This is a genomic window from Neomesorhizobium albiziae, from assembly GCF_900114255.1.
Lineage (GTDB): Bacteria > Pseudomonadota > Alphaproteobacteria > Rhizobiales > Rhizobiaceae > Neomesorhizobium > Neomesorhizobium albiziae.
The window spans coordinates 1-55868 of the sequence record NZ_FOSL01000015.1 but is presented as its reverse complement, the minus strand read 5'-3'; the positions used below and the strand labels follow the sequence as shown (position 1 = coordinate 55868).

General features: G+C 59.6%; 61 protein-coding genes and 1 pseudogene (1 of these 62 running past the window's edge). 38 read left to right on the top strand and 24 right to left on the bottom strand.

What is annotated here, in order from left to right; all coding sequences use genetic code 11:
* Positions 1-774, bottom strand: the beginning of a protein-coding gene (locus F3H98_RS20835) for a PhoX family protein (protein ID WP_149762259.1). Its footprint begins 1224 nt before the window's first position; the window shows 774 of its 1998 coding nt (coding positions 1-774); the start codon lies at positions 772-774; the stop codon falls past the left edge of the window.
* A gap of 770 nt (positions 775-1544) precedes the next feature.
* On the opposite strand from F3H98_RS20835, the gene groL reads away from it, so the two are divergent.
* Positions 1545-3170: a chaperonin GroEL gene (groL, locus tag F3H98_RS20830; protein ID WP_149762258.1), complete on the top strand. Its 1626-nt coding sequence runs from the start codon at positions 1545-1547 to the stop codon at positions 3168-3170.
* A gap of 369 nt (positions 3171-3539) precedes the next feature.
* Here groL and F3H98_RS20825 read toward each other — a convergent pair whose 3' ends face one another.
* Positions 3540-3782, bottom strand: coding sequence for a helix-turn-helix domain-containing protein (locus F3H98_RS20825; protein WP_149762257.1), 243 nt, complete (start codon positions 3780-3782; stop codon positions 3540-3542).
* A gap of 184 nt (positions 3783-3966) precedes the next feature.
* Here F3H98_RS20825 and F3H98_RS31855 point away from each other — a divergent pair, with 184 nt between their 5' ends.
* Positions 3967-4656 (top strand): hypothetical protein, encoded by a 690-nt coding sequence (locus F3H98_RS31855; RefSeq protein ID WP_244621819.1) that lies wholly within the window; start codon positions 3967-3969, stop codon positions 4654-4656.
* A gap of 260 nt (positions 4657-4916) precedes the next feature.
* Here F3H98_RS31855 and F3H98_RS32570 read toward each other — a convergent pair whose 3' ends face one another.
* From F3H98_RS32570 to F3H98_RS20805, 3 genes are all read right to left on the bottom strand, one after another.
* Positions 4917-5234, bottom strand: a complete 318-nt coding sequence (locus F3H98_RS32570; RefSeq protein WP_149762256.1) for a methyltransferase family protein — start codon at positions 5232-5234, stop codon at positions 4917-4919.
* A gap of 244 nt (positions 5235-5478) precedes the next feature.
* Positions 5479-6096, bottom strand: a complete 618-nt coding sequence (locus F3H98_RS20810; RefSeq protein ID WP_210249702.1) for a VTT domain-containing protein — start codon at positions 6094-6096, stop codon at positions 5479-5481.
* Between the two features lie 104 nt (positions 6097-6200).
* On the bottom strand, positions 6201-6632 hold the full coding sequence (locus F3H98_RS20805; protein ID WP_149762254.1) for a methyltransferase family protein: 432 nt from the start codon (positions 6630-6632) through the stop codon (positions 6201-6203).
* 310 nt (positions 6633-6942) lie between these two features.
* Between F3H98_RS20805 and F3H98_RS20800 the strand changes: the two genes are divergently transcribed.
* From F3H98_RS20800 to F3H98_RS20760, 9 genes are all read left to right on the top strand, one after another.
* A complete protein-coding gene (locus F3H98_RS20800) occupies positions 6943-7269 on the top strand; it encodes a MarR family winged helix-turn-helix transcriptional regulator (protein ID WP_149762253.1) in 327 nt (108 codons plus the stop codon).
* Between the two features lie 1046 nt (positions 7270-8315).
* Positions 8316-9323 (top strand): ABC transporter substrate-binding protein, encoded by a 1008-nt coding sequence (locus tag F3H98_RS20795; RefSeq protein ID WP_149762252.1) that lies wholly within the window; start codon positions 8316-8318, stop codon positions 9321-9323.
* Positions 9324-9368: 45 nt separating this feature from the next.
* Positions 9369-10376: an ABC transporter substrate-binding protein gene (locus F3H98_RS20790; protein WP_149762251.1), complete on the top strand. Its 1008-nt coding sequence runs from the start codon at positions 9369-9371 to the stop codon at positions 10374-10376.
* A gap of 35 nt (positions 10377-10411) precedes the next feature.
* On the top strand, positions 10412-11419 hold the full coding sequence (locus F3H98_RS20785; protein WP_149762250.1) for an ABC transporter substrate-binding protein: 1008 nt from the start codon (positions 10412-10414) through the stop codon (positions 11417-11419).
* A 45-nt stretch (positions 11420-11464) separates the two neighbouring features.
* Positions 11465-12475, top strand: a complete 1011-nt coding sequence (locus F3H98_RS20780; RefSeq protein ID WP_149762249.1) for an ABC transporter substrate-binding protein — start codon at positions 11465-11467, stop codon at positions 12473-12475.
* A gap of 26 nt (positions 12476-12501) precedes the next feature.
* Complete coding sequence (locus F3H98_RS20775) at positions 12502-13059, top strand: SCO family protein (RefSeq protein ID WP_188130502.1); 558 nt, start codon at positions 12502-12504, stop codon at positions 13057-13059.
* Positions 13060-13132: 73 nt separating this feature from the next.
* Positions 13133-15133 (top strand): sensor histidine kinase, encoded by a 2001-nt coding sequence (locus F3H98_RS20770; RefSeq protein WP_188130501.1) that lies wholly within the window; start codon positions 13133-13135, stop codon positions 15131-15133.
* Complete coding sequence (locus F3H98_RS20765; protein ID WP_149762246.1) at positions 15130-15495, top strand: response regulator; 366 nt, start codon at positions 15130-15132, stop codon at positions 15493-15495. Before F3H98_RS20770 ends, F3H98_RS20765 begins: the two co-directional genes overlap by 4 nt.
* 12 nt (positions 15496-15507) lie before the next feature.
* Complete coding sequence (locus tag F3H98_RS20760) at positions 15508-16647, top strand: adenylate/guanylate cyclase domain-containing protein (protein WP_149762245.1); 1140 nt, start codon at positions 15508-15510, stop codon at positions 16645-16647.
* 223 nt (positions 16648-16870) lie between these two features.
* Here the strand turns inward: F3H98_RS20760 and F3H98_RS20755 are convergent, their stop codons facing one another.
* The gene (locus F3H98_RS20755) at positions 16871-17875 is read right to left on the bottom strand and encodes an AraC family transcriptional regulator (RefSeq protein ID WP_149762244.1); all 1005 of its coding nucleotides are present in this window, start codon (positions 17873-17875) and stop codon (positions 16871-16873) included.
* Between the two features lie 184 nt (positions 17876-18059).
* On the opposite strand from F3H98_RS20755, the gene F3H98_RS20750 reads away from it, so the two are divergent.
* From F3H98_RS20750 to F3H98_RS20715, 7 genes are all read left to right on the top strand, one after another.
* Positions 18060-19619 (top strand): DUF1254 domain-containing protein, encoded by a 1560-nt coding sequence (locus F3H98_RS20750; RefSeq protein WP_149762243.1) that lies wholly within the window; start codon positions 18060-18062, stop codon positions 19617-19619.
* Positions 19620-20415: 796 nt separating this feature from the next.
* Complete coding sequence (locus tag F3H98_RS20740; protein ID WP_149762242.1) at positions 20416-21060, top strand: DUF1326 domain-containing protein; 645 nt, start codon at positions 20416-20418, stop codon at positions 21058-21060.
* Between the two features lie 157 nt (positions 21061-21217).
* Positions 21218-21952 carry a DUF2182 domain-containing protein gene (locus tag F3H98_RS20735; protein WP_244621818.1) on the top strand — a complete coding sequence of 245 codons (735 nt, stop codon included), beginning with the start codon at positions 21218-21220 and terminating at the stop codon, positions 21950-21952.
* 297 nt (positions 21953-22249) lie between these two features.
* Positions 22250-22474: a hypothetical protein gene (locus F3H98_RS20730; RefSeq protein ID WP_149762241.1), complete on the top strand. Its 225-nt coding sequence runs from the start codon at positions 22250-22252 to the stop codon at positions 22472-22474.
* A gap of 235 nt (positions 22475-22709) precedes the next feature.
* Positions 22710-23063 (top strand): hypothetical protein, encoded by a 354-nt coding sequence (locus F3H98_RS20725; protein WP_149762240.1) that lies wholly within the window; start codon positions 22710-22712, stop codon positions 23061-23063.
* A 431-nt stretch (positions 23064-23494) separates the two neighbouring features.
* On the top strand, positions 23495-25174 hold the full coding sequence (locus F3H98_RS20720) for a response regulator transcription factor (RefSeq protein ID WP_244621817.1): 1680 nt from the start codon (positions 23495-23497) through the stop codon (positions 25172-25174).
* A gap of 271 nt (positions 25175-25445) precedes the next feature.
* The gene (locus F3H98_RS20715) at positions 25446-25850 is read left to right on the top strand and encodes an AraC family ligand binding domain-containing protein (RefSeq protein WP_210249701.1); all 405 of its coding nucleotides are present in this window, start codon (positions 25446-25448) and stop codon (positions 25848-25850) included.
* A 294-nt stretch (positions 25851-26144) separates the two neighbouring features.
* Here the strand turns inward: F3H98_RS20715 and F3H98_RS20710 are convergent, their stop codons facing one another.
* Positions 26145-26693, bottom strand: coding sequence for a carboxymuconolactone decarboxylase family protein (locus F3H98_RS20710; protein ID WP_149762239.1), 549 nt, complete (start codon positions 26691-26693; stop codon positions 26145-26147).
* A 196-nt stretch (positions 26694-26889) separates the two neighbouring features.
* On the opposite strand from F3H98_RS20710, the gene F3H98_RS32430 reads away from it, so the two are divergent.
* From F3H98_RS32430 to F3H98_RS20690, 4 genes and pseudogenes are all read left to right on the top strand, one after another.
* Positions 26890-27216: a helix-turn-helix transcriptional regulator gene (locus F3H98_RS32430; RefSeq protein WP_342211627.1), complete on the top strand. Its 327-nt coding sequence runs from the start codon at positions 26890-26892 to the stop codon at positions 27214-27216.
* A gap of 4 nt (positions 27217-27220) precedes the next feature.
* Positions 27221-27568, top strand: a pseudogene (locus F3H98_RS20700) (DUF2493 domain-containing protein); the annotation flags it as partial.
* A 970-nt stretch (positions 27569-28538) separates the two neighbouring features.
* Positions 28539-28862, top strand: a complete 324-nt coding sequence (locus tag F3H98_RS20695; protein WP_149762238.1) for a DUF736 domain-containing protein — start codon at positions 28539-28541, stop codon at positions 28860-28862.
* A gap of 95 nt (positions 28863-28957) precedes the next feature.
* Positions 28958-29302 carry a DUF2958 domain-containing protein gene (locus tag F3H98_RS20690; protein WP_149762237.1) on the top strand — a complete coding sequence of 115 codons (345 nt, stop codon included), beginning with the start codon at positions 28958-28960 and terminating at the stop codon, positions 29300-29302.
* Here the strand turns inward: F3H98_RS20690 and F3H98_RS20685 are convergent.
* The 4 genes from F3H98_RS20685 to F3H98_RS20670 all read right to left on the bottom strand — a co-directional run bounded on the left by F3H98_RS20685 (position 29292) and on the right by F3H98_RS20670 (position 31526).
* A complete protein-coding gene (locus tag F3H98_RS20685) occupies positions 29292-29570 on the bottom strand; it encodes a WGR domain-containing protein (protein ID WP_149762236.1) in 279 nt (92 codons plus the stop codon). The genes F3H98_RS20690 and F3H98_RS20685 overlap by 11 nt on opposite strands.
* A 246-nt stretch (positions 29571-29816) precedes the next feature.
* Positions 29817-30506 carry a helix-turn-helix domain-containing protein gene (locus F3H98_RS20680; RefSeq protein WP_244621816.1) on the bottom strand — a complete coding sequence of 230 codons (690 nt, stop codon included), beginning with the start codon at positions 30504-30506 and terminating at the stop codon, positions 29817-29819.
* Positions 30490-30828, bottom strand: coding sequence for a hypothetical protein (locus F3H98_RS20675; RefSeq protein WP_149762235.1), 339 nt, complete (start codon positions 30826-30828; stop codon positions 30490-30492). Before F3H98_RS20675 ends, F3H98_RS20680 begins: the two co-directional genes overlap by 17 nt.
* Positions 30825-31526, bottom strand: coding sequence for a ParA family protein (locus F3H98_RS20670; RefSeq protein ID WP_149762234.1), 702 nt, complete (start codon positions 31524-31526; stop codon positions 30825-30827). Before F3H98_RS20670 ends, F3H98_RS20675 begins: the two co-directional genes overlap by 4 nt.
* 274 nt (positions 31527-31800) lie before the next feature.
* Between F3H98_RS20670 and F3H98_RS20665 the strand changes: the two genes are divergently transcribed.
* Both F3H98_RS20665 and F3H98_RS20660 read left to right on the top strand, forming a co-directional pair.
* On the top strand, positions 31801-32193 hold the full coding sequence (locus F3H98_RS20665; RefSeq protein ID WP_149762233.1) for a plasmid mobilization protein: 393 nt from the start codon (positions 31801-31803) through the stop codon (positions 32191-32193).
* Positions 32193-34250, top strand: coding sequence for a relaxase/mobilization nuclease domain-containing protein (locus tag F3H98_RS20660; RefSeq protein ID WP_149762232.1), 2058 nt, complete (start codon positions 32193-32195; stop codon positions 34248-34250). The genes F3H98_RS20665 and F3H98_RS20660 overlap by 1 nt, the downstream gene beginning before the upstream one ends.
* 422 nt (positions 34251-34672) lie before the next feature.
* Here F3H98_RS20660 and F3H98_RS20655 read toward each other — a convergent pair whose 3' ends face one another.
* Positions 34673-35365 carry a FadR/GntR family transcriptional regulator gene (locus F3H98_RS20655; protein WP_149762231.1) on the bottom strand — a complete coding sequence of 231 codons (693 nt, stop codon included), beginning with the start codon at positions 35363-35365 and terminating at the stop codon, positions 34673-34675.
* Between the two features lie 173 nt (positions 35366-35538).
* Here F3H98_RS20655 and F3H98_RS20650 point away from each other — a divergent pair, with 173 nt between their 5' ends.
* Genes F3H98_RS20650 through F3H98_RS20630 form a run of 5 tightly spaced genes read left to right on the top strand, consistent with a single transcriptional unit; the run spans position 35539 to position 39642 of the window.
* Entirely contained in the window at positions 35539-36534 is a 996-nt protein-coding gene (locus F3H98_RS20650; RefSeq protein ID WP_149762330.1) for an ABC transporter substrate-binding protein, read from the top strand.
* Between the two features lie 12 nt (positions 36535-36546).
* On the top strand, positions 36547-37374 hold the full coding sequence (locus F3H98_RS20645) for an ABC transporter permease (RefSeq protein ID WP_149762230.1): 828 nt from the start codon (positions 36547-36549) through the stop codon (positions 37372-37374).
* Position 37375: 1 nt separating this feature from the next.
* Positions 37376-38179, top strand: coding sequence for an ABC transporter ATP-binding protein (locus F3H98_RS20640; RefSeq protein WP_149762229.1), 804 nt, complete (start codon positions 37376-37378; stop codon positions 38177-38179).
* Between the two features lie 6 nt (positions 38180-38185).
* Entirely contained in the window at positions 38186-38941 is a 756-nt protein-coding gene (locus F3H98_RS20635) for an ABC transporter permease (RefSeq protein ID WP_149762228.1), read from the top strand.
* Entirely contained in the window at positions 38938-39642 is a 705-nt protein-coding gene (locus F3H98_RS20630; protein WP_149762227.1) for a fumarylacetoacetate hydrolase family protein, read from the top strand. Before F3H98_RS20635 ends, F3H98_RS20630 begins: the two co-directional genes overlap by 4 nt.
* Before the next feature lie 960 nt (positions 39643-40602).
* Here F3H98_RS20630 and F3H98_RS32565 read toward each other — a convergent pair.
* Together F3H98_RS32565 and F3H98_RS31195 are read right to left on the bottom strand one after the other, a co-directional pair.
* On the bottom strand, positions 40603-40920 hold the full coding sequence (locus F3H98_RS32565) for a DUF982 domain-containing protein (protein WP_188130500.1): 318 nt from the start codon (positions 40918-40920) through the stop codon (positions 40603-40605).
* A 439-nt stretch (positions 40921-41359) separates the two neighbouring features.
* On the bottom strand, positions 41360-41533 hold the full coding sequence (locus F3H98_RS31195) for a hypothetical protein (protein WP_188130499.1): 174 nt from the start codon (positions 41531-41533) through the stop codon (positions 41360-41362).
* 304 nt (positions 41534-41837) lie between these two features.
* On the opposite strand from F3H98_RS31195, the gene F3H98_RS31190 reads away from it, so the two are divergent.
* Positions 41838-41993, top strand: coding sequence for a hypothetical protein (locus tag F3H98_RS31190; protein WP_188130498.1), 156 nt, complete (start codon positions 41838-41840; stop codon positions 41991-41993).
* A gap of 331 nt (positions 41994-42324) precedes the next feature.
* Here the strand turns inward: F3H98_RS31190 and F3H98_RS20620 are convergent, their stop codons facing one another.
* The 4 genes from F3H98_RS20620 to F3H98_RS20605 all read right to left on the bottom strand — a co-directional run bounded on the left by F3H98_RS20620 (position 42325) and on the right by F3H98_RS20605 (position 44695).
* Positions 42325-42696, bottom strand: a complete 372-nt coding sequence (locus F3H98_RS20620) for a hypothetical protein (protein WP_149762225.1) — start codon at positions 42694-42696, stop codon at positions 42325-42327.
* Between the two features lie 429 nt (positions 42697-43125).
* Positions 43126-43806 (bottom strand): DUF982 domain-containing protein, encoded by a 681-nt coding sequence (locus F3H98_RS31850; RefSeq protein WP_244621815.1) that lies wholly within the window; start codon positions 43804-43806, stop codon positions 43126-43128.
* A 322-nt stretch (positions 43807-44128) separates the two neighbouring features.
* Positions 44129-44386, bottom strand: a complete 258-nt coding sequence (locus F3H98_RS20610; protein WP_149762224.1) for a DUF982 domain-containing protein — start codon at positions 44384-44386, stop codon at positions 44129-44131.
* A gap of 51 nt (positions 44387-44437) precedes the next feature.
* Complete coding sequence (locus tag F3H98_RS20605; RefSeq protein ID WP_149762223.1) at positions 44438-44695, bottom strand: DUF982 domain-containing protein; 258 nt, start codon at positions 44693-44695, stop codon at positions 44438-44440.
* Between the two features lie 47 nt (positions 44696-44742).
* Between F3H98_RS20605 and F3H98_RS20600 the strand changes: the two genes are divergently transcribed.
* The 5 genes from F3H98_RS20600 to F3H98_RS20585 all read left to right on the top strand — a co-directional run bounded on the left by F3H98_RS20600 (position 44743) and on the right by F3H98_RS20585 (position 48413).
* Complete coding sequence (locus tag F3H98_RS20600) at positions 44743-44904, top strand: DnaB-like helicase N-terminal domain-containing protein (RefSeq protein WP_149762222.1); 162 nt, start codon at positions 44743-44745, stop codon at positions 44902-44904.
* Positions 44905-44910: 6 nt separating this feature from the next.
* Positions 44911-45285 (top strand): hypothetical protein, encoded by a 375-nt coding sequence (locus tag F3H98_RS20595; RefSeq protein WP_149762221.1) that lies wholly within the window; start codon positions 44911-44913, stop codon positions 45283-45285.
* Between the two features lie 256 nt (positions 45286-45541).
* Positions 45542-45691, top strand: a complete 150-nt coding sequence (locus F3H98_RS31185) for a hypothetical protein (protein WP_188130497.1) — start codon at positions 45542-45544, stop codon at positions 45689-45691.
* Positions 45692-47005: 1314 nt separating this feature from the next.
* A complete protein-coding gene (locus tag F3H98_RS20590) occupies positions 47006-47533 on the top strand; it encodes a YciE/YciF ferroxidase family protein (protein ID WP_149762220.1) in 528 nt (175 codons plus the stop codon).
* A 241-nt stretch (positions 47534-47774) separates the two neighbouring features.
* A complete protein-coding gene (locus F3H98_RS20585; RefSeq protein WP_149762219.1) occupies positions 47775-48413 on the top strand; it encodes a DUF6766 family protein in 639 nt (212 codons plus the stop codon).
* Here F3H98_RS20585 and F3H98_RS20580 read toward each other — a convergent pair.
* From F3H98_RS20580 to F3H98_RS20570, 3 genes are all read right to left on the bottom strand, one after another.
* Positions 48410-48628, bottom strand: coding sequence for a KTSC domain-containing protein (locus F3H98_RS20580; protein ID WP_149762218.1), 219 nt, complete (start codon positions 48626-48628; stop codon positions 48410-48412). The two genes, F3H98_RS20585 and F3H98_RS20580, sit on opposite strands and share 4 nt — an antisense overlap.
* 8 nt (positions 48629-48636) lie before the next feature.
* A complete protein-coding gene (locus tag F3H98_RS20575; protein ID WP_244621814.1) occupies positions 48637-48999 on the bottom strand; it encodes a hypothetical protein in 363 nt (120 codons plus the stop codon).
* Positions 49000-49102: 103 nt separating this feature from the next.
* Positions 49103-49393: a DUF6894 family protein gene (locus F3H98_RS20570; protein WP_149762217.1), complete on the bottom strand. Its 291-nt coding sequence runs from the start codon at positions 49391-49393 to the stop codon at positions 49103-49105.
* A 1037-nt stretch (positions 49394-50430) separates the two neighbouring features.
* Between F3H98_RS20570 and F3H98_RS20565 the strand changes: the two genes are divergently transcribed.
* A complete protein-coding gene (locus F3H98_RS20565; RefSeq protein ID WP_149762216.1) occupies positions 50431-50649 on the top strand; it encodes a hypothetical protein in 219 nt (72 codons plus the stop codon).
* 1717 nt (positions 50650-52366) lie between these two features.
* Here F3H98_RS20565 and F3H98_RS32560 read toward each other — a convergent pair.
* Positions 52367-52750, bottom strand: a complete 384-nt coding sequence (locus F3H98_RS32560; protein WP_425294862.1) for an ATP dependent DNA ligase — start codon at positions 52748-52750, stop codon at positions 52367-52369.
* Here F3H98_RS32560 and F3H98_RS20555 point away from each other — a divergent pair.
* Positions 52739-53710, top strand: coding sequence for an SDR family oxidoreductase (locus tag F3H98_RS20555; protein ID WP_149762215.1), 972 nt, complete (start codon positions 52739-52741; stop codon positions 53708-53710). The genes F3H98_RS32560 and F3H98_RS20555 overlap by 12 nt on opposite strands.
* 53 nt (positions 53711-53763) lie before the next feature.
* Here the strand turns inward: F3H98_RS20555 and F3H98_RS20550 are convergent, their stop codons facing one another.
* Together F3H98_RS20550 and F3H98_RS20545 are read right to left on the bottom strand one after the other, a co-directional pair.
* Complete coding sequence (locus F3H98_RS20550) at positions 53764-54432, bottom strand: SOS response-associated peptidase (RefSeq protein ID WP_149762214.1); 669 nt, start codon at positions 54430-54432, stop codon at positions 53764-53766.
* A 356-nt stretch (positions 54433-54788) separates the two neighbouring features.
* Positions 54789-55280: a CYTH domain-containing protein gene (locus tag F3H98_RS20545; protein WP_149762213.1), complete on the bottom strand. Its 492-nt coding sequence runs from the start codon at positions 55278-55280 to the stop codon at positions 54789-54791.
* Between the two features lie 75 nt (positions 55281-55355).
* On the opposite strand from F3H98_RS20545, the gene F3H98_RS20540 reads away from it, so the two are divergent.
* Positions 55356-55736, top strand: coding sequence for a hypothetical protein (locus F3H98_RS20540; protein ID WP_149762212.1), 381 nt, complete (start codon positions 55356-55358; stop codon positions 55734-55736).
* The last annotated feature ends 132 nt before the right edge of the window (positions 55737-55868 follow it).

Genomic DNA, 55868 nt, shown 5'->3' with positions numbered 1-55868 from the left:
GCCGGCGCAGTTGTTGACAGTGCCGATAACCTTCGTTCCGGTCGGGTCGGCATTGGTTTTGAGACGGTCGTGGCCGGCGGCGGGACCAGTGAACTCCATTTCGGTCGTCGCGGTAATGCGGCGGTTGAGCTTGCCGTCTTTGACGACCTGCCATTTGCCGCCGTCCTTGCGGATCTCGACGACCGTGCCGCCATGGGCGGCCATTTCGATATCGACCTGGTCTTTTGTCAGCGCTGCCACCTCCAGCGCCTTTTTGCCGTCCTTCTCCACAACCTTCACGATGCCGGGGAACATCAGATGCGGATTGGTGTATTCGTGGTTGACCACCAGCAGGCCGTGCTCGGCAGAGCCGTCGAGTGGAATGAAACCGACGTAGTCGTTGTTGTACCCGAACTGTTTGGCTTGGGCTGCGGCGGTCAGGTTCTGGGGATCGAAGTCTGCCGCGTCGGAAAATAGCGGATCGCCCCAGCGCAGGAGCACGTCGGCGTCATAGCCCTCGGCCACGTGATGGGTTTGGTCGACGCCGGCCTCGACCTCCTTGAAGCTGAAAGCGGACTTGGCCTCCGCACGAGCCTCGTCGGCGAGCAGCAGCGCGATAGGGCTCACGGTGGTGGCAATCGCCGACACGGCAAGCGAGCCGCGCAGGAAGCCGCGCCTGGAGAAGCGCCGCGAGATGATCTCGCCCATGGTCTCGTTGGCGGAGTGATTTGTTCCTGGGCCGTCGTTTTCCTCGAGAAGACTGGTTCGGAAGGCGGACGCGTGATCGCTATGCATCTGGATGATCTCCCTGGCTTGCTGGATGGCTGGCTACAGATCGCTTGAAGGTGATCCCTACTTCCGCTGCATAACACTTCCATGACACGTGACGCACGCTCCGAGAGGACAAGAAGGAGCCGACGACCATCTATATCGCCGCCAAGGACAAGCGGCGGCGGCACTTGTTCGCTACTTCGGAGGGTCGATGCGTCAACGACTATTATATTGAAGCCGCCAACGATTTTCTCGATAAGCACGCCGACCGCCTGCCGAGCTGTGACCGCCTTTCGCACTGTCAAGGCGACCGCTTCGCGGCGCGCTAAGACGCAGCCTTGACAACGCCCAAGCCTCGGTCCCAGTTCGTCAGGTCGTAGGGGATGCGCTAGCCGTTGGCCGTCAGCCAGTCGATCGCCGCCTTGGGCTCATCGGTCTGGATGATGGTCGCGCCTCGGTCTGGAGGGGCCCCAGCAATAGGAAGAACCTGCCATTGCGGGCGGCGTGCTTGCGAATTGTCAGCAGCGGGGTGGGTAGTTTAACAAATGGAATAATGCGAACAAGGGCTGGCAGTTCGGTGCGCTTCCCACTCTCAAGGGAAATTACGGCCCGTTTCCGTCTTCTATTTTTAGGGTTTGCAGCAGCTGAGGCAAATCCAGCGGACGAAGCAGGTGTTGCAACCGGACCTCGCACGCGTGACAATCACGCGTCAGGTCCACCTACCAGACGTCAACGTGGACGACCGAGAAAAGTCTCCACCAGTCAACGTATGCTGCCGATGAAGGAGTGGGACAGTGGCTGCCAAGGAAGTGAAGTTTCGCGACGACGCGCGCACCAAGATGCTGCGCGGTGTCGATATCCTTGCCAATGCGGTGAAGGTGACACTCGGCCCCAAGGGCCGCAACGTCGTCATCGACAAGGCATTCGGCGCGCCGCGCATCACCAAGGATGGGGTGACCGTCGCCAAGGAAATCGAGCTTGAAGACAAGTTCGAGAATATGGGCGCCCAGATGGTCCGCGAAGTCGCTTCCAAGACCAGCGACGTCGCCGGCGACGGCACCACGACCGCGACCATTCTCGCCCAGGCGATCGTCCAGGAGGGCCACAAGGCCGTTGCCGCCGGCATGAATCCGATGGACTTGAAGCGCGGCATCGACAAGGCGGCCGATGCCGTAGTCGCAGAGCTGAAGAAGAACGCCCGCAAGGTGACCAACAACGACGAGATCGCCCAAGTCGGCACCATCTCGGCCAATGGCGACGCAGAGATAGGACGCTTCCTGGCCGAGGCGATGGAGAAAGTAGGCAATGAAGGTGTCATCACGGTCGAGGAAGCCAAGACCGTAGTGACCGAACTTGAGATCGTTGAAGGCATGCAGTTCGACCGCGGCTACCTCAGCCCCTATTTCGTCACCAACACGGACAAGATGCGGGCAGAGCTCGAAGAGCCCTACATACTGATCCACGAGAAGAAGCTCGGCAACCTGCAGGCCCTGCTGCCGATCCTGGAGGCCGTGGTTCAGTCCGGTCAGCCGCTGCTCATCATTGCCGAGGACGTCGAGGGCGAGGCGCTCGCCACGCTGGTCGTCAACAAGCTGCGCGGCGGCTTCAAGGTCGCGGCCGTCAAGGCGCCGGGCTTTGGCGATCGCCGCAAGGCGATGCTCGAGGATATCGCTATCCTCACCGGCGGCACGGCGATTTCGGAGGATCTCGGCATCAAGCTCGAGAACGTGACGCTCGATATGCTCGGCCGGGCCAAGAAGATCGTGGTCGAAAAAGAGAGCACCACCATCGTTGACGGCGCCGGCTCCAAGGCCGAGATCCAGGGTCGCGTCGCGCAGATCAAGGCGCAGATCGAAGAGACCACGTCCGACTACGATCGCGAAAAGCTGCAGGAGCGGCTTGCGAAGTTAGCCGGCGGCGTTGCCGTAATTCGCGTCGGCGGCTCTACCGAAGTCGAGGTCAGGGAACGCAAGGACCGCGTTGACGACGCGCTGCACGCCACCCGCGCGGCAGTCGAAGAAGGCATCCTGCCGGGTGGCGGCGTGGCGTTGTTGAGGGCGGCCAAGGCGCTCGACATGGTCCAAGTCGACAATTCAGACCAGAGGACAGGTGTCGATATCGTGCGCCGGGCGATCGAAGTGCCGGTACGCCAGATCGCGGAGAATGCCGGAGCGGAAGGCTCGATCATTGTAGGCAAGCTGCGCGAGAAGGACGATTTCGGCTTCGGTTGGAACGCACAGACCAATTCGTTCGGCGACCTTTATCGGCAAGGCGTGATCGATCCGGCAAAAGTGGTGCGCACCGCACTTCAGGATGCCGCGTCCATCGCCGGCCTGCTGGTGACCACCGAGGCTATGATTGCCGAGAAGCCGAAGAAGGAAGCCGCACCTGCCATGCCGTCTGGTGGTATGGACTTCTAACGCCTGCTGTTGGAGCGGGCGCGACAAAAGCCAGGATCTTTTCCAGTTGCATGAACCGCCAATTGCGGTGGCATCAACAGATCGTCTCGGGCTGCCCGCGGATGCTTGGGGCGCAGCCCATGAACTACGGCCCGCCCTGTTCGCAAGTAGAATCTCAAATTCCTGTACAGGCTTCAACGTATTCGGTCTCACGGTCACGCCGTGGCCAAGATGGATATCCGCATGTGCGAAGCCGCAATAATCAACACGGTTGCAGTGAACCATTTCCGCGACAGGGCTTTTCGAACGCCGATAGAACTGTCGATTGACCTCGTCGATGCCTCCCGCATCAGGGCAGACCTTTGCTTTCAGATAACCCTTGAATCGCGCTTAGTGGGTTTCTGCTGCTAGCGTTCTGATTACAGCCGATGCGTCAAAACGAAGGATTTCTGCCAGCTCGATAAACTCGATCACATCGACTCGTCTCTGGCCACTTTCTAGACGTGCCACGAATGACTGATATTGCCCTAGTTTGGCGGCTAATTCGCTCTGGGTCAGCCCGCTTGCCTCACGCCTCTCGATCAACAGAGCGATCAGGGACCTATGACGCTGTGTGCCGAGCGTTTTGACCACGAATTTTCCTCACCTGGTTTCAGATGAGGGCTTCATTATATCTGATTTTCAGTTATCTTAAATTCAGATAATGGTGTTTACGAATCTTGTTCGCCTCGACGTGCTCGCGCTGCGAAGCTGTAGATCACGGCTCAGGTACCACCCTTGCCTGGCGCTATGGCGGCGAACGAGAGAGGCAAAGGATATGGATCGGCAGCGGAATATGGAGCCAGCGGTTTTTACGCTGAAACACACGTACCTCAGTCCAGATCCTGCGGTTGCCTTGCTGAGCGACTGGAAACGAGCGCAGCGGGTTTCGTTGGTGCTGTGCCGACTACAGCAGCGGCTTGAGACACGCATCATCCGCGCTCTAGGGTTTCGCGGTCAGGTGCCAGTCGAGCAATGTCCGCAGAATGAGAAAGCGCACAAGCTCAACAAGCAGAGGGAGGTCGATGAGCTTCTCCACAAAGAGGGTTCGAACAAAGATGCACCGACCAAGTGGGCAATACAAACCGACGAACAGATTGCTCAATGGGACGCCATGGATGAAGAGATAGGGTATTCCTTAACGCGTGAGGCCGAGATCATAGCCACGACGGAAGTATTAAAATTCCAAGACACACTTCCGGCCACAACGGCACAATCTTTTGCCGGCATAATAGCCAAGCTGGAGATCATAATGGGCGCCGACCGGGACATCGGCGATCCGACTGATTTTCCTTGGCCCCACATCGCCTCGGTCCTTCGAGACCTCAAGACGATTATAGGGAGCCTGCCCATCGAGCGTCACGATCGAGCTATCATCCGTGCCGACGCTGTCGGATATCGGGCAACGGCGTCTAACCAACGGAAAAAGGCCGGTGCTGAGCGTGAAGGTTCGCCACTAGGTGAATGACGGATCGCGGTAAACGCATTTCAGGCAAGACCAGCCGCCTCGGGCCGGACCGGATCTGGGCCGCGGAACCGCTTTCGATGCGGATGTTCCTGCAGTAGGGAGAAGCGAACAAAGCCCCTTAGCCAAATCACCGAAGTGAAACCGATGTGAAAAACGTTGCAACGGTGTGAAGGTGTTAAGCCGTCGTAGCCCATGCGGGCATCAGGCAATGACGGCCAACGCCTTCCGTCGCCGACAGGTCTACAGAAGGTACGGGATGATCATCTTGGTTCGCCGTTGGTAGACCTCGTAGGGCTCGCCAAATGTACGGCTAAGCAGTTTCTCTCCGCGCGGGCGCGCCAGGCAAAGGTCGGGACAATTCCGAACAGCAAAATAGATAGAGCCGGCCGGCTGCCGAAGGCGAGCCCTTCGCCGATGGCGAGCAGTGCCAGGCCCAGGTAGATGGGGTGGCGCACGAGGCGATAGGGGCCAGTTGTGACGATGCCGGTGCTCTGATTTGTCCTGGGGACAAGGCTCCATGCGGGACCGAGCTCGGCCCGGGATCTGGGGACAAGGGCGGCCCCCCGCGAGGGCGACAAGGCACCCTGACAGCGCCAACGGCAGTGGCCCGGAGGCCTCGGAGCTACCGGAAAAAATCAGGAGCGAAGGGAAGAACAAGCCGAATGCAGCGAGGTTCGCCACCAGCGGTGCTCGTTCACCTCCACCCTGACGTGCTCGCGTCTTGCGTTCCCCGCGACTCCCGCCGCCGCCCACCAGCAACAGGGGGCCCGCAAAGGCGAGGAGGGAGACGGCGCGGAGAGCTATGACCAGTATTGACATTTCTTACGCGCGGAGCCGGATGAGATAGAGCGCCAGGGGTAGCAGGATGATCGGGAGCACGTAGCTCACCACGAGGACCAGGATCGGCTGGTCCGCCCAGCCAGCGCCGATGGCCGCAAAAGCGAATGCCGTGGGCGCGCTGCCGACTGTCAACGCCACGGTGAATTTTCTCATCGGCATGCCCGCAAGTCCGGCGAGAAAAACCATGGCCTCCGGGACGCTGTAGGGAAGGCTGCGGGTGAGGACGATCGCCCAAACACCGCCCCGGCCGAACAGACGCTCCATCTTTTGCATGGATTGGGGCCCAACAAAGCGTTGCACAAATCGCCGCGCGGAGGTGAGCATCAGGCAGTAGCCGAGAAGGCCGCCGGTGATCAGGCCGAGACTGCCGAACAATCCGCCAAGCAGCGTTCCATAGATGATGCCTAGCGCGGCGATCACAGAAGTTTGCGGGATTGGCAGCACAAGATCGACCCAGATGAGAGCAATGCCCACAGCCCACGCCCAGCTCTCGTAATCTCGAAGCGTCAGTACGGCGTCATTGACCTCCTGGGATGTCGGGATCTTCGCGCAGGAGGCGAGGATGGCCGCTAGAACGCCGACGCTCAGGCCTGATCTCATTTCGCCTCCGAACGCATGGGATCGGCGCTTTTGCCCCACGGCTACAACCATCGGCGCACGCGGGCCTTGTAGTCTCGATAGGCGTTGTCAAACCGCCGCTCCGGCTACGCTTCTTCGCGGCTGACGACGCCGTGGCGGATCATGATTGCCAGAGGCAGCGGGAGGATCAGGATCCACGGGTTTCGTGCGGCGATCCGGATGCCGTCGTAGACGAGGAACATGCCCAGATAGATGGGATTGCGGGTCCAACCGTGGATGCCGGTCGACACCAGCGCGCGGGTGGGCTCATTCGTGGGTACTGGCGTCTTTGCTCGTAAGAAATTGCAAATGCCCGCGGCGAAGAGCGCAAGACCGCTGAAGGCCAGCGACCCGCCGATGATCCAGCGGGCCAGATCGCCGTCCGGAACGGCGAACGGCAAAGGTGGCAGGCGATCCAGGATGAAGCCGAGCAGAAGAGCGGCGAGAAAGAGGAGGGGCGGTCGCGCGATAACATCCGCGGTTCCGGTGTCAGTCATTTGTGGCCCGGCAGAGTCCATGCCCGTGCCTCCTCCCGCAGATGCCGGGGTTACAGCCAAGTTTGTTCAAAATGACACCTAAGGTGTCATTCTAAAAGTTGACAACAACAGTGTCAACTGGAAGTGATGGCGTAGACAAGGGAACGAAAGCGATGGCGTCGGCGCGACACAGGACCGAGGTGGCCCCAAAGAGTGCGGCCCCAACCGTTGACAGCAAGGCAGAGGCGGTCGAAGAGCTGATGCTCGAAGTGGCTCAGTGTTTCTTCAAGATACGGGCGTTCGGCCAGAAGACAGGGCTCATACGAGTTGGGGCGGCGGTGCGTTCGGCTTCATGCGAAGCCTCGCGCTGCTTGGTTCGCTCACCGTGCCGCAAGTCGCTCAGATGCGACCCGCCAGCCGTCAGCGCATGCAGCGACTGGCGAATGAGCTTGCGGCCAAGGGGCTCGTGGAATTCATCGACAATCCGAGGCACCGGCGCTCGAAACTCGTGCGGCTGACACCCAAAGGCGATACGCGCTACCGCGAGCTCAACGCCCGGCTCCTTTCGACTGCATCGACCATGGGCGCCGCTCTCAGCGAAGCGGATATTCGCAAGACCACCGAAATCGTGCGGGAGCTGAGCGACGATGTGAAATCGCGGTCGGAGCGGCTATCGTAGTGCGCAACGTCTGCGCGTCCGCGAGATAGGGATCTCACTTCAGGAGAAACAATAGTTAAGACCGCCGCTTCGAATGAGGTTTCGGTTTGCGGCAATCAGCCTTTCTCGAAAAGGACGGCTTGCGGTCAGGAGTCGCCATAGAACTTCAGTGATGAATGGCAGACAAGGATCGTATCAGATCGTAGCGGGAACGGTAGGTTCGGAGAAGCGGCATGAAGGTCAATGCCCCGCCTGGGCCTATCGCAAGCGACGCTTCTATGCCGAGAGGTGCCGCGAAGGGCTGAGGACGCTGAAGGCTCTCGGTTTGAAATTGCTCCCTTGCCAGAACAAGCGCGCCATCGTTTCCGACAGTAGGCGCCTTTGGCGCAAATAGCAGCGGAGCGCCTACTGCCCGACTTTGGGCGCATTGCTGACCGGCAGCTTTTGGACCCGAAGCAGACGGGCAGCTTCGGAACTAGGGAATACCAATAGCTGACGTTTTGCATGGGAGGCTTTGAGTCTCGACCTGACCCAATCCGGTCGTTCCGGGAGGGAGGCTGGAACGTCTCGAATGGGGACTAGAAGCTGTCATTACCAGCCACGCGGATACCTTTGCCCGGGCTCCAAAGGGCCTACCAGTTACGGCTAGTGCAGTGACTCTAGCGCTTGTCCTGCACGCGCGACCTGTTCGAGAGATGTTGCCGATCCGTTGCGATTGCGAACCAGACCCTCAAGTCTTCCCGGTTACAGTCGGGGAAATTCAATGCGTTCCCTGTTACCCATCTGACAAGACTCGCACACTTCATCCAAATTAAAAACTCACTGTTAGAAACAGAATACCAGTCGTTTTGCGCTGGATGAGAGATTTATCCTCGCTACGAACTCAGATCAGGCGTATAGTTACCTATCGCTGGCTGGCCAGCGACTGAGAGCGCAAGACTCCCGCCTTAGGACAGGGTGCTCCTAACTCGCAACTGTTCGGCGCGCATTGTCCGCCTCTGCCGGAATCTCTTTTGTTGGATTCCGGCCCACAACAGTTTTTTTGCGAATCGGAAGGGAGGGTTCCGATGCGGATCATTCAGGATCGTCGCGCCTTCTTGGCTGGCCTGTCCGCGGCCGGCGGAGCGGCGCTATTCAACATTCGCCCGTCCAGTGCAGCAGAGCCACCCCCGGAAACCACCACCGTCCGTCTGGGAAAGTGGGGCGCCTACTGCTGGGCATCCGTCTTTCTCGCCGGAGAATTGATGCGCGCCGACGGCATCACCGACGTCCGCTACGTGACAGGCGATACCAGCGTCGACAATTCACAATGGCTCGCTCGCGGCGATACGGATTTCGACATGAACATGCCGTCGATGCACATCACGTCCATCGAAGCCGGCGTGCCGATTAAGGTGCTGACAGGCGTCCACTTCGGGTGCTTCGAACTGATCGCCAACGACAGCGTTCAAGCCGTAGCGGATATGCGAGGCAAGCGAGTGGGGGTTTGGGTCTTGGATTCGCATCCGCACAAGCTCACGAGCCTCATGGCCAACTATGTCGGGCTTGACCCTGTACACGACATTCAGTGGGTGGAGACCGAAAACCCGATGCAGGACTTCATCGACGGGCAAGTCGATGCGTTCCTTGCCGCCACGCCCGAACCGCAAATTTTTCGCGGCCAAAAAGATTTTCCCGGCCACACGGTCGTCAACATCGCCGTCGACCGCCCGTGGTCGCAATACTTCTGCTGCATGGTTGCCGGCAGCACGGACTATGTCACCAAATACCCGGCGGCGACCAAGCGTGTCCTACGCGCCATCCTCAAGGCCGCCGACTTCTGCGCTTCGAACCCGGAGTTGGCGGCACAGGAGCTGGTCGACCGAGGCTTTCTGCCCAATTATGACTATGCTCTGGCCACGCTGAAGGAGACCCCGCACGACAGATGGCGGGACTACGATGCCGAAGACACGGTGCGCTTCTACGCACTGCGCATGCAGGAGACGGGCATGATCAAGTCCAGCCCGCAACAGATCCTATCCAACGGAACGGACTGGCGCTTCCTCAATGAGCTTAAGCGGGAGTTGAAGAGGTAGACCTATCGCCGACACGCCACGCCTTTTCAAGGGAAGGAGAGACTCGTGCAGGTTATCCAGAACCGCCGCCGCTTCCTCACGGGCCTGTCTGCGCTCGCAACCGCGAGTCTTGCCAACGGCCGCATTGCCGCCGCTGCCGAGGCGGCGCCTGAAACCACGACGGCCCGCTTTGCTGCGGCGCCCGGTATCTGCATCGCTCCGCAGTACGTCGCCGAGGGGCTGATCCGCGCAGAGGGGTTCTCGGACTTTGGCTTCGTGGCCGCCGACGCCGGTATCGCCCAGACCGAGATGCTGGCGCGCGGCGATATCGACTTCGGCATCGACTTTGCCACAGCCTTAATCATCCCAGTCGACACTGGCGCCCCGATCAAGGTGATCTCGGGAGTGCATGTCGGCTGCTACGAGTTGTTCGGGCGCGAAGACATCAAAAGCATCGCGGATCTCAAGGACCGCAGGGTCGGGGTCGGCGGCAATCTATCATCGGACCCACATATCTTCGTCAGCGCCATGGCGACCTATGTCGGCCTCGATCCGCAACGCGACATCGAATGGATCGTCGGCGAGGCAAAACCGGCGGAGCTTTTCGCCGAGGGCAAGGTCGATGCCTTCCTGGCTTTTCCGCCCGAGGCTCAAGATCTCCGCGCCCGCAAGGTCGGCCACGTCATCCTCGACAGTTCCAAGGACCGGCCGTGGTCGCAGTATTACTGCTGCATGCTGGCGGTCAACGCCGCCTATGCGGAGAAGAATCCAGCTGCCACCAAGCGCGTCGTCCGCGCCATCCTCAAATCGGCCGATATCTGCGCGGCCGAACCGGAACGGGTGGCCCGCCTCCTGGTAGATGGCGGACGCACCGAACAATACGACTACGCCGTGCAGTCGCTCCGCGAGCTCCCATACTCCAATTGGCGCGACTTCGATCCAGAGGATACGATGAGGTTCTTTTCGCTGCGGCTGCACGAAGCCAGGATCGTTAAGTCGAACCCGAACGAGATCATCGCGAACGGCACCGATTGGCAGTTCTTTAACGAGATCAAGCGCGAGTTGAAGGGCTGACATTGCCGATGGGCCGCCGCTGAAAGGAGGCTTCCATGCTCGTTATGCAAGATCGGCGCCGCTTCCTGGCAGGCGCAGCTGCAGCCGGCGCTGCGGGCCTTGTCGGCACCGCGACGCAGGCCTGGGCCGAGCCGCCTCCGGAAACGACCAAGGTGCGCTTCCCCGTTTTCATCAACGCCTCGGATTGCCAAGCGCCGATGTACGTCTCGGAGCCGCTGCTGCGAGCCGAAGGCTTCACGGATATAAGCTTCGTGTCGTCCGGCACCGGCCCCGATTCGGCCGATTGGCTCGCGCATGACGAGATAGATTTCGACTGGAACTTTCCGCCGGCGCATGTACGGTCGATCGCCAACGGCGTTCCGATCACAGTGTTGGCCGGCATGCATGTCGGCTGCCTTGAACTGATTGCGAATGACAGCATCCAGGGTGTGCTCGACCTCAAGGGGAAACGGGCGGGCGTCGATGCCTTGAACGGAGTTCCGCACTTTCTCCTGATGATTGTGGCTGCCTATGTCGGGCTCGATCCCGCCAATGACATCGAGTGGATTACTGGCGGGGACCCGCTGCAGATGCTCGCCCACGGGAAGATCGATGCTTTTCTCGCGACACCGCCGCAGCCGCAAGTGGCGCGCGATCGCAAGATCGGCCATGTGATACTCAACACATCCATCGACCGTCCGTGGTCGCAATATTACTGCTGCATGCTGTCTGCCAGCACGGCCTATGCGCGGCAGTACCCGGTTGCGACCAAGCGAATCTTGCGTGCGCTGCTCAAGGCCGTCGATTTTTGTATCTCCGATCCGGAACTGGTCGCCAAAGGCGTGGTCGATAAGGGCTTCGCCAGCAGCTACGACTACGCCCTCCAGGCAATGAGCGACGTCCGCTACGACAAGTGGCGCGAGTACGATCCTGAGGATTCGATCCGCTTCTATACGCTCCGCATGCAGGAAACGGGCCTCGTGCAGGCGGGCCCGAACAAGGTCATCGCCGACGGAACGGACTGGCATTTCCTCGAGGAGATCAAGCGCGAACTGAAGACGTGAGCGGTGAGCGCGAGCGCAGTGGATTGGAACGAAAAGGATAGCGCCATGCAGATCATGCAAAACCGCCGCTGCTTTTTGGCCGGCGCTGCGGCAACCGGCACCGCAGGTCTCGTTGGCATCTCGACATCGGCCTGGGCCGAGCCGCCGCCGGAGACGACATCGGTCCGTCTGCCGCAGTGGCGCGGCGGCGCCTATTGCTGGGCAGGCGTGTACATGGCCGGAGAACTGCTGCGCGCCGAGGGCTTCACCGATGTGCGCTACGTGCAAGGTGACCCCAGCGTCGATCAGTCGGCGTGGATTGCAAATAACGAGACGGATTTCAGTGTGAACTACGTGCCGATTCATGTGGCGTCGATCGATGCAGGCGTGCCGATCAGGGTGCTTTCCGGACTACACTCCGGGTGCCTCGAACTGATCGCCAACGACAGCGTCGAACGCATCACGGACCTGCGTGGAAAGCGGGTCGGCATCTTTACCTTCGATGCTCCGCCATATGTGTTGGTTTCTTTGATGGCCGCCTATGTCGGGCTCGATCCCGCCAACGACATCGAATGGGTCATCGAACCAAACGATCTGGCGGAAGGCTTCATCGAGGGAAAGTTCGATGCATTCCTGGGCCAGCCGCCTAATACGCAGAAGCTGCGTCCCCGGAAAATTGGCCATACAATCCTCAACTCGACCACCGACGCGCCGTGGTCGCAGCACTTCTGCTGCATGATTTCCGCCACTGCGGATTACGTGAACAAATACCCGGTGGCGACCAAGCATATCCTGCGAGCCATATTCAAGAGCGCCGACCTCTGCGCATCGGACCCGCCATTGGTTGCGCGGCGGATGGTCGATCAAGGTTTCGTCCCCAGCTACGACTACGCGCTGCAAACGCTGAACGACATCCGGTACGACAGGTGGCGGGATTATGATGCTGAAGCCTCTCTGCGGTTCTACGCGCTGCGCATGCACGAAACAGGCATGATCAAGTCGAATCCGCAGACGATCATCGCCCAGGGCACGGACTGGCGCTTCGTCAACGAGCTGAAGCGCGAGTTGAAGACGTGAGCAGATGGCCAGCACGCGTTCTGCTGTTGGCGCTGCTTGTTCCTTGGCCAGTGTATGCGCATGACGCGCCGCACGACCAGCGCCTGCCGACCATCGGGGCGGCACCGGACTTTACCCTGGTATCGCAGGACGGGGTACGTGTGTCACTCCGTGACTTTCGCGGCAAGGTAGTCGCCGTTGCATTCATCTTTGCTTCCTGTACCGATATCTGCCCGATGCTCACCGACAACATGGCGCGCGTGAAGGACAAGCTGGGTACAGCGTTCGGGCCGCAGATCGCTTTCGTTTCGATCACCGTCGACCCGGAGCGCGATACGCCCGAAGTGCTGAAGCAATACGCGCAGAACTTTGATGCAGATTTGAAGGGCTGGTCGTTTCTTACCGGAGATCCGGCGATTGTCCATGAAGTTGGACGGAAATACGGCGTCATCGCGACGAAGACGGCGGATGGCGACGTCGACCACACGCTGCTGACGTCGCTCGTAGACCCGAATGGCATCTTGCGCGTACAATATATCGGCGCTGGGTTCGACCTGGAGGAGTTCCGGGGTGACCTTCTTAGCCTCCTGGAGGAAGCCAGGTAACGTCACGAGCCGACTGATTGGCTGGGTTGCGCGGCTGCCGGCGCGCGTCCAGACCAAGCTGCTGATCGCGTTTTTGTCGATCGTCGGCCTGCTGATCGTGCTCGGGGCCGTCGGGTTGCAGGTGCTGAGCGGGGTAAATGAACAGACCAACGAGCTGATCAAGCTGCAGCGCAGGATCGCAGCCTATCGCCAAGTCCAGCACGACACGACCAACCAGCTCTACAGCATCTCGACCGCGCTTTTGCTTCAGGACGACAGGATGCTGGATGCAGCGCTGCGCCAGCTCAGCCAGTTTGGCTACGACCTCGACCGCATGGAGTTCGTCGCTGTAAGTGAGGCGGAAGTGCTGGGCCAGGTCCGACTAGAATACGACCTGTTTACGGCCGGGGTGACGCGTGTCGCGGAACTCATCCGCGCAGGCCGCACCGAGGAAGCGCGCAAAGTTCAACTGGATGAGATCGTGCCGTCGGCCGACCGCCTCGAACGGCTGACAAACCAGCTGGTCAACATGGCCGAAGCCGACATGGTGGCGGCAATCGAAGCGACCGAGGGGGCGTACGGGACGTCCCGACTGATCGTGGTTTCCTTTGCGGTGGGGAGCATCCTGCTGGCACTGGGGCTTGGGTACATCATCTCCTGGTCGTTGATCGAGCCGGTCAAGAAGATCGAGACGCGTCTGCGGCAGATAGCGGCCGGCGACTTCGCTCAACAGGTTGCCGTCGCTAACCGCGACGAGCTTGGAGTGCTTGCCGGCAACGTCAACCAGACGTCCGAGCAACTGGGGCGGCTATACCAAGAGGTGCAGGCGCGCACGGCCGAGCTTGCACGCTCGGTCGGCGAACTAGAGGCGCTCGGGGAAGTCAGCAAGGCCGTCAATTCGACCCTCGATCTGGACACGGTGCTGAAGACGATCGTGGCCAAGGCGGTTCAACTGTCTGGCACGGATGCGGGCACCATCTATGTCTTCAGCAGCGCCAGCCAGAAGTTCCGTCTCCGTGCAACCTACGGGATGAGCGAAGAACTCATCGACGAGATCGCCAGCCAGCCGGTCGGATTGAACGATCAGGGGATAGGCGACGCGGCGCGGCAACGCACGGCCGTTCAGTTGCCGGATCTCAGCGAGGGAAAGTTGTCTCCCGTACTGAAAGTCGTGTTTGAAGCAGGATATCGAAGCGTTCTGATCGTTCCGCTCCTCAGGCCGAACAAGATCGTCGGTGCGCTTGTAGTCAGGCGACACCAGCCTGGAGAATTCGACCACAAGGTCATTCAACTGCTGGAAACCTTTGCGGCCCAATCGGTGCTTGCGATCCAAAATGCGAAGCTGTTCCGTGAGATCGAGGAAAAAGGCCGCGAGCTCGAGGCCGCGAGCCGCCATAAGTCGCAGTTCCTCGCCAATATGAGCCACGAACTCAGGACGCCGCTCAATTCCGTTCTGGGCTTCACCGAACTGCTGGTCGACGGGATCTACGGCGAGTTGCCGGAAAGGGCCAAGGCGACAGTGTCGCGCGTGCAGGCAAACGGCCGTCACCTTCTGGGACTCATCAACGATGTGCTCGATCTATCAAAGATCGAAGCAGGTCAGCTCACGCTGACGCTCGAGGATTACTCAGTGGGGCAGATCGTTCGATCGGCCGTTACTGCGGTGGAGCCGCTGGCGCGTTCAAAAGGGCTGGCGCTCGCTGCGACCGTCCCCGAACATCTTCCGCTGGGCCGCGGTGACGAACGCCGCCTGACCCAGGTCCTGCTCAATCTTGCGGGCAATGCCGTCAAGTTCACCGAGAGGGGCGCGGTCGACATATTTGCCGATGCGGTCGACGGACACTTCGAGATAATCGTACGTGACACAGGTCCAGGCATAGCGCCCGAAGACCAGTCGCTCATCTTCGAGGAATTCCAGCAGGTCGACAACAGCAGCACCAGGCAGAAGGGTGGCACGGGCCTCGGCCTGGCGATCTCGAAGCGCTTCGTCGAAATGCACGGTGGAACAATAGACGTGGAGTCGGTGCCCGGCTCCGGCTCGACATTCCGCATCACAATACCGATCAACGCGGAGGAGCGTGTCAAAGCGGCATGAGCAAACGAATCCTGATGGTGGAAGACACCGAGGACAACCGGCAGATCGTACGCGATCTCATCGCCACAACCGACTTCGAACTGCTCGAGGCTGTTGACGGTGCTGCAGGCGTCGCTGCCGCTGCAGCTGAAAAGCCGGACCTGATCCTCATGGACATTCAGCTTCCAGTGATGGATGGGTACGAAGCTGCCCGCCGCATAAAGGCTGATCCGGCGCTCCGGCATATTCCGATAATCGCCGTCACCTCTTACGCGTTGTCGGGCGACGAGGCGAAAGCCATTGCTGCCGGGTGCGACGGTTACGTTGCCAAGCCGTTCAGTCCGCGCCAGCTGCTGGCAATGGTCCAAGAGTTCCTGTCCTGAGGAGGCTGCACCTTGCACGATCCGCCTCGCATTCTCGCCGTCGATGACACGCCCGAAAATCTCGAAATCCTGCGCATGCGCCTGGAGGCGAACGGCTACGAAGTAGTGACCGCCGCGGATGGCGAAGAGGGGCTCGCGGAAGCGCGCGCCCGCAAACCTGATCTGATCCTGCTCGACATCATGATGCCGAGGCTCGATGGCATCAGCGTTGTGCGCATGCTCAAGCAAGACGTTTCGCTGCGGTCGATTCCGGTCATCCTTGTAACCGCAAAAGCCGATACGCGAGATGTCGTCGAGGGATTGGACGCCGGTGGCGACGACTATTTGACCAAACCGTTCGAGCACCGGGCGCTGCTTGCGCGAGTGCGATCGATGCTTCGACAGAAGGCGCTTCACGACACCGTCGAGAGCCAGGCGCACAGCCTCGAGGATCAGGCGGCGCAATTGGCGGCGTGGAATCGATCCCTAGAACAAACGGTGGCGGAGCAGGTGGCGGAGATCGAGCGGATGAGCCGACTTCGGCGGTTTCTGTCTGCGGAGGTCGCCGACCTTATCGTCGCTGCGGGAAACGGGGACGGGCTTCTCGAAAGCCATCGTCGCGAGGTGACCGTCGTCTTCTGCGATTTGCGTGGCTTTACAGCCTTCGCCGAGACCGCTGAGCCCGAAGAGGTAATGACAGTTCTTGGCGAATATCACTGTTGTCTCGGCGAACAAATCACCCGGCACGGGGGAACCTTGGAACGGTTCGTTGGCGATGGCCTTCTCGTCGTTTTCAACGATCCGCTGCCTTGCGCCGACCACACCGAGCGAGCCGTCTCAATGGCTGCGGCGATGCGTGACGCAATTGACGAGCATTCAGAACGATGGCGCAAGCGAGACTATTTTCTTGGCTTCGGAATTGGCATCGCCAGAGGCCACGCAACCATTGGACAGATCGGATTCGACCAGCGCTCCGATTATGCGGTTATCGGCACTGTTCCGAACCATGCGGCACGGTTGTGCGAGGAGGCGAAATCGGGCCAGATCCTTGTCAGCCAACGGGTCCTCGGCATTGTAGAGCCATTGGTTGAGTCGGCTCCTGTCGGCGAATTGACGTTGAAAGGCTTTCGCCGCCCGATGCTCGCATACGAAATTGTCCGGTGGCTTGGCTGACAGGTTGCGGTGGACGGGGTGTAGCGCTGATCGAGGCGACACACTTTTCGGCGCCCGACCATCAACATGAAACCGCCAGACATTAGACACATCCAATGACGGCAAACGCGTGGGGACGGTCGTTCCGTCGACACCAAACAAATGGCAACAATTGGTCGCGAAGCAGACATCGATCCGAACGATTCCGACCAAGCCGAGCGCCCACGGTGGACAGAAGTGCAACTTACTCGGTGGATGATTGATAGGCCGCTTTGCCAAGCGCATTGGTGAGCGTGCTAGATGGGAGTTCACCGAACTGTCGCTTATACTCAGCCGAAAAGTGGCCAAAATGCCAAAAGCCGAAGCGCGCTGCCACTGCCGTAACCGTTTTGTCTAGATCGGGATGCGCGAGAGCTCGGCGCACGTGATTTAATCGCAACTCAAGCAACAATGCTTTTGGCGGACGGCCAAAGGCCTCCATGCATGCGAGGTAGAGAGTACGTTCGCGAACGCCCAGAGCATCGCAAATCGCCCCCACGCTGCATGGGGTTTCGACGTTTGCTTCAAGCATGTCACGCAGCTTAAGAGCGATCCTGGCTCGTCGATGCAACGGCTCGGCAACGTCGGTAGACGGCACCATGCCCAAAACCACGTCGACGATCTGGCCTTCAATGACAGCAACGGCATTGGGCTCGATCCCGTTCTGGTTCTTGACGAGGGCATCTAACAACGTTGCCAGTGCAGTGCCGCGTTCGACGATCTCACGCTGATTCATTGTCCATGGACGATCCAGACATTTCCTGTCGAGCCCAGGAGCACCGCGTCTCACCTGCATCCAGCGCTCGATCTGCCCCACCGGGATAACGGCCAGCGCAATGTCCGTCGCTCCATTTGCGATAAAGGCCATATCCTCGCATGGCCCGATCAATACTGGCTGGCCGACTGCGATCGGGCGCCCTCTGGCATGCAGAGTGCCTTCGGCGACGATCGGCAAACCGATCACCCATGAATGACCGGGAGCCGCGCCGCGTTGCATGATGCCCGGCTTCCAGCCGACGCGGCCTGCCTGCATAGTGGTGAGAACTACTTGGGTGAGACTGCCTTCGAAATTGCCGCGGCCGATGTGATCATATTCCTGATCCCAGGCGATTGCGCTCTCAGCCATCATGTCGAAGTCACGATAACGAGCGTCGAACGCCGCAAGGATTTCAACTCGGCGGCGGGTAGTGCCAGCGGTTCCTTCACTCATGAAGCCCTCGCTGCGAGATCGGCAATCGCAATGCCTCGAAGCTCGCGCTTGAAGATAGCGGCTGACGCTGGCGCTCGCAATTGCAGGATTTGGATAGCGGCACACGAGCCGATGACCTTATCCATGCCGCGACGGAAGGCAGGCGCCAGAATAGCACCGGCCATCCAGATGAGGAGGAATTCACATGAAGATCACCCGCAACGGCCCCATTGCCCTGCTTGCGACGGCCCTGATGCTGACCACCGCCTGCGCCGACGCATTGGCCCAGGACGCCCCAACGCCTGGCTTCAACAACAAGATTCCCGACCAGATCATGACGCCCGACAAGGTCGAGACACGTCTTGGCACCTTGAACTTCGTCGATGGGGTGCCCTCGCCCGAGACGGCGGCGCTTGTCTACGACAATCTCGATTTCTTGCGCGGAGTCGAGGTATTTCTCAACTTCATCCCCGCTGCCTCGATTGAAGCTATCCGACTGGGCAACGCCGAACTCGGCGCGGCCAGCAGCAACCAGGCGGTCATCTTCGACCAGTTGCTCGATTCAAACCCGCTGCTTCTCACGGGAAATACCGACACCGTCTATTGCCTGGTGATGCTCGACCTTGAAGCAGACGGTCCTACCGTCGTCGAGGTTCCGGCCGGCTCCGGTCCAGGGACGGTCGACGACGCGTTCTTCCGCTTCGTGATCGACATGGGCATTCCTGGCCCCGACCAGGGCAAGGGTGGCAAGTATCTCATCGTTCCGGCGGATTATCAGGGCGAACTGCCGAAGGACGTCAAGGACGGCGGTGAATATTTTATCGCTCGCTCGCCGTCATACGTGAATCTGTTGGTCCTGCGTGGCTTCCTTGTCGATGGCAAGCCGGAGGCGGCCTCGAAAATGTTCCGAGATGGCGTGAAGGTCTACTCTCTCGCCAAGGAGGACAATCCGCCGAAGATGGAATTCTTCAACGGCTCGAAGGTGCCCTACAACACGGTCCACGCCAACACTTTCGAGTTCTACAAGGAGCTGGATGACGTTATGCAGAAAGAGCCGATCGAGGCGTTCGATCCGGAACTGCGGGGCCTGGCGGCGGCTATCGGCATTCGCAAAGGCGCGCCGTTCGCTCCCGACGAGCGGATGGCGAAGATTTTGACCGACGCGGTTGCGGTCGGCAACGCAACGGCAAGAGCCGTGAGCTTCCGCAATCGCGATCCGCGTGTCGCGATATACCCGCACAGCCAGTGGCAAAACATGTTCAATGGTGCCGACTACCAGTTCCTCGACGACCAGGGGATCGGTGGCCGCAATCTCGACGCGCGCACGATGTTCTACTACGGCTACACCGTGAACACGCCGGCAATGGTGGCGAAAATCGTAGGCAAGGGCTCGCAGTACGCAATGGCGTTTGCCGACGATGCCGGCAATCCATTCGACGGCGCTAAAGCCTATCGGCTGAACTTGCCCGCAAACGTTCCCGCCAAGGACTTTTGGTCGGTCGTGCTTTATGACCCGCAGACGCGCTCGGAATTGCAGACCACGCAGCCCTTTCCTGGCAGGAACAACAAACGGGACAATATTTCGGTCAATGCGGACGGTTCGGTAGACGTCTATTTCGGACCCAAAGCTCCGGACGGCAAGGAGAACAACTGGATAGAAACCCGCCCTGGCAAAGGTTGGTTTGTGATCTTTCGCCTGTACGGCCCGCTAGAGCCATGGTTCGACAAGACGTGGAGGCCGGGCGAGATCACCTTGGCCGAGTGAGGAAAGGGTACTGGCGTAGCAGTTGGAATCTCCGTCAAGCACAGAAACTCCAACAGGAGTGTTGGCCGGATGGCGCGTCGGGATGCGCGTTGATCAAGAAGTGTGGATTTGGGTTCGCTTGGTGCAGCCAGAACTACCGTCACCTGGGCCCGCTGTGGCTGGCGCAATGGCGAAGAGGGCGATCAGAACAGCTATGAGAATGCGCATGTCGGAACTCCATGCTTTCAGACCGGCAGAACTATAGCGCACACCTAGTTGCACGACGAGGGCGGGGCACTTCAAAACTTTGAGAGGTCTTTCTCGACGCTTCCATATTATTCGGCAGGTCAGGGAACGCGGTACCTTCGGTATTAATCATAAGCTCGCCAGCACAGGAAATGGTCTGACAGTACTCGGACGACATAGCAATCCCCGATTGTCTCGCCCGTGCAGAGGTGGCCTTGTCATCGAGACAGCGGATAGGTCCGCGGCGATTTCTGATACGCCTCTTCGCAACGCGACGAGCAAAACCAAGGCCCGTCTGGAGCCGCCCGCCGATAGAATGTGTAGGGTGTGTGCATCTTGCACAGGGGATCGATCCATGCCGGGTCCGGCGACGGGCTAGGAACTTCATTCGCCACCGATCGAAGCGCGACCCCTCAGAGATCCCTCACCAGAATACCTTGGGCAGCCGCGGCCTCGGCAATGGTTTGCGTAGTGAGCGGGTTTGCCTACTGGACAGGATGATTGACCATTGCGCTGGAGTCGGGACGTTCCATGCAGTAGACTTCGCGTCGCTTGTTCACGGAGGTAGGCCATGAATGCCGTTCCTGAATGGCGTCTTGTCGGCGATTGGTTCGACATATGCAGTTGCGATATTCCATGCCCTTGCGAATTTGCTCAGGCACCGACGAACAACGTGTGCCAGGGTCTGCTCGCCTGGCATGTCCGAGAGGGCAATTTCGGCGACGTGCGGCTCGATGGATTCAACTTGCTTGCGCTTGGTGCGTTCGAAGGCAACATCTGGGCCGGCGAAGCCAAAGTTACGATGGGGCTCTTCATTGATGAAAGCGCCGACGAGCGTCAGCGACAGGCGTTGCAATTGATTTTCGGGGGTCAGGCTGGTGGCTGGCCGGCAGCCTTCGCCGCTTTCATCGGGGAAGTGCGCGGCATCGAATTTGTCCCCATCACGTTTGAAGTTGCTGGCGATCTCGCCTCTTGGCGGGCTGAGATTCCGGGACGAGTCGTCGGGCGCGCAGAAGCGCTGACGGGGCCAACTACGCCACCAGGCAAACGGGTACAAATGATCAATCCGCCGGGATCAGAGGTTGGCCCCGGCCAGGTTGCTACGTGGGGACGTTCCCTTGAAGTTCGGACGGACGGCTTTGGCTTGGGCTGGACCGGCGAAAGCCGTTCGAGCAAGCACATCCCGTTCGACTGGGCAGGTCCCGATCCAGCGTAGCGCAAGGAAGCGCCTCTTGCCCGCCCTTCGAATCCTTGCGTGGTTCTCTTGGCTGCGGCCGATGGGCCGATGCGGACATACCCCGCTAAGCATACTGTTGTCTCTGGCCGTGCTGACAGGAGCTGCGTGGTTCCTGACCATCTACCAGGCTGTCAGCATGAGTATGCCGATGGGCATTGCGGTGAGCGGGGGGATGACCGCTGAAGGCATGGCTGGTATGGCCATGGGCGGCATCGCTGCCACCGGGTGGTCGTTCTGGAATGGAGGGATCTTCGTTGCAGTCTGGACCGTGATGATGACTGCAATGATGCTTCCAGCCTCGGCGTCGATGATCTTTATGTTTGCCTCGGCTCAGGCCGGCCGTGCAAGAGAAGTGGCCGTTCCAACGTGGATCTTCGTGACGGGTTACATCCTCGTCTGGGCGGGAGCGGGGATTGTCGTCTATGTCCTTGTCCAGATTGGCAGCGAACTGGCAACGAGCCTCGCACCAACTCAGCGGACCAAATGGGCACCGGTCGCGCTTGGTGCCACGGTGGTAGGGGCCGGACTTTACCAGTTCACGCCGGTCAAGCGGGTTTGCCTCCGGCACTGCCGCTCGCCCCTTGCCTTCATAACGCAGCACTGGCGCGATGGACGGATCGGAGCACTGGCAATGGGACTGAAGCACGGCACCTATTGTTTCGGCTGCTGCTGGGCGCTGTTCGCCGTGTTGGTCGCCACAGGGGTCATGAGCTTGGCCTGGATGCTTCTGCTCACATTGGTTGTGTTTGTTGAGAAGATGCTCCCACAGGGGCGCCGTTCAGGGGCCGTGGTAGGTGTTATGCTGATATCCTTGGGGATATGGGTCGCCAGTGGTGCTGGTGCTATGCCTTGGCTCGCGCAACCTCTATAGTTAGGACGTCAGCAGCGAGCGGCTGCGGCACCACCACTGCTGGGGATCATTCCCACCGGACGGTTCCGAATTGCCGTCCGGTGGAAATTCCCGCCGATAAGCCCCGACAGGAAACCGCAATGCGTGAGGAACCCCGTTTGGAACAACCAAACTAGGCCACAAGAGCAGCACAGGTGTGAATATGTCCGGCCTGGAAGCAGCTATCGCACTCGTTATCGAGATCGTCTGCGGCGCTGCGGGCGGCATGGCCCTTGGGCGCGGGGCTCGCAGCATCAGCTTGGGGGAACCGCCAACGCTTTGATAGGCGCAATCGGAGGCCTCGCGCTGACGTGGCTTGCAGGCCGTGTTCCTGGCATCGCCCGATTTGTCGGCCATGTCGAAGCAGCCGCCGACGCCACCGTAACGAGCGTCGGCGGCCTGACGCCCGCGGCGATGATCGGCGTTGGAATAGCGGGGCTGCTGGGCGGCATACTCCTTACGGCAGTAATCGGCTTTGTCAGAAAGACGGTGGGCACTGGCTGATTAAGGACGAGTGACGCTCGTTTCCCGATTACGACACCTGGTCGGAAGATGTCGTTCAGGGTAAGCACCAGTTATGCGAGCCAGGAAGCGTTCCTGCAGGAGCGTCCAAGCTGGGGCGCGGACAGGAAGGTCCTGCTCGAGATCCTCAGTGAGAAGTCCGGTCAGACATGATCCTGACAGGAAAGGGCGGTCCGGGGTGCTATCGTTGCCACAGGCCAGCGCTGGGAGGTCACCAATGTCAGTAAGTCGCCGCACGATACTCGTTGGGAGCGCCGTGCTCGGTGTGACCGCGGTGGAAATGGGTACCGCACGGGAGCAGCAGCCATCCCGCGATCTGTCGGCGTTGATCGAAGCGCACGGAGCCGCCTATACGACGTTCATGCAGGAAATCCGAAAGCCGCGGGGCACCCGCAATGACCACACCGCAAGCAGCCGGGATGAGGAGAGGGCGCTGCTCGCGGTGTGCGGTTTCCCCGCGATAGGTGAGGCCGACCGTCGAGCCAAGGCGACCTATCTTCTTGAGATCGAGGCGCGTGGAGAACTCGATCTCAGAGAGCATATGCAAGGAATTCTGCTCTCAATGATGTAGTGGTCGTAGCCAATCAAAGTCTCCGACGAGCGGTTGGCTGGATCAATACGGGTTATTTTGGGGCAGGGCCCGGGCGATAAAGGCAATGGAGACGAAGCAACCGACTTCGTCCAGTTCTTCGGGGCTTGCCAGACGGATTTCTGGTTTTGATCAGGCCTGCCTGCATGCGCTGTCCTCAATCTACCGTGATTTGGACCCAATGTAGGGCGTTGCGCCTCTCGCTCGGCGAGACGGTCACTGCGACCCGTCCAACTAGTGTTCTCATCACTGGTTGAAATGGCCGAATTGGGCTTGGAAGCCGACGCCCCATGGTCTGCCCGGACCGGGCAAAATGCGCTATGAGTTGACGTTCATTCACATAGAGCCGCAGCCCTGCACGACGGCTGATTGATAGCTCATCTGCTAAACCAGTGCGGGACTGGGCAATACGCATGGAGACTATGGCTCGAGTCCATCATGGAAGAGCAGCAATCTCCGATACGGTCGGGGAGCTGGCGCGCGGCCGCAAGTGCTTTGAGCAGCGGGCATGGGCTGACGCCTTTTCCGCGCTGTCGCGCACCGATCAAGCCGCGCCGTTGCAAGCGGCGGATCTCGAGCTGCTAGCCACGGCCGCATACCTGATCGGTCGGGACGACGACTATGTGCAGGCGCTTGAACGTGCCTACCAGGCGCACCTGGATTCCGACGGACGCCTGCTCGCCATTCGCTGTGCTGTCTGGTTGAGTACGCAGCTTTTCTTCGGCGGCGAGACGGGGCGCGCTACAGGATGGCTTGGTCGCGCGCATCGCTTGCTCCAACCAGAGGACGGCGACTGTGCCGAACGCGGCTATCTGATGCTCGCAGAAGTGGATCAACAACTCGCAGTTGGCGACAGCGTTGCGGCTTTCGCAAGCGCCTCCGATGCTGCAGATGTGGGCGAGCGTTGCGCCGATGCGGAATTGGTCGCGATCGCCCGGCATCTACAAGGCCGGTCGCTCATCAAGCAGGGCAAGATGGTGGACGGCCTGGCCTTGCTGGACGAGGCGATGCTCGCGGTGACCACGAAAGAGATGTCACCAATCGTGTGCGGCTTGATCTATTGCAGCCTGATCGACGCCTGTCAGGAAGCGTACGCTCTTGGCCGCGCCCGCGAATGGACGCTTGCCCTGCACCAATGGTGCGCGAGACAGCAGCAACTGGTCGCATTCACAGGCGTCTGCCGCGTTCATCGTGCGGAGATGCTGCAAATGAGCGGTGCCTGGTGCGATGCCTTGGAGGAAGCCCGGCGCGCCTGTGAACGCCTTACGCAGGGCGGCAATCAACGGGCAGCCGCCGTCGCACTTTACCAGCAGGCGGAAATTCATCGACTTCGCGGCGAGTACGGATCGGCCGAGCAGGCCTATCGGAAAGCCAGCGAGAAAGGGTACGAACCGCAGCCGGGGTTGGCCCTGCTGCGATTGGCTCAGGGACGAGCCGAGGCCGCCGCGGCGGCCATCCGCAGTGCGATGAGCGCTACGGCTGACTGCCCGCAACGGAAGTGGCTGCTCTTCGCGTGCGTCGAGATTATGCTGGCTGCGGGCGATCTTGCAGCCGCAGCCAGTGCCTGTCGCGAGTTGGAGCTCGCTGCTCAGGATATTGACGCGGAATTGCTTGCGGCGATGGCCGCGCAGGCAAGCGGGTCGGTCAGTCTGGCAAAGGGCGACGCGCAAGCTGCTCTCGGTTCGCTTCGCCGCGCGTTCGAGCTTTGGCAACAAATAGAAATACCCTATGCAGAGGCGCGGGCGAGGGTGCTGATCGGCATGGCCTGCCGCGCGCTCGGGGATGAAGACGGTGCCGAACTTGCGCTAACCGCCGCCAAAGCGGTCTTCGAGCAACTTGGGGCAACGCCAGACCTTGCCAGCATCAGCTCTCTGACCCTGAGAGCAGGTTCAACCTGCGACCATCGATTGACGGAGCGCGAACTGCAAGTGCTTCGCCTCGTCGCTACCGGCAGGACCAACAAAGCCATTGCTGCAGATTTGGGTCTGAGCAAGAAAACCGTCGACAGACATGTGAGCAATATCTTCGACAAGCTCGACGTTGCATCCCGCACTGCCGCCACGGCCCTTGCGTACGAACACAAGCTCATCTAGTCGCCCAGCGGGGCCGCGTGGGTGGAAATACCCACTTTGCCGCCTTTATCTCTTGGGCCTTCTCCCCGAAGAGCAACCGCATCGCGTGCCCTATCCTCGACCAGGTGCCCCGACGCGTTGGGTCGAGGAAAACACTGGGAGAAATACGATGTCCTTCGAGAGCCGTCTCCGGTCGATTGCTGTCTCTGGCGTTTCGGGAATCATGATGGTCGGCCAAATCAGCTCTGCCAACGCGGAAGGTCATAGTACGAGGTCAGAAGGAGATAGACCAATGCATCAGCAGATGAAGGAATTGCCGCTGGTAGAGGACTATGGAGAGGGCTTCCGCAGTCGCATGGTCGAGTGGGGAGGGATGATCGTCTCATATGAGACCTTTCCCAATGGGACGGATGCGACACCATTGTTCAAAGGTCTCCCTGGTGACATGTGCCAGGCACCCCATTGGGGCTACATTCTGAAGGGCCGCGTGCGCATCAAGACCACCAACCGCGACTTTGTCTTGAAAACTGGAGACGTCTACTACCTCGAACCCGGACACGTGCCTGTTTACGAGGAGGACACCGAGGTTCTTGAGTTCAGTCCGAGGGAGGCATACCAACACACGATCGACGTCGTGAACAAGAACATTGCAGCGTCACCGGGAGCCAAGCCGCTAATGAGTGAGCGGCACGATTGAGCCCGAACTGGTAATTGCTGCTGAATGGCAGCATCGTGCGCAAGGGTGGAGTGCTGAAGTTGCCAGGCGGAAGCGTCGATGGCCGTCTGGTCGACTGGGCGGTTGTTCACCGGAGGCATTGAACGACCGGAGGCGGCCGATTTCGGCCGTCACTCACTCAGAAAAAAGCGCGGTCAGTAGCTGTCGCTCTGCTGCAGACTGTCTGTGATCTCGTAGTAGTCGCCCTTTTTCCCGACGCTTCTGGCGCTGTTTGCCTACACGGTCTTCCAGGTCGGCCCGGAGGGGACCTGGCGCCTACGCCTTCCAATTCTGGGCCTTAAACGGCTCCTCCAACACCGGTTTTGTGATGTTCCCGGCGTAATTCGCCAGCACCGACACCGCCAGCCCGGCGATCACTTCCAGTACTTGATCCGGCCCAAAGCCTGCGTCGGTGAACGTCGAAATGTCCTGCTCGTCTGCATGTCCACGCTCTTCAATCAACGCGCGCGTGAAGCGGGAGAGTGCGGCGAATTTAGCGTCTTTCGGCAGCCGCCTTTCGCGAATTGCGCCAACATCGTCGGCGTCGACACCTTCCTTCAGTGCCATCGTGGAGTGGAAGGCGACAGCCCATACGCAGGTGTTGGTGACGGCATTGGTCAGCAGGAGCACTTGCTTCTGGGGGCCGGTGAAGCTACCGCGGTGGAAGTTACCGAAGGCGCCGACGAAGCCGTTTACCAGCGTCGGTGACTCGGCCATCGTCGCGGCCAAATTGGGAATGAGGCCGACCGCTTGCATCAATCCTTGCAGCGCGGGTCTGGATTCTTCTGGTGCGGATTCGAGGGTGTGGATGCGATATTGATGCATGGCGTAATCCTATGAGGGGATGAGCACACGGCAATGCGCCGCGCGGGCTGCACCATCGGCTGGCACGCGCGACGCCTCAATTCCCTCGCAGGTAAGTTGAGGTCGTGGAAAACGATTGGAAGACGGATTTCATCCCGTTTCGATCGCGCTTACCTGCCAGGGAATTGACGCTGCCTGCGCCGGCGATATCTAGCGCATGATGTCCACACAGCTTTTCTATGCGTCCGCCGCGACAGGCGCTCAAGTCGGAACCCTGCTGCAGTATTGGCGCAAAACACGCAGCCTGAGCCAGTTGGCGCTGGCGCACGAAGCCGAGGTATCCCCGCGCCACATCTGCTTTCTTGAAACCGGCCGCGCGAAACCGAGCCGCGAGATGGTGATGCTGCTTTCAATGTGCTCGACGTTCCTTTGCGCGAGCGCAACGTGTTGCTGCTCGCCGCCGGCTTTGCGCCTGTGTATGCAGAGACGCGGCTCGAAGCGCCGGAACTCGGCGCGGTGCAGACTGCGCTACGCGCAATCTTGAGCCAGCAAGAGCCGGCGGCATGGACTTCAACGATCACGATCGCATCTGGGACAGTCTCGACAAGGCCCATGCGAAGCATCCCGACATGGTTCTCCTGCATGGCGGCAGCCCGCGCGGCGCCGAACGCATCGCCGCCTGCTGGGCCGAGAGCCGAAACGTGCCGCAGATTGCCTTCAAGCCCGACTGGAACCGCCATGCCAAGGCGGCCCCGTTCCGGCGCAACGACGAACTGCTCTCCGTGGTGCCGGCTGGCGTTATCGTCTTTCCTGGTTCCGGCATCACCGACAACCTGGTCGACAAGGCGCGCCGGCTCGGCATCCCCATCTGGCGATTCAAGGACAACGTTGCATAACCGCCCGTCCAAAAGCCGCAGCGTGGCGACACGCTGCGGCTTCCTTATGCCGGCATGTGCGCCACATGCGAGCCCCGGGCTCAGCCACACACACGCATCTGTTCGGCATCTCACTTTGACCGCCGTATGTCGTGACGGTGCACCGGCGCGATCCGCTAAGGAATAAGCCGGTGGTCTGCTCGTGTCTGAGGGCCTCCTGTAGATCGCCATCCACGCGCGAGCGGCGCCTATATCGCCCGGCAGCGCCGTCACCATCGACGTCATCGATGCCCGTGCCCAACCGTCCGGACCGTCGGCCCTGTGCGCGGCAATCCGTCGGCCTTAGAATTATCGATATCATTTCACGCATGTCTGCCGGGTCCAATCGCAGTCGCCGGTCGCTCCTCCTTGCTAGAGAGTTCGATGCGTGTCGCCTGTCCTGCCGGACTAACGAGCCTTCCCGGGCCGTCAGTCGTCACCGGGTTGGGCGAAGCCGGGCGTCGGCCAGGCATGCGGTGCGCTGTGGATCATCTTGGCCAGTCGGCACCGCGGGCAGGGGCGACATTGCAATGAATGACGACATGCGCTCACGTCGGCATGATTTGAGGCGCGAGCCTGCCCGACTGAATGCGACGCGGTCGCGGACCGCCCAATCACGGCAATCGACGCACTGCGGCAATGCGGGGTGAAGGGTGCGACGTTCCGGCGAGAGGCGGGCCGACGCGGTGAACCGGACGCAGAATGAAGGCGGCGCGCCGCTATAGAGGCGACCTCCCCGAGTTGCGGCTGCGATGCCGATGGCCAGAGGTTCGTCTCCACTGTCGGTGGCTTCGAAGACCATTCCCGATCTATGTCGCCTTTGTAGTGGACCGGCAGCCTTGGCCGTCAACCCCGCAAGGGGGTTCCCCTCGCTGCGCTCGGTGACTTCGGCGGCCGCTCCCCTCCTTTGGCTCCATCGGGAATGGTCCCGAGCAACCGAAGGAGACATACCATGGCCACCACGATCGCAAGCCTCACCGCCAAGCAGGATGGCACCCTGGAAGGCACGCTCGCAACCCTCAACGTCAACGTGCCGATCGCCATCGTGCCCAACGCCACCAAGGTGAGCGAAGACGCCCCCGACTTCCGCGTCATCGCGCGGCGCAACGGCTTCGAGCTCGGAGCGGGCTGGAACCGCATCTCGAAGCAGACCGGCGAGGAGTACACCTCGGTCAAGCTATCGGCCCCCGAGATCGGCGTCATCTACGGCAACGTCGCGCCCGCCCCAGGCAACGATCCGGCCAAAAAGGTGATCCTCTGGAACGCACCCGCCTGACGACAGCAGAACCGGCCCCGCACCAAGCGGGGCCGGCTCAATCAGGTCCGCCGGCCAGCGCGGCCGGCATCTCGCGACAAGGAAATCGAATTGTTATGCAACTCATCACTGAGGAAGTTCTCAAGATACTCCTCGCCAACGGCTTGAAGTCCGCTTGCGATCCCGACCATGACCCTTATCCGGTGATAAAACTTTTCACGCCAGATGCGAACGCCACCTGGCTGATCAGCGAGGCCCATCCAGGCGAACCGGACATCCTTTTTGGCCTTTGCGATCTCGGTCTGGGATTTCCGGAACTCGGCAGCGTGAGGTTGTCCGAAATCGAGGCAATCCGCGGAGCGATCGGCCTGCCCGTCGAACGGGATATCCATTTTAAGGCCGAACGGCCGATATCGGAATATGCAAGGCTTGCGCTCGTGACGAGGTCGATCACCGTCTGACCCTGGTGCCGCCGGCGACGTCAAAATCGTCGCCGGCATATCCCCGCTTCATTTTTTGCGCAGCGAGCATCGACAACGCTGAAGCCGCCTCATGATCCGCCGTGAAATACTCGACCTTCTGGCGGCCTCGCGTGCCGATGCGCCCCCATTGCCGGACAAGCGACGTTTCGCCAAAGAGCGTCGGCTGTAAGAGCAAAATATAGAAGCGCGCCATATTGCGTGTGGGATCGACGCGACGCAGGAATTGCGGCCCGGGAATTTCGTTCATGCCCTGGATTTTCAACGGCGCGCGCTCGCATGTCCAACGCATGTTTTGAATCGGTGGCCGACTATCGATTCGTCGCATTTATGGAAGCATCGGACGCGGAGCTTCAGTCCAAAAGGTCCGCCGTCCCTGTCGAACGGTGGACCTCGGATCGTTGCCGCCTGCGGTACTCGCTACACGTCTGCGAGAAGAGTTTTCTCTCTCAGCTTCGTAGACCCTAGCCGAATCCCGACAGCGGCCGAAATCTGTCTAGCGTTCCTTTTCCTCGCTACTCTGCCCGCGTTCGCGCGTAAGACCCTCGACAAGGTTCAGAAGATTGGATGCCGTGGCGGGAGGCATATTCAGCACGCTCAAGATCAGCTTCAATTTGTCATCAGCCTCTTTTTGGCTGTCACCGAAGAAATGCGGCGCTGCCGAATGGATCATTTCGATCGGGGAGAAATCGAGTATTTCGCTGAGGTGGATCAGCCTTGTCGCCTGCAGCTTCGAGAAGGCCCTTTCATAGCGAGCGAAGATGGTTTCATGGAGGCCGACCATCGTGCCCATCTGTGCCCGATTAAGTCTTTTGCCGTCGCGCCGTTCACGGATGAACTGACTGAACGCCTGCTCCATCTCGTTGAAGCTTTTGATCCCTTCGAACCCTGGTTTCCGGAAGATTGGCTTTTCGGACTCATCGTCATTTGTTTCGACAAGCCCATGTTCGTCGATATACGTTTGTACGTCCTTGATCGCCATGGCGACGGCTTTAGCCTGCTCCTCTTTGCTCGGCGAAAACCACGTCTGAATGACGCGAATATTCGCCCCCGTGACGCCCCGATGCAGCAAATCAGAGCCAATCTGACCTGATCTTATCAGGCCAGTCGTCTCAGAATCAATTTCCTTCCAACAGTCCAGATGAGGGAAAGTGATTCTGCTGGATCGGTCACAATCCGTGGTCATCCAGATATTTCACGATCGCCCTTTCCATGATTGCTTGCATAGACGTTTCCGCATTGAACGACGCAAGCTTCAGCCGGCGCTTCGTTTCCCGATCAAGGTTCACATTGACGAAGTGGCTTTCTCCCTTCACCCGCTCCCGTTTCACCTGACGCAGAGCCTTCCTCGCTTCTTGCCTGAGGGTATTCGCGTTTTTTGGCTCCCTTGCTGATGGCTCGACGCGTTCGACGCCAGTCTCGTCTCCCATGGATGGCGCAACACCTGACGTCTGCTTTCGCGGCGCGGTCAAAAACTCGTCCAGGGAAATATTCTCCTTGCTGCTCATGGCGCTTTCCCGAAACCAACGTCGCCGTTCAACAGTGCATCTATCTCGCCCACGAGGCCCAGCGTCTCGCGACGCGCCTTGGCGATCGTTTCGGTCGTGTCCTGCATCTGCAGCGTGCCAATACCGTTCTGGATGTCCTTGTAGATGTTCCTTTCCATGATCTCGGTTCTGAACAGATATGTGCCGACCTTGTCCTCGATGATCGGACGTATCTTCCGGTAGAGCTCCGTGTGCCGCACAGTCAGGGAGATACGCGTTCTCAGCACGCCATGACGACAATCACGACCGCGTGCTCCATTCACACGCAAGACCGCCTCGAAACAATCGATCGCGCCGAGGACCTCGCGTTTTGACGGCTGAATCGGCGAGATCACCAGATCGGATTGTCCGACCACCGGATCGACGATCGAGGTGTCTTCGCCAGGGGTATCAATCAGGACATAGTCAAAGCGCGTGGCGTTGCGGTCAAGGAAACCACTCAGCCCCTTTGCGGTCTTGTGCCCAAAGACGTCGATGCCCTCAGCCTGGGTATCCTTGTCGCGGCAATCGCTCCACCACTTCGTCAGATTGCTGCGCGCGTCCATGTCGATCATGGCGACGGTTTTGCCACGCAGGGCATACTCGCCGGCGATGTTTATAAGTGCGGTTGTCTTGCCAGCGCCGCCCTTGCCATTGATGGCGGAAATCACGATCGGCATCTGGTTCCCTCCTATGACGTGTGTTTCTACTCACACACCAATCCATGTTTATGAGGCTGTGGATTCACATGACTCTGTAGCTGCAGGATTGTAGAAAAACACAATCGTATTGACTATCTAAAATTGCATGATTTACATAATATGCAAATAATCATAGCCAAAATGAGTTGGCAGGATACGGAAAAATGTGATACATTTTTCCTGACGATCGAGGGACAGGCCCTCGATCCGCGGCCTGCGGCCGCAACCACTATCGACACGGGCGAGAAATCCGATGGCAGGCGTCGGCTCCGCAGCATCGAACAGGAAGGATCGCGTCGCGCATGTCCGCTTCTCGCACGCCGAGTTCGACGCGCTCGAGACCGCGGCAAGGGCGGCCAACATGTCCGTTTCGCGCTTCGTCCGGTCGCTTGCGATGGAAGGAGCCGGCGTGCGACCGTTTCTCGGGGACGGCGACCAAGCTGTTCTGGATCTCCTTGCCGACGGAGTGCGCGCTGTTGGCGCAAACCTTGTTCAGCTCTCCCGCGCCATTAATTCCGGCAGGTTGCCGGCCCCGTGCGATCTAGCCGGCACGATCAAGGATGCCCACGCCGTTGCAATGACGGTGGCCGCCGAGATCTCTGACATGACGCAGCGGGCGGCGGCTCGACGCGGGAAGGGTGCCTGATGGAGTTCCTGCCAGGTGCTTTCGAACGAGAATGGGAGCGTCGTCGCGCCGCCCTTTTGCACGAGATGCAAATGAGCACAGGTGAGATCATCGTATGGGACGAGCCGCGGAGGGGAGGGGTGTCGTGGCATTTGAACGAGCGCTCGCGTGGTTTCGGCCACGCACGATCGCTGCACAGCGATGGGAGCAGGAGCGCCCTGGCGCGTTCGGATGCGGCTTCAACGGGTCGCTCGATGAGGACGCGCTTTCAGGCTTTGGCGCGCGGCAGTCAGCCGGCGGTGGTGAAGCTCGCATCCTATGGCGCAGGCGGGCGCGCGGGCGCGATGATTAGCTACGTGTCGCGGGAGGGCGCGCTTGCCGTCGAGAACGAGCGCGGCGAGCGCGTGCTTGGAAAAGATGCGCTCGCCGAACAGCGAGCGGAGTGGGGGCATCTCTTCGAGCATCGTGCTGCCAGCCGGGACTTCGCCGTGTTTCATGTCACGATCGACGGGCTTTCTCTGCCGAGCGACACTGCCGACGAGCAGGTCCGCGAGATCCTGAGGTCAGGGTTCGGTGATCGACGGTTTGTGTATGGGACGCGGGAGGCCACTTGCAGTGCGGTGGCGGTGAACGGTGTCGTCGTGCTGCGGGACCAAAGCGGGGAGCGATTAACCGGCGACAGGAAGGCTGCGGCGATCGTCCAGCAGCGATTTAATGAGTGCAAGGCAGGTCTTAACGTCGAGGCGCGGTTCCGATTCCATGGCTACGGCAATGGAATTGCATGGGGCACCGCCCGCGTTCGTGAGCTGGTCGTTCGTGAAAGCCACGTCCGCGACGAGAGCGGTCGCTTCATCGAGGCCGCTCCCCAGGCTGGTACCCTTGTCCAACAGGAATGGCGCAAGGGTCTGCACAGCCGCAAGGGCAGGGACGTAGTGCACCTGATCGTATCGTCACGTGCCGGCACGGATGCATGGGCGTTCCAGGCTGCGGTTCGGGAATTTTTGGCCGATCGGTTTGCAGGGCATCGCTATGTGTTTGCCGTTCATGATCCCGCCCGCGACCCGAAGGACATAGCCGAGGGAGGCAGGCGACCTCACGTTCATGCCCACGCCATCGTGACCATGCGGTCGGAAACGGGCGAACGCATCGAAACGAGCCCCCGGCTATTTCGCACATGGCGCTTGGCGATGGCAGAAAAGGCGCGCGAGCAGGGCATCGACATGGAACTGACCGACCGCCGCGACCTCGCAAGCGCACCGGCTTATACGCGCAATCAGGTGCGTCCAGTCAGCCATCGCGGCCGAACCGAGCATGAGGGCACGACCGACGCCGCACGCGTCCGCTATGAGGCGAAGCGATCGAACGTACGCACCCTTGCGGGTTCACCGCGAAGCCATGCCTATGCGGCGACGGCAGCAGACGTCTGGAATGGCCTCATGAGCGATGAGCAGAACGGTCGGGCAAGCGCATTTGCTGCGCTGCAGACGGATCGACTGCAAACGGCGCTCTGGAGCAGCCAAAGTGACCGCTTTTCTGTGGCTGGCAAAGACAATTCTGCAAAAAGGAACGCCAACATCGCATTGCTGATCGAGCAGGTCGGCGAAAAGGAGGAACTGATGCAAGAGATGACGCGTCCCCAATTCGAAGCCTATGAAGAGCGTGTGGAAGCGGTTCTAGCATCCGTCAAGCAGACGCTCGATTTGTCCGACCGGTCCGATTTCGATGAATTCGCGGCCGCGGCGCGCGCAGTGGTCGACATTCGTCGGGACTATCTCGAGTTGACTGAACGGCAAGCCGAGACCCCGGATGCTGGCGGCGGGGACAAAGGCGGGAGCAACCGATCGCCGCGTGTCGCTGGCGCTGGCCAAAACCGCGCAGCGGGCCGGTTCCTCATTGAGCAGGACGGCGACAGTCGCCAATTTGCAGGCCAACCGCGACGGCTTCGCGCTGAAACAACGGCTGAAAGGAGCCCGCCAACCTCAGCGCAGTATGCCCGTTCCGATCCGCAGCGCCTGGATCAGATCGAGCGAGACGTTCAGGAGCGGCAAAACCGTGAACGTGACGATCGAGAACGTTGAAGGCATCTCGCGCCACCGATCCATTGCGGCCCGCACTGAAGATTGAACGTGGATGATTACGTTTGTCACGCTATCGATCGGTAATGTAATTGCGATCGAGGCATCAGGTTGGTCGATTTCGGGGCCGGATGGTCTTAGGTGGGGCTCATGAGGACGCCATACATAAACGCGACTGCGTTGTGTCGCTAATGCAACTTGTCCAACTGTCGTATAACTGGTCGGCTACAGAAATGTAGCAACCAAACGATCCCTCAGTTCACATCGACTGCAAGAGGTTGATCGTCTGCGTATTCGGATGCCGGCCGTAGCCGCCATCACGCCGAGGTTAGACAGCGGTCGTACCACCAATCCGAAGAACCTTGAGGGCGGCAAGCGCGTCATCAGAAGCGCCTGCGTTGTCCACAGAGAGGCGCGGAACCAAGCTATTCGGCCGCCTCGCGAAGTGGGATTAGCCGCCGCTCGACTTGCTGCAGATGCAGCCGCATCGCGGCCGCGGCGCCACCCAAATCGCGGTCGGCGATAGCGTCGACGATCCGTTCGTGGTCGGCGAAGCTGTGGTGGTCGGCTGGAGGGCGGGCGCTATCGGAGCGAAGGCGGCCCCACACCACGGTGCGACGGACGGCGTTCAGCACATCGAACAGACCGAGAAGCACAGTGTTGCGGCTTGCCTGCGCGATTTGACGGTGTAGCAGGTTGTCGAGGTTCTCGTATTGCCGCCAGGTCGCCGCTTCGCGCGTCTGCACCAGCGATTGCCGCATTGAGGCAATGTCGGACAATGTCGCGTGCAGGGCTGCTTCGCGAGCAATCTCCGGTTCGATGATGAGGCGTGCGCGCATCACATCGGCGGGATTCGTGCGCCCGGCGATCTCTGAGATCCCGATGGTCTCCTCGACCGGGCCACTGCCGACGAATGTACCCTTACCAACATGGCGCCAGATGCGGCCGTCCTTCTCCAACACTGCCAACGCCTTGCGCAGGTCGCCGCGCGATACACCCAGGCTCTCGCACAAATCCCGCTCAGCGGGGAGGCGGGTTTCTCCCGACAGATCCATCTGGGCGAGATAGGCCTGAAGCTGAACCAGAGCGGCGTGACCGCCATTCGCGCTATCGTCCATGGATTTAACCAATCCGAAAATCGATTCTCAATGCCGGTGTTAGAAGGATTGGATGAAACCGTCAACAGCGCTGTGAGGGGGTATTCATGCCACTTTCGCCATCTTTCTGCTTGACCAATAGGGCTCACCGTCTTAACCAATTAGATAATTGGTTATAAATTCGGGAGGAAATGATGACCAGCTTGTATGGACGAACTGTTTTTGCCGCTGCTTTTGCCGCCCTGACAGTGAGTGCAATGCCGTTTTCGGCCGCCAACGCCGGCGATATGCGCGTCGCTTTCGGCGACCTGCCGGGGATTGAATCCATTCAGACGCTGGCCGCGATCGAACGCACCAAGGAGCGTGGCGTTAACGTCGAGCTCATCGTTCTCAACGACGAGGATCTGGCGACCCAGGCGATCGTGGGCGGCCAGGCCGACGTCGGCATCGGCGCGCCCTACACACTGATTCAGAAGGTTGGCGTGCCGATCCGCATCTTTGCGCAGATTTCGACGCAGCGTTTCTTCCCGGTCGTCAACAGCGAGTTCTACAAGACCTGGAAGGATCTTGACGGGCAGGATGTGGCCGTTCAGGCGCGTGGCTCGGGTACTGAGGCTGTCATGACGCTGATGGCCAAAAACAACGGCATCAAGCTCGGTACCATCAGCTATGTGCCGGGTTCGGAAGTCCGCCGCAATGCGCTGATCCAGGGAACGCTCAAGGCGTCGATCGTCGATGCCGCCAACAGGCGAGCGCTCGAAGCGGAGGCGCCCGGCAAATTTATCGTGCTTCCGGTCGAGAATGTCAGCGCATCGGACGAGACGGTGTTCGCCACTGCCGACTATCTGAAGAACAATGCGGCTGATGTCGATATTCTGGTCGAGGAGTTGATGAAGACGGGCCGCGAGATCACCGAAAACCCCGCCATCGCCGTCGAATTCCGCAACAAATACAAGCTGCTGCCCGATCTCGGTGCTGGCGCTGATGCTGAGATCACCGAGTACTATAAGGAAACCGCCGACGCAGGCAGCCTGGCGCTGAACGGCGGCGGAGCCGAAGCCGCAGCCGATGACTTTGCTTTCTTCACCGCAGCTGGCCAGATCGAGGGCGATCCCGTGAGCCTCAAGGTTGGGGATTTCTGGGATGTCGCCGCGATCGACCGCGCCGTCGCCAAGCTCGGCAAGAAGTAGGCGGCCTGCCTGATGGCGACCATTGTCAGAACAGAAAGTGAGGCGGGCGGCCTCGCTCCGTTTGCAGGCGGGCATGCGGCGAGGGGATGGCGGGATCAGCCGGTTATGCTGCGCCTCCTGTCGGTCGTGCTCTTCGCCGCGATCTGGGAAATTGCCGGGCGCATCCCCGTCAGCTTTGCCTTTCCGACATTCTTCGACACGATGGTCGCGTTTTTCGGGCTGCTTGCCGACGGCAGTATGGCCAAGGCCTATCTTTCCACGTTGCAGCCGCTGGTGCTCGGCGTCGTGCTGTCAGCCTTCCTCGGCGTTGGCCTCGGCACGCTGTGCGGTTTGTGGCGCACCGGTGAATGGCTGTTGATCCCGATGTTCATCGTGCTTCAGGCAGCACCGGTCGCCGCCTTCATCCCGATGGTGACCTTTATCTACGGCATCGGCATGACCGCCAAGACGCTGGCCGTGATGATCCTGGCGCTGCCGGTCATCGTACTCAACACCTACAAGGCGGTGCGCAACGTCAATGAGTCACTGCTCGTCATGTGCCGATCTTTCCTCGGTACGCGCTGGCAGACGGTTGCCAAGATCATTCTTCCCGACGCCAGCCCGGTCATTTTCGCCGGATTGCGCCTCGGTGTCGCCGCCGGTTTCGTGGGCGTTGTCCTTGCCGAACTGCTGATCACACCGACCGGTATCGGCGACCTCATCACTTTCCATCGCTCGCGCGCCGACTACGCCGAGATGTACGCAACAATTGGCTCGATCATCGCGCTGTCGACCCTGACGCTGGTTTTCCTGCAATGGGTGGAGGTGCGTGTCTTCAGGCCCGAGAAAAGAGGTGCCTGAGATGCGCGCTAGTGTGGTGAGAAACGGACCGACTTCGGTGATCGAACCCATCGACTCGATTGTGAAGGTGAGGGGGATTTCCAAAGCCTACGGCAATGTCGAGGCCTTGCGCGGTATCGATCTCGATTTCCCGCGCGGCAAACTGACCAGCCTGTTGGGACCGAGCGGATGCGGCAAGACGACCTTGCTGAAGATAATCGCCGGCTTGATCGACGCGGATGCCGGCACGGTCGCAGTCGAGGGCAAGACCGTGACCAGACCGGGGCCAGAGCGCGCCTTCGTCTTCCAGGATTTCGCGTTGATGCCGTGGGCAACGGTGATACGCAATGTGGCGTTCGGCCTCGAACTGCGCGGTACGCGAAAGGCGGAGCGCGAGGACATCGCGCGCCACTACATTGCCGAGGTGGGTCTCGCCAGTTTCGAGGACAAGTATCCGCACGAGCTTTCGGGCGGCATGCGCCAGCGTGTTGGCTTGGCCCGCGCCCTGTCGGTGAAAGCCGACGTGCTTTTGCTCGACGAGCCTTTCTCGGCGGTCGACGAGCAGAACCGGCGGAAATTCCAGGAGGACCTCATCCGGCTGCGCACCAACCAGAACAAGACCTTCATCTTCGTCACGCATTCCATCGAGGAGGCCGTCTACATTTCCGATCGTATTGTGCTTTTGTCGCCGCGGCCGGGCCGAATTTCGCAGATCATCGAGCCGGACATCGACCGCTCTGGCGATCCCGAACGCATCCATCGCGACAAACATTATCTCGACACGGTCGACGAAATATGGCGCGGACTCAAGCGATATGTGGAGTAGCTGGCGATGACGATGTTGGGTCACCGCGTGCCGATGATGGCATCGCTGCTGGTTTGGTGCGTCGTCTGGGAAATTGTCGGCAGGCTGGACCTGATCTTCCTACTGCCGCCCTTCAGTGCAGTTTTGGCCGCCGCTGTCGACCTCGTGCAGACCGCTTCCTGGCAGAGCGCCACGATAACAACGTTGCGCGCATTCTTTTTCGGCATGGCGCTGGCGATCGTCGCCGGCATTCCGCTTGGCATTCTGATGGGCCGCTCGAAGATCGCCGACGACCTGCTCGGCATGTGGGTCAACATCTTCTCCAGTGCGCCGCTTTCGGCGATCGTGCCGGTGTTGATGATCCTGTTCGGCTTCGGCGAAAAGACGATCGTCGCGGCGGTCTTTCTGTTCGCCATTTGGATTATCGTTCTCGATACCCGCGCCGGTGTTCGCCACATCTCGCCGTCGCTAATAGAGATGGCGCTTTCCTACGGTGCATCCCGCACGGCGCTCTACACCAAGATCATCTTGTGGGCGGCACTACCTGAGATCCTTGCCGGCATCCGCCTCGGCCTCATCCGCGGCGTGAAAGGGGTCGTCATCGGCCAGTTGCTGGTCGCAATCGTCGGTTACGGGGCCCTGTTCGAGACGTTTTCCCGCAACTTCCTGATGGCCGAGTTCTGGGCCCTCACCATCATCCTTTTTGGATTCGCACTGGTCGTCGCCGAACTCATCGAACGAGCTGAAGCCAAAGTCGAATATTACGCAGGAGCAAGACAGTGAACGTGTACGAAACACCCTCGAACTACGTGATCGAACCGACCTCCATCCCTGCCATTCCCGTGGTCGGGTCCGACAAGCTGTTTCCGGTGCACCGGGTCTACTGCGTCGGTCGCAACTATGCGGCGCATGCCGTCGAGATGGGACACGACCCCGACAAGGAGCCGCCGTTCTTTTTCCAGAAGAATCCCGACAATTTGGATATCAGCGGCACGTTTCCCTATCCGCCCGCGTCCAATGACGTTCACCACGAGATCGAGATGGTGGTGGCGCTGAAAAGCGGCGGCATCGACATTCCGGTCGAGAAGGCGCTCGATTGCGTCTATGGCTACGGCGTCGGCCTCGACATGACGCGGCGCGACCTTCAGGGCAAAGCCAAGGACATGGGCCGACCCTGGGAAGTCGGCAAGGCGTTCGAGGCTTCCGCGCCTTGCACAGCGCTGGTACCGGCGAGCCAGATCGGCCATCCGACTGAGGGCAAGATTTGGCTCGACGTCAACGGCGCTCGCAAGCAAACCGGAGACCTCAACCAGATGATTTGGAAAGTGCCGGAAATGATCAGCTACCTGTCGGGTCTGTTCACCCTGATGCCGGGAGACGTCATTTTGTCGGGCACGCCCGCGGGGGTCGGCGCCGTCAATCGCGGCGACGTCCTCAAGGGACACATTGATGGTGTCGGCGATATCGAGGTCCAAGTTGTCTGATGATGTGAGGTCGATCACAACTTGCCTCACCGGCGCCATCGGATAATGCATTCCGCGATGCGGGCGCCGAGTCTCACCTCGACGGTCTCTGTGCTCTCGGCCGGAGACTGTCACTGCGGCGTCAGAAATGACATTTTCTGCTTTGCAGGAGTGGAACATTTTATGCCGACATCGCTTCGAACTGAATCTCAGGTTTGAAAAATCTATTGGTTTTCAATGGCTGCTTGGGCTTTCTATCTGAATCCTTCTCCCCTCATGAAGTTCCATCTGAATCATTGGGACAGCGGTCTCACGAGTCGTTCGACAGGATTACATGCGACAGTCCAGCCGGAGAATTGAGTGGTAGCGACGCTGGCGATGCGCCATGCTAACTTCGCGGCAGTTGTCACAACCCCGAAGTCTCGTCAGTACGCTATTGTGACCGAATAATCGGCCCTTCGATGCCGAGACCGCTAGGGAACGGGCAGCGCCTGCCAAATACTTGAGGAATGCCATGCGAAGATTCATCTTCACGGCAATTTCTATCGCCGCTGCAACAGCCGCCAACGCCCATGATTGGTACGAAGACAAGTTTGACCCTCAGATGAAATACAAGTGTTGCGATGGTTATGATTGCCGCACCATACCTCGGTCTTCGGTGCGATCCAGGATCGACGGCGGTTACACTTACTTGCCGCACAATTTCACCATTCCACGAGACCGCGTACAGGAGTCCCCAGACGACCAATACCATATCTGTGAGAGCACCTACGTCGTAACTAATCAGCTGTATTTGCGTTGCTTTTTCGCACCTCGTGTCAAGGTTTCTCTACTTCCTCCGCGCGCTTTCGCAACCGCTCAGGAACTGATGTCGGTAGCGTCGCACGTCAGACAGTAAGCCTTCGGCACGAGGCTTGGAGCAGGATCACGCAAAATCGGCGAACTTGCCGGCATTTCTAATGCCGAACTGGATATGGCCCGCTATTTGACGGAATGCCGTCGCCGGCTGCGGGCTTCCGCTGCCAAATGACTGCCTGCGGGACGATGATTGCCGACAATCAAAACTGTAGCGGCCTGCGCGGCGGCGATGAACGCTTGGCGCGCGCTCTCCGCGGTCCGGTACCCGTGCCAAGCCTGCATGCAGACATGTACCGCCTCCAACGAGTGCCGTTTGGCCACTCTCGGCCAATAGATGCTGGAGAGGCATTCGATCGCCTCAGCGGCGCTCGATACGACGCGAATGGTCCTCTGCGGACCTAGCGCAACAAGAACGGGGGCGTTGAATTCGTTTGCTGCCATTGGGCCTCGCTCAAAAAAAGCGTGCCAACTGTGGGACCATCGCCCGCAGGGCCTCGATTGCGGCTCATTTGCCGCGACCATGCAGTATGTGACTGGATTGTGAAAAAAGCATTGACGTAGTGGGGAAGTTCGTTCGAACACCCTTAACGTCTGGCCGGCTTGCAGCGGTCCCCAATGCACCAACCGGCCGCAACCGACTTGTCGTGTTTGCGGGACGCCAAGACTGAAGCAAGTCCGCCTTACGGAATCCGAGTCGCCGGGCATATAGTGGTGCTCCGAGACCCAAGGTCCACGCCCGGTTACTCATGATTTCTTGAACATAAAAGCCCGCTGCGGGAGGAGTTGCAGCGGGCTTCTATTGGGCGAACTCGGGAAGATGAGTTCGATGGATTTGCCGGCATCGCACCTTGGGAGGAAAAGATGGCCGACAAACCAGACACTACCTCAAACCAGTTCTGTTGCAATGCACAAAATGGTTTATTGCATGCGCGAAGAAGCGCTCTCCGTCCCCGATCGCGGCGCCGATCTTGACTTCGACGATCCCACGTTCTGCCTCAGCCGCGCGCAATAGCGTGCGCGCCTGGCGTTGCGTGATCGCGAGATGCCGCGTCACTTCGCTCTCCCTTCCGCCTTGGCTTGCTTCTCAACCATTACGGGGAACCAGTCCTTGAAGACTTTCGTTGCAACGGAAAGGAGCTGAGTTCGATGATCGACCAAGAACCTCATCCACCACAGCCTATACCCCCGCAGCCGAACCCACCAAATCCAGTGCCGGGTGATCCGCCGGCGCCGGGACCAATCAGTCCCGTGCCGCCCGTGCGATAAAAGGGAAATCACGGTCGCACCTCGCCGACAGGGGGCTTGCGCTCGACGTTTTGGATCACGAGCAAGGCGAGACCGGCGTTGGGATAGGCGCCGTGAAGCGCCAGCACGAGGTAGGCTTTTTCCTTGACCGGCCGGCTATTTTTGCCAGTGGGCTGACGCTAGAAAGCTGTTGGAAGAAGGGCGACGCGGGCCATCAGCTTGCCTCCCGGCACTTCCGGATGGAATTGCCGCTCGTGATCATCACGTAGCCGTCAGCGAATTCGACGCGGATGGAGTTTCATCGCACCTCGCGCGGTCACGTTGCACTGCTGGAAGCGGCAGGCGAGGGGCCAGGCAGCGGTTCCTTGAGGCGAACAATTTCATCCAAGCCAACTCGGCAGAGTTCAAAATTCGAGACGAGCAGTCCCAGAACGTGACCGCTTCGGCTTCGCCGAGCGGCGCGAACTCTGTTAGCGTTTCTCATCCGCGGCAGGTGATTAATTCCTCCCCACTCGCTGTGGACCGGGCTGGCGAGGCTACCCCCTCTGGTCTCGCCGGCCCCTGCATTTCGGCGGAAGAAAGTTCTTCGTCATCAGTGCCTCAATCCCAATCTGTGTGCCGGTTCGGGCTCAAAGCATTGCAATGCCTGCACGAAGGCGCCAGCACGAGCATCCTCGTCACCTGTTTGCACGATGGCATCTGGATGGCGCGTTGCTCGCGCACCCGGTTGTTCGCGACCGGCGCGACCCAGGCAGAGGCCGAAGCCGAGCTTCGCCGGCTGATGGAAATGGCGGAGGCTGCATGACCAGTTTCACTGCACGCCAGAGCGAAGCGCTCGCCTTTGACCCGTCCTACAATGGGATCGCCACACGGCTTGGCTTTGCCTCGCGAAGCGGCGTGCATCAAATCATTGGGAAGCTTGAGGAGCGCGGTGGGCTCCGCAAACCCGCCGGCAAGGCTTTTCGAGATCATTGGAGATCAGGTCGCCGACTTTCATCTGAAGCATCCTCGACGCCGTGGCGTGCGGCGGCTTCATCGGTTCCACCGACCCGATTGTCGCCGAAGCGAAGGCATTCATGGGGGAGGGTTCCTCGCATCCGCTTGCGGCTGGGCCGAGCCCGCTTTTGGATGCGTGTCCCGACGCCGGAACAAGTCGCCCGCTTCGCGGAGGGCCGCTAATGTCGGCCGCTCCGCAAGCCGAACAAGTCCATCTGGATTCGAGCGCGTCGCTTCCGGCGATGTTTTCGATCCATTGTCATTCCCTTCCTTCCTTTGTAGCGGACCTCCCGGCCGCTTATTAGAACCGGCGCTGGTGAAGCTGGAGGAGAGCTGTGATGCGACGGCCGACGAGCCCACGCAGAAACGTCGCGCCAAGATTGAGGCAGTGGCCGCTGTATGACCTCAGGAAGCAAATCCATCATAGGACCTGGCGACTGCATGCGCCGCGATGACGTGATCAACGTCCGGCGGAAGAATACCTGTTGCCTCAGCAAAGGCGACAAGGGCGCTCCGAGCCTGATCGGTTGTCACATAACCGTTGGCCGCGAAATTGCACGCCTGCACCGCTGCTTCATGGAGCGGTCCTCTTCGAGACTCATACCACTCGGCCAGCAATTTTTGAGCTTCTGCAATCGACTCGATATCGCGCCTGAGACCAAGCTCGACCGACACAGAGACGGGCGCGTGAAACAGCCTCTCGTGCGTCATGGCAAACTCCGGACAGCAGTGTGGAAATGGGACGCTCAGCAACGTCCGGCGCTGTCGAAGGTTCCATGCTGATCCTCGGATTCGACATCGCAACGGAACCGGTTTCGCATGGTATGAGCCCGGTTCCTCGCTCTCTTCGATCAAAACCGGAATCATCAAAGCCGTCGGCGAAAATGCCGAGAGAAAGCTGCGTCTCTGGCGCTGCAGCTGCTGCCAATGTTTAAGGCCGGTCGGCCGGATTTCGTGGCCATCCAACAGCCTATGCGCAACGTCGTCTCGTTCAAGAAGACGCGCCAGACGCTCACCGGCCCGGTCGACGAGCAGACCATCAACCCGAATGCACTTCAGCTTGAAGGAGTGCGCGGCTGTGGCCATTATCGCCGCCGCATCCCTTGGGAGACAATACCGTCAGCAACCTGGCGCAAACATTTTCTCGGCATGGGCCGCTCGCCCGGCTTTGACCGTGCCATGTGGAAGCGGTGCAGCGGTGTCGAGTGTTCAAGATCAATGTGAAGAACGCCGACGCCGCGAAAGCCGTCGGCATCGCGATGGCTGGCCAGGCTTGCCAGCGGTTCAAGGCATTGCAGGCGAGAGCAGCATGACGAGATGCCACCTATCCGGCAAGTCGCCCGCTTGCTCACGCCGCTTCCGAGCTGCTGCGACGGCCGGGGAATCAAATAATCGAAGCAATCGGCTTTCAGTGCACCAGCAGCTTCGGATCGACCAGGATACCGGCTTCGACGGCAGCGCTGGCAAAAGCTTGACGCGCCTGGTCGGCGTTCTTGAAGCCTGCACTCGCAGCGATAAGAATGAGCGTCGCTTTTTCAAAGGCTGCGCCTCGCAGCCCCGGCCATTTCTCACTCATCAGGCATTCCGCTGCATCCTGCAGCGAGTTCACCACTCGGATCTGGCCGATGCCGAGATAAATGCCAACGGGCGGTTCGAAAACGATCATGTGGGGAAAAACGTTCGTTGGGCTTTGCAGTTCCGGCAAACATGGCCCGCTTCAGATTGTGGAATTGGCGGCAATCAGAACACCAGCTTCAATCGCCGCGTCGACGAACGCTTCTCGGGCTTCGTCAGTAGTTACGTCTCCCGAGCTGACACCGACCAACGCGAGCGCTGCAATTTCTCTCATTGGCCCTTCCGGCCATTGGCTACCAAGCAGATGCCTAGCCGCTTCCTGTGTCGTCGTGATGCTCAGGACCGGGGCGGGTCGGCCAAAAGCAATATGAACCGGCTGTTGAAAGGTGGCGTCCTGCATGGGAGGGCGAACGCGTCGACCCTGGCATTGTTCCGGAGAGATTCGCGATGAATGCACTCGCTTGCGATTTTCGTGCCGCACTTCCAGACGCGATCGAGGCAGAACAAGCGCTGCTCGGGGCAATCATTGTCAATGCAGACGCACACTGGAGTGTTGCCGGCTTTCACCGGGCTCAGCATTTTCACGAGCTGCTTCATGGAACGCTGTAAGAGACAATGGGCGCCATGATCGCAGGTCTCGATCGGTCAATCCGATCACTCTTGAAGCCCTATTTGCCGGCGGATGCGATGATCGGTGACATGCCGGTCTGGCAGTACGTGGTGAGGGTGGCGATTCCTTCCGCCCGGTCATGGGCGATACTTATGGCGGCGGCTCGATCAAGCAGGCTCTGGCCGTCTGGTTCTCGATCTGCGGAGGTAGAGCTCGCAGTGGCGCGCGAGCTTCCGGACTACTGCGCTGAAAGCCGACAGCCGGAAGAGACGGGGGTTCGCCCGAGTGACCGCCTCGATGTCGCGGCCCTGAAACTCGATCGCGCGCTCGACCGCGCGTATGATCGCATCACCTTTTGCGCTGACTGTTCCTTCACGTGAAGGCCGCCCGGGCACGACCTACCCTCTCAGCAACCGACGCCTAAGGGAACATTTGGGAAATGCTCACAACCGGGAAGGGTGAGCTCCCTACGGCTGGCTTGCTTGGATCTGTCGCGGCAGCCGCGGAAGGGAATGGCGTGTTCCCGGCAAGATCGTCGTCGGTACGATCTGCGCGCTTTATCTCTCGCCGGTCGCCCTCCCTCTTTTGGGTTGGGCGCTCGGTAGCCTGAGTGTGCCGGCTGAGAACGCCTTCCGCATGAGGCTCGAAGAGGTGAAGACGGGGCTGCACCGGATGGTCAATAATCGGCACGTCAGCAAAGCGGCCAAAACGCAGTTTCCTATAGCCCTGGTCACTGCAGCCGCCCTGGTCGCCTATGTGGTCCGGCTTGCCCTCACGGTAGGCTGACACAATCCCCGGGCTCGGGGTTCCCGCCGGCCGGTTGCCCCTGCCCGCTCTTGTCCCGACGCGTGCCATGGAACCGAAGTCAGTGGAGGAGGTTCATGAAGAAGGAGCAGCATTAAAGCAGACGACAGAACCGAAAGAAGCCGCGAGATCAGGGCCGGGTCACTGCCACCAGTGTCGGGCCGAAAAAACTCTATCGCTGAAGGAGGAGGTCATGGCAGGGGCCAGAGGACGGGATTTGCAGACCCTACAGCTGGATTTGGACATATTGTCAGCGGAGGTGGCCGACCTACGTATGGCACCTCCTGACGACCTCTCACCGGCACTGAATGAAGCCAGGAAACGCATCGGGCGTCTCCGGTCTGATTTGCGGACGGTGGCGTCCGACGTAGGGCGGGATCGCACGACGACCGTCGTCAGAATGGCGGACAGACTTATAGAGCCGGTTGAGGATTCGCTGGGAGAACATCCGATGGCAACAATCGCGATTGGCTTCGGAGCAGGGTTCATTTTCGGCTTGGCCTGGAGGAGAGAGTGAGGCTGCGCGATCTATCCGTTCGCTTCGGTCAAGACGAGATAGATCGCATTGGCGTCATGAAAATCGCCATCGGCATAGGCGATGGAGGTGCCGCAATTCCCGCAGAAATATCCGGTTACACCCCTCATCTTCGAGAAGTTTCTAGGATTGCCTTTCTGGAATCGAATTTCGTAGGGCCGGTATCCAATCCAGATAGTCAGTGGTCTCCGATAGCCCGGCGGCAATCGTTGTCGTGATTGTAACAGATCCAAAACGGCTCTTCGGACATTTCTGCAGTAATAGCGCCACAAACACAATGCCCACATTCAATTCGCGTACTCAATCTCCCTTATGAAATGAGCAACTTTTAAGAAGGGAGAAGGGTTCCAGAACCAAACCGGCGGGGCAGCGTTTTTTGGCAATGAACAAGTCACTTTTTCATTGCAGCCGAACGCGCTCTTTAAGCCCGGCTTTTAGTTCATTCTTGGACTGATGGCAGTCTGCACCGCTCTGGTTCCTCTCGGCTGGACAGATGTTGTGTGGTACTCATTCAGGCTACTGAGACACCTAGGCGATCCACGCCAAATTGGATGAGATCACTGTCGCCCTTGAGGAAACGCGGAACTATCTTGTGAGCATACCGACCCAAAAAGATTTCGAAAATGATGAAGCACTTGGAACGTGAGGCTCAGCAAATCGATACGGAAGATCGTCGCTCGTAGGGGAACTTGTCGCCCGGCGCGGGGTTAATCACAAGCCTAGCAGTTGGCGAGGCTCAATTAACCTCCTGGGAGAAGACAATGGCAACTACGAAGAAAGCCGCAAAGGCATCAACGAAGGGTCTTGAGGACCTGTTTCTCGATGGGCTCAAGGATATCTACTACGCCGAGAAGAAGATCGTGAAAGCCTTGCCGAAAATGGCTAAAGGCGCTGAGGGCGGGGAAGTCGTTGCCGCCTTTCAGAAACACCTTGCGGAAACAGAAGCGCAGGTGGAACGCCTCGAGCAGGTGTTTGATTTGCTCGGTAAGCCGGCGCGCGGCAGAACCTGCCCTGCAATCGATGGCATTTTGGAGGAGGGCTCTGAAGTCCTCGACGAATATAAAGGTGCTCCGGCCCTCGATGCTGGTCTGGTGGCGGCTGCGCAAGCGGTCGAGCACTATGAAATCGCGCGTTACGGCACTCTTATTGCTTGGGCTGATCAGCTCGGTATGACGGAAGCGGCGGACATACTCAAGGCCACGCTGGCCGAAGAAGAAGCCACGGACGAGGCGCTGTCTGCCTTGGGAGAAGGCGGCGTCAACGAGCGCGCTATGCAGGAAGCTGCTTGATACCCTAAGCTGGATAGTTTTCTCGGCGCGCGGTCTGCGCCGTCTGGCCCGTCGTCCATCTGGGCGGCGGGCTAGCTGCCTTTTGGGGTAGTGGATAACGTTTCCCGCCTATTTCGCTTGAACCTGCCGTAGTTCACGTCGAATACGCCTTCTCCTGAGAGTTTGTTTCAGCGAGCAGGTTGAAGCAGCGTCGACGGCAGAAGTTCTCGAGAGCTGGCATTGAAGCGGAGGGAGAGGACTTGTGAAAACGTTCTTCCGGGACAACGGGCTGACGATCCTTCTCGTCACAATGTTTTTGTTCAGCGTGGTCGGCATGATCTGCACGGGTCAAGCCGCCCACAATGAAGAGCTAATTGTGCACGGGTCTGCCCCTCTCGGCCTACTGGCGTACATGGCGAGCGGCAGCTTCCTTTCGGCGCTGTTTGAGAACTGGGAAAGCGAATTCCTGCAGATGGCTGCCTTTGTCATCTTAACGGCGACGCTGTTTCAGCGCGGCTCGGCCGAGTCGCGCGACCCGGATGATCCCGACCGCACCAATGATGAACTCTCAGCAACGACGCGGCGGCGCAATCCCGTCTTCTCCTGGCTCTATTCCTATTCGTTGGGCATCGTACTGGCGCTGCTGTTCATTGCCTCGTTTGCCCTGCACTGGTGGGCAAGCCTCACTGATAGGAACGAGGAAGCGCTTCGGCATGGTGAAAAGGTTCAAACGTTGGGAGCTTATCTCCTCGATGCCCAACTCTGGTTCGAATCCTTCCAGAACTGGCAATCCGAATTCATGTCGACCGCGGTCCTGGTGGTGCTGTCGATTTTCCTGCGGCACAAAGGCTCGCCCGAGTCGAAGCCCGCAGGCGCCGCCAATTCCGAAACGGGCGCCTAGCCGTTGTCGTCGTTTTCGCTGGCGCGTCGATACTTGAAGCGGTCCCGGATGTGTGCGTTGAAGAAGCGACCCTTGGCGAACGCGTCTTGAAAAGCCTGGTAAGTCGCCGCGGGCACGGCTTCATAGTCATATCGCTTTCCGCTGGTGACAAACCAGACCGATAGTATCTCCCTGTCTGGATCATATTCAGTCTTGCGGATCGAGGTAGAGGGCATGATATGCCCTACACGAGCGAGAGCGGCCAATAGCGGACAATGACCTTGTCCTGGCGAAAACGGCGTTCGAGGTCGGCTCGTCGCTGTCGCCAGCGCGACAGATCAATTTCTTCGGTCATCACCTCGAAGATGACCACGTCATCCCTGTCGGTCGCGCCAGCTTGGTTCCAAAGACCCTCCGCAGGCGACTGGAGATAGGCGGTTACGCCACCGTGTTCGGCGGCAAGCTCTTCCTTCAGGTGCTCAAAGTCCTTCTGCTTGAACCGCCGTCCGGTATTGTCTTGGAGTGGAAGCAGAATCTGGAGGAGGTGCACTACAATTGCTCGCTTAATCCCACAGTCGTGATCGATCCAGTTCAGTGTTGGAGACACCCGTTGCCTGCGCTTCAGGCGCCTCAGGCGCCGACCGAGCCAGAATCGGCCAACCCCGTAAAACGCTGCTCGGCAAACACTGTTCCTAGGTTCCAGGTAACCTTTATCCTGATCTCTTGACGCCAGGTTCTTCTGGAGGATTTGTCTGCGCCTTATCAGCTCCGTCGGCTTCTGAGACGAGGTCGTCAAAATCCACTTGGGCAATCAAATACCCCGCCTCGTCGTATATTCGGGTGGCCAATCTTCGCGGATCGTGTCGATGGATCACACGATCCATCACACTATCTGCCATTGCCCTTTGCGCTTCGGCTTTCGCGGCTTCTAGGTTCTCCAATTCGAGAACAATCGGCCCCACATCCGGTTCGTCAGGGAACTCAAATCGATACTTCGGCATACGACTCTCCCGAGCGACGTTTCATCGTTCAAGTGCTGTCGAGACGTTTTGTTCCCAATAGCTCAGTGGATCATGCATTTCTGAGATTGAACTCATTGATTGCGCTCATGGATATGTCACGCGCCGCGCTCGGGGTGGCGTTTTCGAAACTGAGCATTTAGATATTGCGCAAAGCGTTTCGACCACGCGTGGACCTGAAGCAGAACTCCACGTTGCGCTTGATGGGCTTAACGTCCAACGCTGACTGTGACCGTCGTCCCGCATTGTGCGGAATAGAAGTGAGAAACCAGGGCTCTGGACCTGATTGCTCCCCTTTCGCGGGCAAGAAACGCATTTCATAGTCGTAACGTCACCGCGAAAGAGAGACGCTACGGGAGCGCCTCCAACATCGGCCCCAGCTCTGGTAAAACAAGGTGCCGACCCTGTTTAAACGCGCGTTGGGTTGCGCTGTTCCGATGCTTAGCGGGGAATTAGTCGTAGGAGGCGCGAGCTTCGCGGAAAGTCGTTCACGACATAGCGTGCGTCCGAACGATCTCAGGAAGGGAGCAACCAAAGTGGGGTACTTCGGCCGCTCCCCCTCCGCCGCAAGCCCGCCAAGGATCAGCTGCGGCGAAAAAAGGGAGGCGCCTCTGCTTGCGGATCTTTCAGAAGGCGCCTCAGGTAGTCGGCCGTGGATGGGAAGGGCCAACGCCAATTTAACGCTAACTCGTGACGTGCTGTTCCGAGCAATCGTGCTTCATGTAGAGAAGGCCAGTTACTGGCCCCAAGCAGCAGCACGAGTGCGCGGGCTTGCTGTTCGGTGATGCCCGTTTTTGCAACGTGGCGTGCAATCACCAGACTCTCATTCGCGTCATGTTGCGCGGCTCTCCATGGCACGAACGGCTGGGCCGAACATGGGTTCCACCTTTCCGAGCACTATGTCTTTGTGAACAGCGCTCCCGCACAACATGTGCTATGGTAAGATCGTCGTCCGATATTCTACGGCGAACGACGCTTGGAAGCCAACTCAGGTGCTTTCGCCCGATGGGAGAAACACCATGCGATTCAATGGCAGCGCCAGCCCAGAGCAGCTGGTCATTCTTCACCAAATATTCAATGACCGCTGCCGAGATGCGGGTATCCAGCCGGGTGATCCAGCTCACGAAAACTTAGCGTATCGGATAATGAGCCTGTTTGAGAGCGGTATTCAAACAGCGGACGAGTTGGTAGCGGCGCTGGACCGGCACGAGTTCCAACCCCGATTTAAGGCAGCCTAACTACAGAAACTCTTCTGCTGACCGATCGTCACGCACCCATTCGAATGACGGCTGCCCAAGCTGGCCGTCTTCGCTCCAACTCTCGTCAGCGGCGGCTCGGTAAAGAACCGTCACGGTTCCATTTTGCCTCTGCAATACCGGAATTTTGTGATTGTAGAGCCGGTCGCGCCTTGATCTCTTTCACCATGATCTTTTCGACGATTTTGGCGAATGACGGTCGCAGTCAATGGCACCTCGTTCTTGATGCGCACATGGGCGAGCTCTTTGTGCAGCGCTCCCGTAAATTATCAGAAGCACACCCTCGAGGAATTTCTACTCAGCCTCAGCGTTCGACGAGCTGCAGGAGAGCACGGTAAAGTCGCTAGTTGCATTGCTCGCGAACGGCCAGAGCCGAGCTTCATATGAATTCATGGATCGAGCCGTCGTCATGGACTCGCTTGAATGAAGAATGCGATGTTGGTCATCTTCAGCCCAGCCTCGAAACTCGACTTCGCGTTTGGCAAAGAAGGGAGCAACCACGGCTTTGGACCTGGCTGCTCCTTTCGCGGGCCAGAAACGCATTCATGGTCGTTACGTCACCGCGAAAAAGAGACGCTACGGAGCGCATCCAACGTCGACCCCAGCTCTGGTAACAAAGGTGCCGACACTGTTGCAACGCGCGTTGCGATGCGATGTTCCGGTGCAGAGCGAGAAATTCAGCTCGGCTGGAGATCTCCAGAAACTCTTCTCCGGCCGATCATCCCGCACGCGTTAAATGACGGCGAAGCTGGCCCTCTTCGCCGGTCCTTGAGCATCTTGCCGCCTCTTGCGTTTTGCGGATTGGCGTGGCGGCCTTTGGCGACCATAATCGTTCTATCGGCGGTATTCCCGCATAGTCTACTGCCGGTCTGGCGTCCGGCGCTATCGGATTTCCTCCTCAAGCGTCGGGCGTCTGGAGATTGCAGATTCAAAGGAGCAACCAAAGTGTGGTCACTTCGGCCGCTCCCTCCGCAGCTCAGCCCGCCAGGACAGACGCAGCGAAAAAGAGGCGCCTCCGTCGCCTGATATTGGGTTGGCGCCCCAGGCCCAGCACCAGCAGTCGCTTCACAAAGGAGCGATGCCCAGTTTCGTTTTACCACAGCCAATCACCGAAATTCATGATGCAGAGACGTGTCCGCCTGCCTGCAAGACTGCCCGCAGTGTCTTAGGTCGAAATTTGCCCTTAGCGAACGCGGCAAGGCGCCCCAATTACGCGCCTTCGAGCGCATCGATTAATACCAGCGCCCACGACCGAACCAGCCGCCGGCAAGCAAAACAAGAACAAGAATAATAATGAGTAAGGTGGTGGTATCCATCGAGGTCTCCTAGATGGGTGCTGTCAGACGGTTGTCTGTTGGTCGCACTCCAACCTGAAACAACGTTCCGGCACCTCCATTTGTTCCATTCCAACTATCCAACTGGGGTGTCCGTTCGCGTTCTGAACTGGCCCCCATTTCGACCGGACAGTTGGCACAACGCGGAGCTTGAGGCTATGCTCAAGCACAGGCTTATGGCTGACGACTATCGACGGATTGAGCTGATCACCGGAGCACGGCGCCGACACTGAACGCGGGTTTAAGCCAAGCAAGCTCAATCCTTCGGGAACATTCGAGGCGAAGAAAGAATCTGTCTGGGTGAATCACTTCAACCGTTTCGAATTCTCGGTGATCAAGTGATCTCATTGCTCGCGAACGCCACCTCACAGGAATTCATCAATCGACCGATCGTCCCGCACCTGTTTGAACGACGGGTGCCGGAGCTGACCGTCTTCCGTCCAGCTCTGAAATTCGACCTCCACAATGGTCTCCGGCGCCACCCGAACGGCACCCTTTGATCCGGAGGCCGGCGATCGGCGGCATCTGTGACGACGCCGTCGAGAAGCTGTTTTACAGCCGTCCGGCGGTGCAGTTGAAGTCGGTCCGACGCCGGCAGCATCGGTGAGCTTGCCATAATCATCGGCGGTTGCAGCGCGTCGACTGGTGTTGTCAGATTTCCGCCGCTGTCGGGTGCCGTGGTGAAAACCTTTCGTGGCCTCGCGCGTTAGGCATTCTCCAGGAACCGGAGATGACCCATGCCCGCACAAGCTTCGGCCAAGGCTGCGGAACGCAAGCAGCGCATCATCCAGAAGAAGGTCGATGCCGACGATCGCCGTAAGCCCGATCGGGCCGATGGGAAGGCCATGCAGGCTGGCGCCCGAAAATATCCCGCGCCGCCCTTCCCTAGGCAGCATCACCCCAAGCCCGGCGAGGAATGGAAGATCGAACCGGCGCCGATGTACGAGGCGCCGTTCTGGATCGGCTCGAAAAAGCTCGACGGCAAGGTGGCGCTGATCACCGGCGGCGATTCCGGTATTGGCCGTGCGGTGGCCGTGCTTTTTGCCCGCGAGGGCGCCGATGTGGCTATTTCGTATCTTTCGGAACACCGTGATGCCGAGGCGACGAAGCAGGCGGTCGAGAGGGAAGGTGGGCGCTGCATCCTGCTGCCGGGCGACGTCAGCCAGCGCCGCTATTGCAGAAAAGCGGTGGCCGACACCGTGAAGAAGCTCGGCCGCCTCGACGTGCTAGTCAACAACGCTGCTTTTCAGGTCCATTCGGCCGAATTCGCCGACCTCACCGAAAAACATTTCGACACCACGCTGAAGACCAATCTTTATGGCTATTTCCACATGGCGCAGGAAGCCGTGCTGCACATGAAGCCGGGTTCGGCGATCATCAACACCGGCTCCATCACCGGCATCGACGGCTCGAAGGAGCTGGTCGACTATTCGATGACCAAGGGTGGCATCCACGCCTTCACCCGCGCACTCTCGGGCAACCTTGTCGGCAAGGGCATTCGGGTCAATGCGGTGGCTCCGGGGCCGGTGTGGACCCCGCTCAACCCTTCGGAAAAGGAAGCCGAGGACGTCTCCAAATTCGGCGCCAAGACACCGATGAAACGCCCGGCCCAGCCGGAGGAGATCGCGCCTGCCTATGTGTTCCTGGCCTCGCCGCAATGTTCCAGCTACATCACCGGCGAAATCCTGCCGATCATCGGCGGATATTGAGAGTGCCAGCGTTGCCGGATTGGGACTGCCTTACAACAGTTGGATCCGCTCGATCATGTGCGGCAGATCGTAGGGTTACTTGGGTCTTTGGCCGACGTGTTGACGTCTCGGCCGACGCGGTAGAATTCCAGACCGGCATCGAGGTTCTCGTGCAGTAGTTTCTTGGCGTCGGCTGGCGGCGTGTCCGGATTCAGCCAGGCATCATAGATTTCGGGATCGAGGATCACCGGCTGACGGTCGTGGATCTGCTTCATTGGATCGCCGGCCGGCATCGTGATTATCGAGCAGCTGGTGACGCCGACCTTGTCGTTGTGCGCCCAGATGCCGGCAAAGCTGAAGGGCTGATGCTCAGGCAGGAAGCAGGGGTCGCGGCCCTTGTCAGCAGGGCTGATCGTCCATTCGTAGAAACCATCGGCGGGGATCAGGCAGCGTTTCGACTTAAACGCATCCTTGAAGGCGCCGGAGGTATCGACAGTTTCCGAGCGGGCATTGAACATAGCGCTTTTCGGTATCTCCTTCGCCCACCATGGAACGAGCCACCATCGCCCCTCGCGAAGCTGGTGGCTGCCGCCGTTCTCACCTTTGGTGACGAACAGCACGTCCTGCGTCGGCGCGATGTTGTAGCGTGGCTGGGTGTTACGGCCGACGTCTGCCGGCGCGGTCAGGCGATAGAGCCGGTGGATTTCCGACCAGGGGAGATATCGGGCGTAGCGTCCGCACATGGCATCAGTCTGGCAGCGGAGTTCCTTTGCTTCAACTGGTCGTGCTCTCTGAGCGATGGCTTTCGGACCGGAAGGCGACCCTTGTTATTCTCATGCCGAATGGCAGTTTTGCACCGCCCAATAGTAGTCGTTCGGGGCAGTGGCACTGTTCCCCCAAAAAGCGGACGTTCAGACATCAGTCACGTATTTGCTGGCATTCTCTTGGCAATGCGTGCACGTGGGCGAGTCAGTTGTCGAAGGCGGCGCCGCGGCGGCTCGTACGATGAAACAAGCGTAAGAAGCAAAAAAGCGGGACGGCGCGAAGCGGACGTAAGCGACGTTGATCGCATGACTCGACGGCCGCTGACATAACAGTCTTAGTCCGGTTTGTCCCTCTCGTTCCAGCTTATGAAGGGCGCGCGGGCAAGATTGGAATTTCCATAGCGCGGGTCGCTGGTTACTTCCTTGCCCGCCCAGGAAGGGAGATCGAAATCTTGCCATGCCCGGGCAAGCTCTACCTCTGCCACCACCAAACCGCGGTTCAGGCCTTCAAAGACATCGACGCTCCAGATCAGACCGCCCCAGGGCAGGCAGTGCCGGGTTTTCTCGATGAGGGGTTCGATGCTGAAGCGATCGATCATTTCGGCGGCTTCGGAGTATGGAATGGGATACTCGTACTCATAGCGCGTGACCGGCCCCGGCTGACTCTTCAGGGTGATGAACGCCTGGTCCTTGTCGATCAGCCGGATACGGGCGCGCATCATCGGCGTACGTGCAAAATAGCCCTGACGAACCCGCAGCCGCTTCGTTACCAGCGGCTGCCAAGAATCATCATTGACAAGAAATTTCCTTTCGATCTCCACGGGCATGACAGCTTCCGTTCTTAATAGGTAGCGCACGGAACCGCTTGAAAGCCGCTGCGTTCAGATTCAAAAGGGAACAACATGGCAAAAAAATTCAAGCTGCCCAAGAAGGTCGCCGGGTACAGAGTGCCCAAATCCGCTCGCAAATCGAAGCTGCTGCGCGCCCTGCTGAACAATCCGATGGGGCGTGACGTGCTCGCCAACGCCTTGACCGCGGGCGCCGGCGCCGCCGCCGCCGTGCTTGTCGAGCACCGCGAGGATCTTGCGGCAGCGGGCAAGAAGGGTGCGAAGAAGGGCGCCAAGAAGGGTGCACAGGCGGCCAGTCTGGCTGTCGAGGCCGCGCAGAGTGCGGCTAATGCGATGATCGACGTGGTACGCGGCGCGGCCCACACCTTCCTCCCCGCGACACAGAAGGCTGCAACTGGGCACTCGAAACGCCCAAAAAGGGCGGCGGTGAACTAGTAAGGGGTTCACGTAAGAAGGGCTATCCGGCTCGCAGCGGATTGCCTCGCCCGATGGAACGCTGGCTTCTGCGCAGCCATAAAGACACCGCCCTGCAGCGGATAACGTCGAGCGCGATCCTTCGGGCTTTTG

Coding starts and splice junctions, on each gene's coding strand:
- F3H98_RS20655 (WP_149762231.1), bottom strand. CDS start 35,365: ATGGACGATAGCGCGAATGGCGGTCACGCCGCTCTGGTTCAGCTTCAG.
- F3H98_RS20740 (WP_149762242.1), top strand. CDS start 20,416: ATGAATGCCGTTCCTGAATGGCGTCTTGTCGGCGATTGGTTCGACATA.
- F3H98_RS20795 (WP_149762252.1), top strand. CDS start 8,316: ATGCGGATCATTCAGGATCGTCGCGCCTTCTTGGCTGGCCTGTCCGCG.
- F3H98_RS20550 (WP_149762214.1), bottom strand. CDS start 54,432: ATGTGCGGACGCTACGCCCGATATCTCCCCTGGTCGGAAATCCACCGG.
- F3H98_RS20675 (WP_149762235.1), bottom strand. CDS start 30,828: ATGAGCAGCAAGGAGAATATTTCCCTGGACGAGTTTTTGACCGCGCCG.
- F3H98_RS20720 (WP_244621817.1), top strand. CDS start 23,495: ATGGAGACTATGGCTCGAGTCCATCATGGAAGAGCAGCAATCTCCGAT.
- F3H98_RS20665 (WP_149762233.1), top strand. CDS start 31,801: ATGGCAGGCGTCGGCTCCGCAGCATCGAACAGGAAGGATCGCGTCGCG.
- F3H98_RS20635 (WP_149762228.1), top strand. CDS start 38,186: ATGACGATGTTGGGTCACCGCGTGCCGATGATGGCATCGCTGCTGGTT.
- F3H98_RS20725 (WP_149762240.1), top strand. CDS start 22,710: ATGTCAGTAAGTCGCCGCACGATACTCGTTGGGAGCGCCGTGCTCGGT.
- F3H98_RS31850 (WP_244621815.1), bottom strand. CDS start 43,806: ATGGCCACAGCCGCGCACTCCTTCAAGCTGAAGTGCATTCGGGTTGAT.
- F3H98_RS20620 (WP_149762225.1), bottom strand. CDS start 42,696: ATGATCTCGAAAAGCCTTGCCGGCGGGTTTGCGGAGCCCACCGCGCTC.
- F3H98_RS20680 (WP_244621816.1), bottom strand. CDS start 30,506: ATGACCACGGATTGTGACCGATCCAGCAGAATCACTTTCCCTCATCTG.
- F3H98_RS20610 (WP_149762224.1), bottom strand. CDS start 44,386: ATGATCGTTTTCGAACCGCCCGTTGGCATTTATCTCGGCATCGGCCAG.
- F3H98_RS20765 (WP_149762246.1), top strand. CDS start 15,130: ATGAGCAAACGAATCCTGATGGTGGAAGACACCGAGGACAACCGGCAG.
- F3H98_RS20800 (WP_149762253.1), top strand. CDS start 6,943: ATGCGAAGCCTCGCGCTGCTTGGTTCGCTCACCGTGCCGCAAGTCGCT.
- F3H98_RS20805 (WP_149762254.1), bottom strand. CDS start 6,632: ATGGACTCTGCCGGGCCACAAATGACTGACACCGGAACCGCGGATGTT.
- F3H98_RS20785 (WP_149762250.1), top strand. CDS start 10,412: ATGCTCGTTATGCAAGATCGGCGCCGCTTCCTGGCAGGCGCAGCTGCA.
- F3H98_RS20650 (WP_149762330.1), top strand. CDS start 35,539: ATGACCAGCTTGTATGGACGAACTGTTTTTGCCGCTGCTTTTGCCGCC.
- F3H98_RS20660 (WP_149762232.1), top strand. CDS start 32,193: ATGGAGTTCCTGCCAGGTGCTTTCGAACGAGAATGGGAGCGTCGTCGC.
- F3H98_RS20640 (WP_149762229.1), top strand. CDS start 37,376: ATGCGCGCTAGTGTGGTGAGAAACGGACCGACTTCGGTGATCGAACCC.
- F3H98_RS20750 (WP_149762243.1), top strand. CDS start 18,060: ATGAAGATCACCCGCAACGGCCCCATTGCCCTGCTTGCGACGGCCCTG.
- F3H98_RS20710 (WP_149762239.1), bottom strand. CDS start 26,693: ATGCATCAATATCGCATCCACACCCTCGAATCCGCACCAGAAGAATCC.
- F3H98_RS20690 (WP_149762237.1), top strand. CDS start 28,958: ATGCAACTCATCACTGAGGAAGTTCTCAAGATACTCCTCGCCAACGGC.
- F3H98_RS20545 (WP_149762213.1), bottom strand. CDS start 55,280: ATGCCCGTGGAGATCGAAAGGAAATTTCTTGTCAATGATGATTCTTGG.
- F3H98_RS20595 (WP_149762221.1), top strand. CDS start 44,911: ATGGGCGCCATGATCGCAGGTCTCGATCGGTCAATCCGATCACTCTTG.
- F3H98_RS20780 (WP_149762249.1), top strand. CDS start 11,465: ATGCAGATCATGCAAAACCGCCGCTGCTTTTTGGCCGGCGCTGCGGCA.
- F3H98_RS20685 (WP_149762236.1), bottom strand. CDS start 29,570: ATGAACGAAATTCCCGGGCCGCAATTCCTGCGTCGCGTCGATCCCACA.
- F3H98_RS20600 (WP_149762222.1), top strand. CDS start 44,743: ATGAATGCACTCGCTTGCGATTTTCGTGCCGCACTTCCAGACGCGATC.
- F3H98_RS20715 (WP_210249701.1), top strand. CDS start 25,446: ATGCATCAGCAGATGAAGGAATTGCCGCTGGTAGAGGACTATGGAGAG.
- F3H98_RS20540 (WP_149762212.1), top strand. CDS start 55,356: ATGGCAAAAAAATTCAAGCTGCCCAAGAAGGTCGCCGGGTACAGAGTG.
- F3H98_RS32430 (WP_342211627.1), top strand. CDS start 26,890: ATGATGTCCACACAGCTTTTCTATGCGTCCGCCGCGACAGGCGCTCAA.
- F3H98_RS20590 (WP_149762220.1), top strand. CDS start 47,006: ATGGCAACTACGAAGAAAGCCGCAAAGGCATCAACGAAGGGTCTTGAG.
- F3H98_RS20565 (WP_149762216.1), top strand. CDS start 50,431: ATGCGATTCAATGGCAGCGCCAGCCCAGAGCAGCTGGTCATTCTTCAC.
- F3H98_RS20735 (WP_244621818.1), top strand. CDS start 21,218: ATGAGTATGCCGATGGGCATTGCGGTGAGCGGGGGGATGACCGCTGAA.
- F3H98_RS31185 (WP_188130497.1), top strand. CDS start 45,542: ATGAGGCTCGAAGAGGTGAAGACGGGGCTGCACCGGATGGTCAATAAT.
- F3H98_RS20605 (WP_149762223.1), bottom strand. CDS start 44,695: ATGCAGGACGCCACCTTTCAACAGCCGGTTCATATTGCTTTTGGCCGA.
- F3H98_RS20555 (WP_149762215.1), top strand. CDS start 52,739: ATGCCCGCACAAGCTTCGGCCAAGGCTGCGGAACGCAAGCAGCGCATC.
- F3H98_RS20695 (WP_149762238.1), top strand. CDS start 28,539: ATGGCCACCACGATCGCAAGCCTCACCGCCAAGCAGGATGGCACCCTG.
- F3H98_RS20570 (WP_149762217.1), bottom strand. CDS start 49,393: ATGCCGAAGTATCGATTTGAGTTCCCTGACGAACCGGATGTGGGGCCG.
- F3H98_RS31855 (WP_244621819.1), top strand. CDS start 3,967: ATGGATCGGCAGCGGAATATGGAGCCAGCGGTTTTTACGCTGAAACAC.
- F3H98_RS20670 (WP_149762234.1), bottom strand. CDS start 31,526: ATGCCGATCGTGATTTCCGCCATCAATGGCAAGGGCGGCGCTGGCAAG.
- F3H98_RS32565 (WP_188130500.1), bottom strand. CDS start 40,920: ATGGCAGCAAACGAATTCAACGCCCCCGTTCTTGTTGCGCTAGGTCCG.
- F3H98_RS20645 (WP_149762230.1), top strand. CDS start 36,547: ATGGCGACCATTGTCAGAACAGAAAGTGAGGCGGGCGGCCTCGCTCCG.
- F3H98_RS20810 (WP_210249702.1), bottom strand. CDS start 6,096: ATGAGATCAGGCCTGAGCGTCGGCGTTCTAGCGGCCATCCTCGCCTCC.
- F3H98_RS20580 (WP_149762218.1), bottom strand. CDS start 48,628: ATGCCCTCTACCTCGATCCGCAAGACTGAATATGATCCAGACAGGGAG.
- F3H98_RS20755 (WP_149762244.1), bottom strand. CDS start 17,875: ATGAGTGAAGGAACCGCTGGCACTACCCGCCGCCGAGTTGAAATCCTT.